Origin of the sequence: Janthinobacterium sp. SUN026 (assembly GCF_030397625.1) — a bacterium.
GTDB lineage: Bacteria > Pseudomonadota > Gammaproteobacteria > Burkholderiales > Burkholderiaceae_D > Janthinobacterium > Janthinobacterium kumbetense.
Genome location: NZ_JAPQNU010000003.1, coordinates 683463 through 739725 on the forward strand (window position 1 = coordinate 683463; position 56263 = coordinate 739725).

Consider the following 56263-nt stretch of genomic DNA (forward strand, 5'->3'; position numbering starts at 1 on the left):
CTGCCGCGCGCGTCACGTCCAGGCGCAGCCAGACGGCGTCCTGCGTGTAACCGGCGCTGACGGCGCCGGGCAAGGTGCGCCAGCCTGGCGCCGCCAATGCCGCATCGGGCCCCAGCCGGCCCGTGGCATCGCGCAGCATCTGCAGGTGGCCGCTGGCGGACACGGGCTGCCCGCTGGCCGGCAGCAGCAGCGGCGCAGGCAAGGGCGCGGCAGCTGCAGCGTGGGGGAACAGGGCGGTGAATAACAGGCAAAGGGCGAGCAGGATTTTCATGGCGAGGCAGCTTACCACGGCCAGCATGGGAGTCAGAAAGACAACTTCCCGGCCCCACGGCGATCGGTTATCCTTGCGCCATGTTGAACCTCATCCTGCTTGAAGACGAAGCCGTGCTGCGCCACGAGTTGACCGAATTTCTCGGCGATTGCGGCTACCGCGTCAGCGCCGTGGCCGACCTGGCCGCCTTCCACGCCTGCTACGCGCCGGCCGTGCACCGCATTGCCATCATCGACCTGGGCTTGCCCGATGGCGAAGGCATGGTGCTGGTGCGCGCCTTGCGCGCGCAGGGGCAGCCCATCGGCATCGTCGTGTTTACGGCGCGCGGGGCCACGCAGGACAAGGTCAACGGACTGGGCGGTGGTGCCGACTATTACCTGCCGAAGAGCGCCGACCTCGATGAGCTGGCCGCCACCCTGGGCGCGCTGGCCCGGCGTTTGGGCGCGCCGCCTGCCGACGCGCCGCCGCCCTCCACGGCCTGGGTGCTGGAACTGGGACCGCGCCGCCTCTTGCCGCCAGGCTGCGGTGCCATTGCGTTATCGCAACAGGACGTCACCGTGCTGCACGTGCTGATGGCCGAGCCGGAACGCATCGTCAGCCGCCAGCAGATCGTGCAATCGCTGGGCGAGGATTTTCTCACCTACGACCAGCGCCGCCTGGACACCCAGATCAGCCGCTTGCGCCGCAAGGCGGAACAGGCGGCGGGCCTGGCCTTGCCCATCAATACCGCCCGCAACGCCGGCTACCGCTTCTATGCCGAAGCGAAAGTGCGCCCCTGAGTTTACCCGTCTGCCGCCGTGGACAGGCTGTGGATAAGCCTGTCGATAACTGGACTCGTAACTTGTTGGCAAGCTGTGTGCAGCCGGTGCACAAGTCAAGCTGCGAGTACCTTGTCTACTCTTTGTATGCCGGTGCGGCGCCATCGTGGGCCGCCTGATGCTGCTTCCCCGCGCATCCCTTGCTCTGCTGCCATGGCTTGCCCGCGTCATGCTTGTGCATAAGCCTGTGGGCAAGTGCGGCATAAGCAGTGGAAAAGCACCGTATAAGTGTGTGGGCAAGCGGTGGGCAAGCAGTGGATAAATGAAAGTCAAAAATCACACGGCGATGCGCGTCTCGAATTTGCTGCGGAACGTGGAAAAATAGCTTTTCACGTTGCGCACATTCGCGTGCGCGGCAAACAGGCGGTGCGCCAGCGCGTGATACGCGGGCATGTCGGCCACCTGCACCATCAGCACGAAGTCGGGCCCGGGCGAGACGCGGTAGCATTGCAGCACGGCCGCTTCCTGCGCCACGAGCTGCTCGAATTCCGCCATGCGTTCCGCCGCCTGCACGTCGAGCGTGATTTCCACGATGGCCGTCAGGCGCGCGCCCACGAGTTGCGGCGCGACGATGGCCACTTGCCGTTCGATGACGCCGCTTTCCCGCAAATGCTTGACCCGCCGCAAACAGGTGGGCGCCGAAACGTGCACCGCTTGCGCCAGCTCACTGTTGGTTTGCGATGCATCAATTTGCAAGGCGTTCAGGATGCGACGATCGATCTCGTCGAGGGTAATGTTGCTATCGCTCATGGTTTTGATGAATTGGAAAATAAATCGATTTTAAATGAAATAATATTTCATCACAAAATGAGTGTGAAATATTCAGTCAAAAATGCACAGATTTAGAAAGCATATTTCATTCACTCTGCATTAGCATGCTTGCATTGATTAAATTTTAGACAGAGGTTTCCATGTGCGGCATCGTCGGCGCGGTAGCGCAACGTAATATCACTCCCATCCTGCTCGAAGGCTTGAAGCGCCTGGAATACCGCGGCTACGATTCCTGCGGCATCGCCCTGCATGCGGATGGCCGCTTGCAGCGTTCGCGCTCCACCTCGCGCGTGGCGGAATTGGAAAAGCAGATCGCGGAAGAAGGCTTGAGCGGTTTCACGGGCATCGCCCACACGCGCTGGGCCACGCATGGCGCCCCTGTCTCCTTCAATGCCCACCCGCACTTCTCCCCGACGGAAGAGAACGCCCGCGTGGCGCTGGTGCACAACGGCATCATCGAAAACCACGACGAACTGCGCGCCGAACTGACGGCCTTGGGTTACGTCTTCCAGAGCCAGACGGACACGGAAGTGATCGCCCACCTGGTCGAGCACATGTACAACGGCGATTTGTTTGAAACCGTGCAGCAGGCCGTGAAACGCCTGGACGGCGCGTATGCGATCGCCGTTTTTTGCCGCGACGAGCCGCACCGCGTGGTCGCCGCGCGCCAGGGCTCGCCCCTGATCGTCGGCCTGGGCAATGGTGAAAACTTTGTCGCGTCCGACGCCATGGCGCTGGCCGGCACGACGGACCAGATCATTTACCTGGAAGAAGGCGACGTGGTCGACCTGCAACTGTCGCGCTGCTGGATCGTCGACGTGGACGGCAAGCCCGTCGAGCGCGAAGTGAAGACCGTGCATGCCCACACGGGCGCGGCCGAGCTGGGCCCGTACCGCCACTACATGCAAAAGGAAATTTTTGAACAGCCGCGCGCCATCGGCGACACGCTCGAAGGCGTGACGGGCATCATGCCGGAATTGTTCGGCGACGACGCCTATAAAATCTTCAAGCAGATCGACCGCGTGCTGATCCTCGCCTGCGGCACCAGCTCGTATGCGGGCATGACGGCCAAGTACTGGATCGAAGCCATCGCCAAGGTGCCCGTCAGCGTGGAAGTGGCCAGCGAATACCGCTACCGCGACAGCGTGCCGCACCCGAACACGCTGGTCGTCACCATTTCGCAAAGCGGCGAAACGGCCGATACCCTGGCCGCCCTGAAACATGCGCGCAGCCTGGGCATGCAGCACACCTTGACCATCTGCAACGTGGCCACCAGCGCCATGGTGCGCGAATGCGCCTTGGCCTACATCACGCGCGCCGGCGTGGAAGTGGGCGTGGCCTCGACCAAGGCGTTTACGACGCAGCTGGCCGGCCTGTTCCTGCTGACCCTGTGCCTGGCGCAAGTCAATGGCCGCTTGAGTGAAGAACAGGAAGCGGCGCACCTGAAAGCCATGCGTCACTTGCCCGTCGCCATCGCGTCCGTGCTGGCGCTGGAGCCGCAAATCATCGCCTGGTCCGAAGAATTCGCGCGCAAGGAAAACGCCCTCTTCCTGGGCCGCGGCATGCACTACCCGATCGCCCTGGAAGGCGCCCTGAAGCTGAAGGAAATTTCGTATATCCACGCCGAAGCGTATCCGGCCGGCGAACTGAAGCACGGCCCGCTGGCCCTGGTGACGAATGAAATGCCGGTCGTCACCATCGCGCCGAACGACGCGCTGATCGAAAAGCTGAAATCGAACATGCAGGAAGTGCGCGCCCGCGGCGGCCAGCTGTACGTCTTTGCCGACGTCGATTCGCGCATCAGCTCCGGCGAAGGCTTGCACGTGATCCGCCTGCCCGAGCACTACGGCGATTTGTCGCCGATCCTGCACGTGGTCGCGCTGCAATTGCTGGCCTACCACACGGCGCTGGCGCGCGGCACGGATGTGGACAAGCCACGCAATCTGGCCAAATCGGTGACGGTGGAGTAAACCGGACGGATGGCGCCTGTCGCTGGCGGCGCGCTGCCGCCGGCGGGGCGCTCGTCAGCCAGGGGCCGGGTGGGCGCGGGAACGGTACTGCTCTATCCACTTCACGGACTGTGCGATGCCGCCGAAGGGAAAGAAATGCAGGCTGACCTCGCCGTGTGCCGCTGTCAGCCCGGCGGCCAGGCGCTCGACAAACAGATCCGGCCCTGCCGTGCCGAACAGCTTCCCGATTGAGACGCCGTACTTGGACCACATCGAGGCGCATGCACTGACGCCGCACAATGCGGCATAGCGGGCCAGCACCGCGATGCTGGCGGGGCCCGGCACGCCCACGCGCACGGGATGGTCAATGCCCCGTTCGCGCAGCGCTTTGAGCCACGTCAACACGATGTCGGCATCAAACGCAAACTGCGTGACGATCAAGGGCATCATGCCGCGCTGCGCGATGCTGCGGCACTTGCGTTCGAGCACATCCCACTGCTCGGCCTTGCTCATGACCGGATGGCCTTCCGGATGACCACCCACGCCGATCACCTTCATGCCCGCGCGCTCGAACACGCCTGTGTCGATCAGCGCGGCACTGTCGGAAAACGGCCCCATCGCGGTGGATGGATCGCCGGCGATCACGAAGCAGCGCTCGACGCCCGCTTCGGCGACGGCGCGCTGGATGAATGACTCAAACTCGGCGAACGAGGCAATGCGGCGGGCGGACAGGTGCGGCATGGGTTCGAAGCCGAGCGCGCGCACGGTGCGGGCCGCGGCCAGCCGCGCGGCGTTGTCCTCGCGCGGCAGGTAGGGAATGGCAATGGTGGACGCGGGCGCTATCCGCGGCGCCGCCGCGCTCAACGCCGGCATGTCCTTGGCACTGACTTCCAGGGAATAGGCGTGCGTGATGTGGCCGGCGGACCCGAGCTGAGCGGGATGCATCAAGAGATGACCCATGGCGTCGCTGCGGTCACTGCGCACTGGCGCTGGCAGGCTGGCGCGCCAGTGCGATGAAGGCGCGCACGTAGTCGATGGCGGTGTCCGTCTCGCGTGCCCCCAGGAAAATCTGCTTGGCGATGCCGCGCGCGCCCAGCCGCACAGGCACCACGTCCATCTTGGCTGCGTACTCCTCGACCAGCCAGCGCGGCAGGGCGGCCACGCCGCGGCCGCTGGCCACCATCTGCAGCATGATGTCGGTGGTTTCGATGGCTTTGTGGCGCTTGGGCGTGACACCAGCCGGCAAGAGGAACTGGTTATAGATATCCAGGCGTTCGATGTCCACGGGGTAGCTGATCAGCACTTCCTGCGTCAGTTGCTGAGGCTGCACATAGGCCGCCGCCGCCAGCGCATGGCCCTTGGCCACGACGAGCACCTGTTCGTAGTCGAACACGGGTTCGAACGTCAGTCCCGGCTTGTACAGCGGGTCGGGCGTGACGAGCAAGTCGATCTCGTAGCCGAAGAGCGCGCCGATTCCGCCGAACTGGAACTTCTGTTTGACGTCCACATCCACGTCGGGCCATGCGGCCAGATACGGCGACACCACCTTCAGCAGCCACTGATAGCAAGGGTGGCATTCCATGCCGATGCGCAACGCGCCGCGCTCGCCCTGCGCGAACTGGCCCAGGCGTTCTTCGGCCAGGTCCAGTTGCGGCAGCACCCGGTTCGCCACCGCCAGCAGATACTGGCCGGCCTGCGTCAGGCGCAGGTTGCGCCCTTCGCGCAGCCAGACGTCGGTGCCCAGTTGCTGCTCCAGCTTCTTCATGCTGTGGCTCAGGGCTGACTGGGTCAGGTGCAGCACGCCTGCGGCGGCCGTCAGCGACCCTTGTTTCTCGACCTGCTGGACGATGCTGAGGTGGATACGTTCAAGCATTGAGATGAGCCATGTTCATGGATGTATGAAATAAGACCATTATACTTCATCGATTCCCGCCGCTATCATCGATCCCCTTGTTGCCTGCACTTTTACGGCCCTGGCGCATCCATCCACATGAAAGCAAACATGACACGTCCACTTCGTTTAGTCGCGGTTTCCGGCGGGCTGCAACGCCCTTCCAAGGCGGCCGCCCTGGCAGAGCACCTGATGGACCTGATCGCCGAGGAAGTGCTGTGCGAACAACGCCTGGTCGAACTGGGCCAGCTCGCACCACAGCTGGCCGGCGCGGTCTGGCGCTCCCACCTGCCCGAGGCAGTGGAGCGGGACCTTGTTGCCGTCGAGCAAGCCGACATCCTGGTGGTGACAACGCCGGTCTACCGCGGCTCCTACACGGGACTGTTCAAGCATTTCTTCGACTTCATTCATCAGGATGCCCTGATCGACAAGCCCGTCCTGCTGGCGGCCACCGGCGGCAGCGAGCGCCATGCCCTGATGATCGACCACCAGTTGCGTCCGCTGTTCAGCTTTTTCCAGGCGCGCACATTGCCGCTGGGCGTGTATGCCACCGACAAGGATTTCGTCGACTACCGCGTGCAGGACGAAGCCCTGATCCAGCGGGCCGCGCTGGCCGTGCAACGGGCATTGCCATTGATCGCATTGACGCGCCATGCGAGCCCGGTCACCGCTGAAGAGGTGGTCGCAGCCTGATACGCATCGCCACGGTCACCAAGCAATTACCCCATTCATCCTTTCGCAGAATTCAGGACACCAGATCACCATGAGCAAAGATTTTGCATTCAGCATCAAAAGCATTATTTTCGATGAAAACTATCATCCATCGGACAATACCCGCCTGACGACCAACTTTGCCAATTTGGCCAGGGGAACGAGCCGCCAGGAGAACTTGCGCAACACCCTGAAAATGATCGACAGCCGTTTCAACAGCCTGGCGCATTGGGATAATCCGAAGGCGGACCGCTATTCTGTCGAGCTTGAAATCATTTCCGTCGAATTGAATATTGATGTCAAAGGCGGCAATATCCCCTTGATCGAGATATTAAAGCCGACCATCATCGACAAAAAAACCGGCGAACGCATCGCCGGCATTGCAGGAAATAACTTTTCCTCTTATGTCCGCGATTACGATTTCAGCGTGTTGCTGCCAGAGCACAACAACAATCAATCTGCATTCAGCGCACCGGAGGATTTCGGCGATTTTCATGGCAAGCTGTTCAAGCACTTTGTCAGGTCAAATACTTACAAGGAACACTTCAACAAGGCGCCCGTTATCTGCATCAGCGCCTCGAGCAGCAAGACCTACCAGCGCACTGAAAATCAGCACCCCATCCTGGGCGTCGAGTATCAACAAAATGAATTTTCCTCGACGGATGAATATTTCGAAAAAATGGGGATGCAAGTTCGCTATTTCATGCCGCCAAACAGTGCCGCACCCCTGGCTTTCTATTTTATCGGCGACCTGCTGGGCGACTACAGCAATCTTGAGCTGATCGGCACCATCAGCACGATGGAAACGTTTCAAAAGATTTATCGGCCAGAAATCTACAATGCCAATTCAGCGGCGGGAAAAGTTTATCAGCCTAGCCTGAAGAATCAGGATTATTCGCTCACGCAAATTGTCTATGACCGCGAAGAGCGCAGCCAGCTGGCCGTCAAGCAGGGCAAATATACGGAAGAGCATTTCATCAAGCCGTACAAGCATATTCTGGAACAATGGGCTGCTAATTACGCTCTCTGATTAATCAAATACACGACATCAATCATCATGAAAAAATTATTGCCTACTTCAACAGCCGGCAGCTTGCCCAAACCTTCCTGGCTGGCGCAGCCTGAAAAGCTGTGGTCGCCCTGGAAATTACAGGACGAGGAATTAATCGAAGGCAAACAGGATGCTTTGCGTTTGTCGCTGCAGGAACAACAGCATGCCGGCATCGATATCGTCAGTGATGGCGAGCAGACGCGTCAGCATTTCGTCACCACGTTTATCGAGCATCTGAGCGGCGTCGATTTTGACAAACGCGAGACCGTCAGAATCCGCGACCGCTACGATGCGAGCGTGCCGACCGTCGTTGGCGCCGTGAGCCGCCCGAAACCGGTGTTTGTCGACGACGCCAGGTTTTTACGCCAGCAAACCACGCAGCCCATCAAATGGGCGCTGCCAGGCCCGATGACGATGATCGATACGCTGTATGACAGCCACTACAAGAGCCGCGAAAAACTGGCCTGGGAATTCGCCAAGATCCTCAATCAGGAAGCCAGGGAACTGGAGGCGGCCGGCGTCGACATCATCCAGTTTGACGAACCGGCATTCAATGTTTTCTTTGATGAAGTCAATGACTGGGGGATTGCCACCCTGGAGCGGGCGATCGAAGGGCTCAAATGCGAAACGGCTGTGCATATTTGCTATGGTTACGGCATCAAGGCCAATACGGACTGGAAAAATACGCTGGGCTCCGAATGGCGTCAATATGAGGAATCGTTCCCCAAGCTGCAGCAATCGAATATCGACATCATCTCGCTGGAATGCCACAACTCGCGTGTGCCCATCGATCTGATTGAACTCATACGCGGTAAAAAAGTGATGGTCGGCGCCATCGACGTGGCAAACAATGCCATTGAAACGCCGGAGGAAGTGGCCGACACCCTGCGCAAGGCGCTGCGGTTTGTCGATGCCGACAAACTCTATCCAAGCACCAACTGCGGCATGGCGCCCTTGTCGCGTCACGTAGCCAGAGGCAAACTCAATGCGCTCAGTGCCGGCGCGGAGATCATCCGCAGAGAACTCTCGGCCTAGCCGCGCCGTGTCAAACTGGATTGTTGATTGACATGGATCAGGTCACGTAACAGGAAGCAGCCCATGCTGCATGACGCCACAGGCGCCGAGAGGCACCTGTGGCGTTGCTGTCTTAGAACTCTTCCCAGTCGGATGACGCCGTTGCTGCCGGTGCAGCTTTGCTGGCGGCCGGTACGCGCAGGGCGACGGCTTGCTGGCGCGGTACGGTTGTCGCGGCGATTGCCGGCTTGCTTGCCGGTGCGTCGGCATCGAGCTTGAAGGCGCTCACCACCTGCGCCAGGGTGGCTGCCTGCTCCTGCATGGCGGCGGCCGCGGCCGCCGATTCTTCCACCAGGGCTGCGTTTTGCTGGGTGACGTTGTCCATTTCGCTGATGGCCTGGTTGATTTGCTCGATGCCGGCCGTCTGTTCCGCGCTGGCCGAGGTGATTTCTTCCATGATGTCGGTGACGCGGCGCACGCTGTCGACCAGGTCGCTCATGGTGTCGCCCGCTTGGTGCACGAGCTCGCTGCCGGTCGCCACGGTTTGGGTCGAGTCGTCGATCAGGGTCTTGATTTCCTTGGCCGCCGCAGCCGAACGGTGCGCCAGGCTGCGCACTTCCGTGGCCACGACGGCAAAGCCGCGGCCCTGTTCGCCCGCGCGCGCCGCTTCCACGGCCGCGTTCAAGGCCAGGATGTTGGTCTGGAAGGCGATGCCGTCGATGACGCCGATGATGTCGGCGATCTTGTTCGACGAGGCGTCGATTTGCCGCATGGTCGCCACCACTTGCGCGATGACGGCGCCGCCGCGCTGCGCCACGCCGGAAGCCGTGTCGGCCAGCACGTGCGCCTGGCGCGCATTGTCGGCATTTTGCTTGACGGTCGACGTCAGCTCTTCCATCGACGACGCTGTCTCTTCCAGCGAGCTGGCTTGCTGCTCCGTGCGCGCCGACAGGTCCAGGCTGCCCGCCGCCACCTCGGACGAGGCCGAGGCGATCGTTTCCGTGCCGGCGCGCACCGTGCCCACCGTTTGCGCCAGGTTGTCGTTCATGCGCTTGAGCGCCTGCAACAGTTGCCCCATTTCATCGCTCGATTGCACGGTGATCTGGCTGCGCAAATCGCCTGCGGCCACCGTGTTGGCCACCTGCAGCGCCGTGGTGACGGGGCCGGTGATCGAGCGCGTGATGCCATATGCCAACGCCGCCGCGATGGCCAGCGCCGCCAGCGACATGCCGATCAGCAAGGTACGCGTGTTGGCATAGGTGGCATTGGCGTTGTCGCCCGCCGTGTTGGCCAGGGTATTTTGCAAGCTGATCTGTTCAGCAATCAATTGTTTATAGACGAGCAATACGGGGCGCAGCTGGCCGTACAGGTAGGCGCTGCTGTCGTCCGGCGTGCCGCTCCTGATCAGTTCAAGCAAGGCTTCCTGCCCCTGCGCATAGCGCGTGTTGGCGTCGTTCATCTTGGCCAGCAAGGCGCGTTCGCGGTCGGAATCGAGCATGCGGGCGAGCTTGCCGAGATTGCCGGCCGCCGCCTGGCGCGCGGCCAGGATGGCGTCCGTTTGCTTGCGCTGGTCGGCCGGATCGGCGCTGAGCATCATGTTGCGCAGCGCGATGGCGATGTCGTTGATGTTGGCCGACACGCTGTTGGCGAGCTCGATCTTCGGCATGCTGTCATGCACGATATGGCCGGTGCCCTGGTTGATCTTGCCCAGCATGGCGATGCCCAGGCAAGCGATGATGATCAGCATGGCGCCGATGGCGCCAAAGCCTGTGGCGAGGCGTGTGCCGATGGTCAGGTTGGATAAAAACTTCATGGCTGTCTCAATACGGAGGGAATGGTGAAAAGGTCGGCGGCGTGCAGATGGGTGCCGCGCCGCCAAGCGGACGACGATCCTAGACCTTTTTGAATGATATTTCCATAGGGCAATATGCCTAGTCGCGCCTGGAGGCACACGCCAGTTCCGCTGATCCTGCGGCTTGCCGGTGTTTTCAGCTATATTGGCAGGCACCCGCCGGGCGGCACGCCATGACCGGCGCCGCCGCCAGTCCGGCAGTTTTTCTCATTTTCAGGCATAGGTCCGCATGACTTCTTTCCGTCTCCGTTTCTTCCCTTTCCTGCTGGCATTGTTGCTGGCGTGCTCGCTATCCGCGCCGCCCGCCTGGTCGCAGCCCGTCGACGATGCCGCCACGGCCGACCAGCGCCTCGACGGCTTGCGCAAGCAAATTACCGGCATCCAGAAGGCGCTCGATGGCGAGGCCGATCTGGATGACGCGACCCTGTCGCAGATGCGCGCCGATGCGCTGGCGGCCAGCACCGAAGCGGACAAGGTGGCCGATGCGCTCGCGCCGACATTGTCGAGCGTGCAGGCGCGGCTGGCCGAGCTGGGCAAGCCGGCGGCGGGGGTAAAAGATGCGCCCGACGTGGCGGCGCAGCGCAGCCAGCTGGACCGCACCAGCAGCGCGCTCGATGCGCAGGTGAAACTGGCGCGCTTGCTGGCCGTGGAAGCGACGCAGGCGTCGGAGCAAGTGTCGACGGTGCGCCGCGCGCAGTTGCAGGCGCGCCTGGGCGAACGCACGGCCTCGATTTTGGCCGGTTCTTTCTGGAAACAGCTGCATGCGGAATTGCCGCAGAACTTGCAGCGCCTGCGGGCGCTGGAGCTGGAGTTGGCGAACGCGGCCAGCGCCACGCCGTGGTCGGCCTGGGGCGGCTTGCTGGCCGCCATCGTGGCCGTGATCGGCGCCAGCGTCTGGGCTTCGCGCTACTTGCTGGTGGTGACGGCCACGCGCGTGCCGCATGGCCGCTTGCGCCGTTCCTTGCATGCGCTGGCCGTGCTGGTGCTGGCGCTGGCCACGCCGGGACTGGTGGCGGAATTGCTGGCCATGGGCTTGCGCTGGGAGGGCGGCCTGTCGGACAAAACCTCGACTTTTCTCAGCAGCTTGATCGGCATCATCTGTTTTGCCGGTTTTACGGCGGGACTGGGCCACGCGCTGCTGTCGCCACGGCGCGTGTCGTGGCGTTTGCTGCCCCTGCCCGACGCGCTGGCGCACCGCATGCGCAACTTCCCATCGATGTTTTCCTTCATCGTCGTGCTCGTGTGGGCGACGGAACGGGTCACCATCGTCATCAATGCGGGCCTGTCGACGGCCGTGGCCGTCAACTGCATCGTCGCCCTGGTGATGAGCACGACCATCGCCTACGGCTTGATGCGCGCCGAGCGCTGCTGGCGCCAGTTGCGCGAGGCCGATCCCGCCACCCTGGTCACGCCGCTGTGGCTGCGCTGCGTCACGGTGCTGCTGTGGCTGGCGCTGGCGTCCAGCGTCATCAGCTTGCTGGTCGGCTATGTGGCGTTCGGCAGCTTTGTCGCCAAGCAAATCGCCTGGGTCATCGTGGTGCTGTGCAGCACCTATCTGCTGACGGTGCTGGTCGACGATATCTGCATGCTGCTGGCTTCCACCCCGCCGCCGCCGGATGTGGCCAACCCCGTGCTGGCCACGCCCAAGGCGCGCGACCAGGCGGCCGTGCTGCTGTCGGGCATAGGCCGCGCCATCGTCGTGCTGCTGGCCCTGATGCTGCTGCTGGCGCCGTTCGGCGAAGGGCCAGGCGAGCTGTTCCAGCGGGTCGGCAAGCTGCAGGATGGCCTGGCCATCGGCGAGGTGGCGATCCGCCCTGCCGCGCTGATCCAGGCCCTGCTGGTGCTGCTCGCCGGTTTTGTTGCGCTGGGCCTGTTCAAGCGCTGGCTGCAAAACAGTTATTTGCCGACCACCAACCTTGATTCCGGCATGCAAGTGTCGTTCATCACGCTGTTTGGCTACATCGGCGGCGTGCTGGCCGTGGCGCTGGCCCTGTCGGCCGCTGGCATCGGCCTGGAACGCATCGCGTGGGTGGCGTCGGCCTTGTCGGTGGGTATCGGCTTCGGCTTGCAGGCGGTGGTGCAGAACTTCGTCTCCGGCCTGATTTTATTGGCCGAACGTCCGGTGAAAGTGGGCGACTGGGTGTCACTCGGCGGTGTGGAGGGCGACATTCGCCGCATCAACGTGCGCGCCACGGAAATTCAACTGAGCGACCGCTCGACGGTGATCGTGCCGAACTCGGAATTCATCACCAAGACGGTGCGCAACGTCACCCTGGCCAATCCGCTGGGCCTGGTGCAAGTCAAGCTGCCGTTGCCGCTGGGTACGGATGCGCAAGCGGCGCGCGCGCTGATCCTGTCCACCTTTGTCGACAATCCCGACGTGCTCGACACGCCGGCGCCCAGCGTACAGCTCGACGGCATCGACAATGGCTTGTTGCTGTTCAACGCCACCGGCTATGCTTCGTCGCCGCGTTTGACCTCGGGCATCCGCAGCGCGCTGCTGTTCGAACTGCTCAAGCGCCTGGACGCGGCGCATATCGCGATCGCCAAGCCCAACACGATGGTGCTGAGCACGGTGCCGGCCCAGCCCGAGGCACCGGCCATGTCGGCGGTGGCAGCCGCGCCGGCGCCCGCGCCCGTGCCGCCGCTGACGTCCTAGCGGACCGTCGACCACAGCAGCGCCGCCAGGTACAGGCCGATGCCGAACGCCGTGTGCGCCATCAGGCTGCGCAGGCGGGCGGCCGTCGGATGCGGCGTCTTGCTGGCGGCCAGGCCGGCGCCCATGCCCGGCTGCAAGATGCAAAACGGCGCGGCCACGCTGACGAGGCCCGCCAGCAGGGCTGGCGCGAAGGTCGGCGCTTGCACCCACCTCTCACCCACCAGCGCCAGCAGCACGGCTGCAAACAGCACGCCGATCGCATAGTGAGCCGTCCAGCCCAGGATGGCTTCATCGCGCACGGGCGCCGCCTGGGCGATGTTGGCGTGGGTGAAGGTGCCGCGCGGCAGATGGCCCAGCCAGCGTCCCACCATGGCAAAGTTCAGCGAGGGAATGCACCAGAAGCGCTTTAACGCCACTGCCCACACATCCATGACCGCCGTTGCGCCCACGCCGATCGCCAGCGCATCGAGCCAGAGTATTTGCATTGCTGCTCCTAACATTCAATTGATTGCTTGAATGTTATAAGGGTGCTAGCATCGTGTCAATGAAAAATGCCGATATCGAACTTCTCACCGGTTCCGCCGGGTTTGCCCATATTTTAGGCAGCGCGCCGCGCCTGCGCCTGCTCGAGCAGATCGTGCATGGCGAGTATGCGGTGGAGCAATTGGTGGAGTTGACGGGCCTGTCCGTGGCGAATACCTCCCAGCATTTGCAGCAGTTGCGGCGCGCCGGTTTCGTGCTGGCGCGGCGCGACGGCAAGCGCGTGCTGTACCGGCTAGGCAGCGGCCCCATCGTGCAACTGCTGGCCGCGCTGGACGTGTATGCGCAGCACCAGCGCAGCGAATTGCAGGCGCTGGGCCGGGGCGACCACGTGGAAGCGATCACGGGCGACGAGTTGCTGGAACGCATGCGCGAAGCCAGCATCACCGTGCTCGATGTGCGGCCGGCGCAGGAATTTGCGGCCGGCCACTTGCCCGGTGCGGTCAATATTCCCTTTGATGACTTGCAGCGCCGCCTGGGCGAATTGCCGGAGAATGCAGAAATCGCCGCGTATTGCCGCGGCCCGTATTGCGTGCTGTCCGTGCAGGCCGTGGCGGCCCTGCGCCAGCACGGCTTGCACGCGCGCCGTCTCGGCAGCGGCTACGACGATTGGCAGGCGGCCGGCTTGCCGGTCGTGAAGGCGGCCTGATGGCGATCCCCGACAGCAAGCAGGCACTGATAGCCGCCATCGACAGCACGTATGCGAAGTTGATGCAGGAACTGGCGCGCGTGCCGCCCACGCTGGCGCGGGAACCCGTGCTGGAAGGGCAAGTGGCGGGCACGCGCATGAGCGTGTGCGACCTGCTCGCCTACCTGGTCGGCTGGAACGAGCTGGTCTTGCACTGGCACGCGCAGCTGCGCGACGGCAAACGCATCGAGGACATCGCCTTTCCCGCCGAAGGTTTCACGTGGAACGCTCTGGGAAAACTGGCGCAGCGCTTCTATGCCGACTATGCTGACTTGAATATGGACGACTTGCTGCAGCGCCTGGCACAGGCGAAAGACCAGCTGCTGGCGCTGATTGAAAGCCATGACGACGCGCAATTGTATGGCCAGCCCTGGTACACGCATTACACGATGGGACGCATGATCCAGTTCAATACGGCATCGCCCTATACGAATGCGCGCACGCGCTTGCGGGCCTGGCTCAAGACCTTGTAGCCCCCTGATCGGCAGGCTTGCACGATTGCATCAGTACGCTCAGAAAATTTTTCAGGCAGGATAGTGGTTTCAAGCGTAACCAATGAAGGATCGCCATGCTGACCATCGCCCTCGCCCAGATGAATCCCACCGTGGGCGACTTCGACGCCAATTGTGCCGCCATCATCGCGCGCATGGACCGCGCCAGCAGCGATGGCGCCGACCTGCTCGTGTGCCCCGAGTTGTCGCTGTGCGCGTATTACCCGGGCGACCTGTTCGAGGACGCCGCCTTCCTGCGCGACATGCAGCAGGCGCTGGATCAGCTGCTGGAAGCGTCCACGCGCTGGCCTGCACTCGTCACCGTCATCGGCACGGCGCGGCCCAATCCCGGCGTCGGCAAGCCCCTGTACAACGCCCTGCTGGCGATCCGCGACGGGCGCATCGTGGCCGAATACTACAAGCAGCTGTTGCCGACGTATGGCATCTTCGACGAGGGGCGCCATTTCGAGCCGGGTCCGCCCGGCGCCTGCACCCTCGATATCGCCGGCTGCAAGGTCGGTTTCATGATTTGCGAGGATGGCTGGAACGACGATGGCCGCGCCTACGCCGTCAACCCGTTCGACGCCCTGCACGCGGCGCGGCCCGACCTGGTCGTCAGCATCAACGCCAGCCCGTCCGACATCGGCAAGCGCGCGCAGCGCCATGCCGTGTTCGGCGCCGCCTGCGCGCGCGTGAACTTGCCTTTGCTCTTCGTCAACCAGGTGGGTGGCCAGGATCAACTCGTGTTCGACGGCGCCTCGTTCGCCATGTCCCCCACCCTCGGCGTGCAATTCGAGGCGGCCCGCTTCGTCGAGGATTTTCAATTGCTGCGCTTTGCCGACGGCGGTTTTACGCGCACGGACGGCGCGGCGTTTCCCGTGCCCGACCCGGACGGCATCCCCGCCGTGGAATTTGCGCGCCGTCAAATCGTGCTCGGTTTGCGCGACTATGCGCGCCGCTGCCGCTTTACGAAAGTCGTCGTCGGCTGCTCGGGCGGCATCGATTCGGCGCTGACCCTGGCCCTGGCCGTCGAAGCCCTGGGCGCGGACAACGTGGTGGGCATCACGATGCCGTCCGTGTTTTCCAGCGCCGGCTCCGTCACCGATTCCGTCGCCCTGTGCGCCAACCTGGGCATCGTCCTGCACACGCATGCCATCCGCGACATCGTGGCGCAATACGAAGCGGGCTATGCGCAAGCCTTCGACGGCAAGCTGCAGGGACTGCCGCTGGAAAACCTGCAGGCGCGGGTGCGCGGCACCATCCTGATGGAATACTCGAACGCCTTCGGCGCCCTGCTGCTCACCACCGGCAACAAGAGCGAAATCTCGGTGGGCTACTGCACCCTGTATGGCGACACGAATGGGGGACTGGGATTGATCGGCGACCTGTATAAAACGGAGGTGTTCGCCCTGTCGCGCCACCTCAACGCCAGTGCCGGGCGCGAACTGATCCCCGTCGCCGTGCTCGACAAACCCCCGTCGGCGGAACTGGCGCCGGGCCAGCGCGACACCGACAGTTTGCCGCCCTATCCTGTGCTCGATGAAATCTTGAAATGGCATATCGAGGGACGCCGCCTGCCGGCGCAAGAAAGCGCGCAAGCCTTGACCCTGGTCAACCAGCTGCGCGAGACGGACGAGGGGCGCGCACTGGTGACGCGCATCCTCGGCATGGTCGCCCGCAATGAATACAAACGGCGCCAGGCGGCGCCCATCATCCGCGTGCGTTCGCGCGCCTTTGGCAGCGGGCGTCAATTGCCGATCGCCGCCCACTACCCCACCGGAGACGACGCATGAGCTCATCCTATCCTGCTGACGCGGCCATCCTGATCGGCCGCTTCCAGCCTTTTCACAATGGCCATGCGGGCTTGCTGCAAAAGGCGCTGGCCACCGCCGCCAGCGTCGTGGTGGTGCTCGGTTCCGCCTTCCATGCGCGCAGCCCGAAGAACCCGTTTACGTGGCAGGAGCGGGCCGCCATGATCGCCGCCACCCTGCCCGAGGCGCAGCGCGCGCGCGTGCATTACGTGGCCGTGCGCGATTACTACGACGATGGCCTGTGGGCCGATGCCGTGCGGCGCGCCGTGGCGGGCGCCGTGCCCGCGGTGCAGCGCGTCACCCTGGTGGCTTGTTTCAAGGATGCCACCAGTTATTACCTGCACCACTTCCCGCACTGGCAGCTGCTCAACCTGGAGATCGATCCCGGTGCGCCCATCGGCGCGACGGCGATCCGCAACGTGCTGTTCGAGGCAGAAGACGTGGACGTGTCGCTGAGCGCCGTGGCGCAGCTGCTGCCGGCGGCCATCGGCCAGTATCTGAAGGCGTGGACCTTGTTGCCGTGGTACGCGCCGCTGGTGCAGGAATACCGCGCCATCGAAGCGTACAAGGCGCGCTGGCGCACGGCGCCGTATGCGCCCATCTTTTGCACCGTGGATGCGCTGGTGCAGACGGGCGGCCACGTCTTGCTGGTGCGCCGCGGCGGCTATCCGGGCAAGGGCTTGTGGGCGCTGCCTGGCGGCTTCCTGGAGCCGCGCGAACGCCTGCTGCAGGGCGCCCTGCGCGAACTGGCGGAAGAAACCCAGCTGGGCGTGCTGGCGCCCACCTTGGTCGAGGCGCTGGTCGGCGTGGCCGTGTTCGACCATCCGGACCGCAGCCAGCGGGGGCGCACCATCACGCATGCGCATTACTTCGACTTGAAGACGCGCCAGCTGCCGGCCGTGACGGCGGCCGACGATGCGGCGCTGGCGCAGTGGGTGCCGGTGAGCGCCCTGCCGGCCATGGAAGAGCAGTTCTTCGAAGACCACTTCCACATCCTGAACCACTTCCTCAAGCTCACGCACGAGGGGCGCTGACAGAGCCATCCCCTCGCCGCGCGTCAGGACGTGATGCGCTCCCAGCCATGTTTGATGGCCGCCTTGAAGTTGTCCCACGCCGATTGCGGATACGTGTGCTCCCACGTGGAACGCAGCTCCGCTTCCACCTCATCCCACGGGCGGCCCCGGTAGCTGTCGCTGTTCGCCATCGAATGGCCATAGCGGTAGGCGGGATCGTAGTCCTCGAAGCGCGCGCCGGTGGCGACATAGGTGGCGCTCCAGTGGTTGCGGTAGTACTGTTCGTCGTCGTAGCTGGTGCCCGGCAGGTTGTCGGCGCTGGGGTAGCGGCGCGCGTTGGCGCCCGCGCCGGATGACGGCGGCGCCATGCCGCCCGCAAATTGCTGCGATGTTGCCGTTTCGTTCAGGTTGCCGGCCGACGCGCCCTGCTGCATGCTGGCGCCCTGGCGCCGCGCGCCGTCGTCTTGCGGCGCGCCCTGCCAGCCGCCGGTGCGCCAGTGCTCGGCGTGCGCATCGATGTCGAGCGGCGCGTAGCGCTCGACGAGGTCGGTGGCGCGCTGGATATCGGCGTCGCTTGCCCCTTCCAGTGTCAGCACGACATGCCCGCGCCGCACGGCTTCCGCATAGATGTGGCGGTCGGCGTGGCTGCCGAACAGGTCCGTGAAGAAATGTTTGACGCTGTCGAGCAGGCTGTCGCTGTCGTCGCGGCGGATGTTTTCCGTGGCGGAAAAGTCGTCACTGCCCGCATCGTGCAGGCGGATGTTGGCGCCGGGAAAGCCCGCCGTGATCAGGTCGTGCCGGGCGCGCTCGGCCATGTCGCGCACGGCGAAAACTGCTGCCAATGTATGTGCCATGATGGTCTCCAATCGGTGAACAACGTCCTTCCAGTGTAGGCCGTGAAAAGCGAAATGGGCGCTCGTTTGCCCTTTGGAAATCGTTGTATTCAACAAGTATTGACGACGTGACATGGGCGCCGTGGCGCCGCGTGAAACCTCAGGCGGGCGTGCCCACGAAGGCGCGCAAGAAGTCGATAAACGCGCGCACTTTTTCCGCAATATGCTGGGTGTTCGGATACACGGCATACACGCCCTGTTCCGGGAAGACGACGTCGGGCAGCAGGCGGCGCAGACGTCCCGCGCGCACGTCCCCTTCCACCTGCCATTGCGGCAGCAGGGCCACGCCGCAGCCGCCCAGGGCAAAGCCCAGCAGGGCCGAGGCGGAGTCGGAATGGATGGCGGCGTCGTCCTGCGCGACGAAGACGGCGGCACCGTCGGGCGTGTGCACGTCCCAGCGCAGGGGCGTAGCGAGCCGGCTGTGCGCCAGCCAGCGCGCGCGCTGCAAGTCGGGCAAGGTGGCGATGTCCCGGCCGGGCAGGCTGGCCAGGTAGGCGGGCGAGGCGACGGGCCAGATCGCATACGGTTCGATCAGCGCGGCGCGGTAGCTCGAATCGTTGAGTGAACCCATGCGGATGGCCAGGTCGTAGCCGCCCGAGATCAGGTCTTCATGCGAGGACGACGAGGAATGCTGGATCTGCAGCTGCGGATGGGCGGCGGCAAAGGCGATCAGCGCGGGGATCACCGTGCGGCTGCCGTACTCGACGGTGGTGGTCAGGCGCAGGGTGCCGCGCAAGCCCTGGTGCCCCTGGCGCGCCGTCTCGATGGCGCCCTGGGCTTCGCTGAGCACGCGCTGGCAATCCTCGTAAAAGCGCCGTCCCACGTCGGTCAGCGCCAGGCTGCGCGTGCTGCGCGTGAGCAGCGACACGCCCAGCTCCGCTTCCAGCTGTTTCAAATTGAAACTGACGACGGCCTTGCTCTGGCCCAGCACGGCGGCGGCCGCCGTGAGCGAGCCGGCGTCGACGATGGCGATGAAAATACCCAAACGGTCAAGACTGATCATAAATAACTATGAGGATACATGCGGGTTGCGGGAGTTTGTCAAAATTTCTTTGACAGTGTAATCGGGGCTGGCCCGTTACGCAAATGGCGATGAAAGCTTAAGCTGGCCGTTTGCCATTCGGAGCACCATGGACTATCGCAAAAAGGTCGCGGCCATCTATCTGCTGGGGTTTTTCGTCGACCTGATCAACATGTTCATCACCAGCGTCGCCTATCCCGACATCGGCCATGCGTTTGGCGCCTCGGTGGCGCAGCTGGCCTGGATCAGCACGGCCTACATCCTTGGCCTGACCATCGTCATCCCCGCCAGCGCCTGGCTGGCTGCCTATTATGGCAGCAAAACCGTGTTCATGGCATCGTTGCTAACTTTTTTATGCGCCAGCATCGGCGCCGGCCTGGCGCCTTCGATCGAGGCGCTGATCGCCTGGCGCTGCGTGCAGGGCCTGGGCGGCGGCTTGCTGATCCCGCTGGGGCAAAGCATGACTTACCAGCTGTATCAGCCTGCCGAGCGTCCCGGCCTGTCGTCCGTCATCATGCTGGTGGGCTTGCTGGCGCCCGCCCTGTCGCCCGCCTTGGGCGGCGTGATCGTCGACAGCCTGTCGTGGCGGGCGATTTTTTATCTGAACGTGCCGTTTGCCGCGCTGGCGCTGCTGCTGGCCGCCTGCTGGTTGCGTCCGGACCCGCCGCGCGCGCAAGTGCCCCGCCTCGACACGGGCGGCCTGCTGGCGGGCAGCACGGCCATCCTTTTGCTGTTGCTGGGCTTGACGATGCTCGGTACGCCGGGCGAGCTGCTTGCCGGCGCCGGCGTGCTGGCGCTGGGCACCGCGTGCGCCTGGATCTACGTGCGCGGCGCGCTGCGCAAATCCACGCCGCTGCTCAACCTGCGCCTGGCCGCCGAACCGCTGCTGCGCATTGCCATGCTGATGTACCTGCTGGTGCCGGGCGTGTTCATGGGCGTGAGCCTGCTGGCCATGCTGTATTTGCAGGGCGTGCTGGGCATGTCGGCATCGACGGCGGGCGCGCTGATGCTGCCGTGGGCGCTGGCCTCGTTTGCGGCCATCTCGCTCACGGGAAAAAGCTATCGCCGCGTGGGGCCGCAACCCTTGTTCCTCGCTGGTGCGTTGCTGCAGGCGGCGGGCATGCTGATGCTGCTGCGCGTGGATGCGGCGGGCCAGTTGTTCTGGCTGGCCGGCGCGTATGCCGTGATGGGCTTTGGCGGCGGCTTGTGCAGCAGCACGGCGCAAAGCACGGCCTTCCTGCGCACGCCGGATGGGCAGCTGAGCCAGGCCAGCGCCGTGTGGAATATCAACCGTCAGCTGGGCTTTTGCCTGGGCGTGGCGCTGCTCAGCGTACTGCTGAACGGCTTGCTGGCGGCGCAGGGAATTACGTCGCTGGACGACCCCGCCCAGCACCTGCGCGCGGCGCAGGTTTTTCACTGGTGTTTTGCGCTGGCCGCCAGCGCGTGCGTGCTGCCTTTGGCGCTGTGCGTGCGCATCGATAACCGCGCCGTTCTCGACCTTTTACATCACCATGGAGCAGCAAAAAAATGAAGACAACGAACCCCTGTTTTGACGATGTGTTATCCACGCATGTGCTGATCCGCGAGTGGCTCTCCGGCGAATCCACGGCGCCCGAACATTGCGCCGATTTGCTCGCGCGTTTTTCGCCCGGTTTCACGATGGTGTCACCGGGCGGCAAGCAGCTCGATCATGCCGGCTTGACGGCATTTTTCCAGGGCGCCGGCGGCAGCCGTCCGGGCCTCATCATGCGTATTTCCGACCTGGCATTGATCCAGGACAACGCGGCCGGCGCCAGCGTGTCCTACCGTGAGTTCCAGTCGCTGCCGGGGGGAGAAAATACGGAGCGGCTGTCGACCGTCGTGTATGAGAAGACACCGGCTGGAACGTTGCTGTGGCGCCATTTGCACGAGACGTGGAGCGCTTGATCTAACTCAAATCGTGCAAGTCTTTTTGCTGCGCCGGGCCGATGGAAAACCGGGAAAACACCACCTCCAGGCCACCCCGTTCCGGCGTGCAGCACATGGGGCCGACGCGGTAGCTGCCGGCCTCGGGAAATGGCGCCAGGCGCAGCAGCGGCCAGCGCTGGCCATCGGTCGAATATTGCACGCGGATCGCGCCTTGCGCCACCGTCACGCGCAGCCAGAAACCGTCCGGCATGGCGGGAGCGCTGCTGACGGCCCAGTCGGATTTGTCCTGCGTCAATACCGTGCTCAATAAGAGCTGGCCGTCGGAAAATTCGACGCCGCACTTGATCCAGTTTTGCTCGTCGATGCGCACCATCATGCCGGCCTGGTCGTACAGCGCCGCGTACTGCGCCGCCACGTGCAGCTGCGCCGTGAAATCGCCGTCGATTTGCGTGCCGAAAAAATGGCCGCTGTCGCGGATAAAACCATAGTGAGTCTTGCGCCAGAAATCCGTATTTGTGTCCGTCGTCACGCGCAATTGCGCGCCGTCGGCGGACCAGTTTTCCGGTGGATTGAGCCAGCTGCCTTGCGTGAACATCGCGTGCCTTTCCGAGCTAAAAAGATCACATAGTGTGCCCCCATCCCAGCGCCTTGTACAGGGCAATCGCATCGATGTAGGACGCCGTTTCCGCCAGCAGCGCTTCGCGCCGGATATCGAACAAGGCGCGCTGGTTTTCCAGCACGGCCTGGTAGCTGCCGGCACCGCCTGCATAGCGCGTGCTGGCAATGCCGAGGGCCGCATCGCCGTGGCGCGCCGATTCCAGCAGCGAGGCCAATCGCGTCTGGTTTTCCGCCAGCTGCGTAACGGCGTTTTCCACCTCTTCCTGCGCCAACAGCATCGTTTGCGCATAGCGCGCCAGCGCGCCCTGCGCTTCGGCCTGCGTGCCGCGCAAGCGCGCCTTGACGCTGCCCAGGCGGAAGGCCGGATGGCTGACGGAAGGCGCCACGTCGAAGGCGCGCGCGCCGCCGTCGAATACGCCGCTGCCGCGCAGGGCAAAGAAGCCCAAAAAGCCGCCCAGGCTGAGGCGCGGATACAGGTCCGCCGTTGCCGCCCCCACGTCTTCGCTGGAAGCGGCCAGCAGGCGCTCGGCGCGCACCACGTCGGGACGCTGCTTGATCAGGCGGTTCACGTCGCCCAGCGGCAGCTGGCCGGCCAGCGGCGCCTGCTGCCGCGGTGCTGTCGCCAGCGCGATGGCGCCCGGCGCTTGGCCGCTCAGCACATCGAGCCGGTACTGCGCCTGGCGCAAGCCGGCCTGCAACGGCGGCAATGCCGCCTCGCTGCGCGCCAGGTTGGCCAGCGCGTTGTGGCGCTCTTCCGGCAAGCCGCTGCCGGCGCGGATGCGCGCGTCGATCAGGGCGATGGTGTCGCGCCAGCTTTGCACTTGCGCCTGCGTCAGCGCCAGGTTTTGCTGGTAGCCCAGCGCCTCGTAGTAATTGCGCGCCACCTCGGCGGCGATCGTCAGCTGCACTTGCCGCAAATCGGCCTGCGCCGCGTCGGCGCGCGCCTGCGCCGAGCGGCTGATATGCGCGAGGCGGCCGAACAGGTCGATCTCCCACTGCGCATCGAAACCCACGCGCGTGCTCGTGCCGGCGGCGCGACTATCGGGGGTGTCTTGCTGCACGCTGCGCTGCCACCCCGCCTGGCCCGTGACGGCGGGCAGTTCGTCGAGGCGGCGCTCGTCGAAGGTGGCGCGCGCGGCCAGCAGATTGGCTTGCGCTTGCGCGATATCGAGGTTGTGCGTCAACGCGCTGGCGATCAGCCGCGACAGGCGCGCATCGTCGAAAAACGTCCACCAGGCGGCTTCGCTGGCAGCCGTTTGACCTGGCGCAAACTGCGCCTGCTGCGGACTGGCCAGGGCGATGGCGGGCGTGGCCGGCGTGACGTAGGCGGGGCTGACGGCGCAGCCGGCCAGCAGGGGGAAAAGGGAGACGAGATAGCGGTAATTTTTCATGGGGCTTCCTTCAGCGCGTGCGACAAATCGCGCGCGCGCGGCGTGGCATGGTCGGCCGTGTGGCGGCGGGCCAGAAAGGTGTACACGGTGGGCAGCACGAACAGGGTAAAGAAGGTGCCGATCAACATGCCCGAAACGATCACCACGCCCAGGCCGAAACGGCTGTTGGCGCCGGCGCCCGAGGCGAACAGCAGCGGCACCAGGCCCACCACCATGGCCGCCGTCGTCATCAGAATCGGGCGCAAGCGGATTTGCGCCGCCTTGCGGATGGCGCTGAGGCGGTCCAGCCGTTCATGCACCTGCAATTCGTTGGCAAATTCCACCATCAAAATCCCGTGCTTGCTGATCAAGCCGATCAGGGTCACGAGGCCGATCTGCGTGTAGATGTTGACGGTGGCGTAGCCCAGCGCCAGCGGGATCAGCGCGCCGCAAATCGACAGCGGCACCGTGATCAGGATGATCAAAGGGTCCGTCAGGCTTTCATACTGCGCCGCCAGCACCAGGTAAATCACGACGACGGCCGCCAGGAAGGCCAGCAGCAGCGCATTGCCTTCCGTGGCGAATTGGCGCGCGTCCGATTGCCAGTCGTAGCTGAAGCCGGGCGGCAGGGTTTTCGCCACGCCGTCGAGGAAGGCGACGGCGTCGCCCAGGGTCACGCCCGGCGCCGGCACGCCCTGGAAGGTGGCCGCATTTTGCTGGTTGAACTGGGTCAGCATGTTCGGCTCGATCTGTTCCGTCACCGAGACGACGGCGGACAGGGGCAGCAGGCTGCCATCGTCGGCGCGCACGTACTGCTGCGTCAGGGCTTGCGCCGTCAATCGCTGCTCGCGCGGGCTTTGCGCGATGACGTCGTAGGCGCGGCCATCCATGCCGAAGCGGTTCAGGTAATTTTCGCCCACCAGCACGGCCAGCGATTCGCCGATGTCCTGCATGCGGATGCCCAGGCTGTTCGCCTTGGAGCGGTCCACGCGCACCTTGACGACGGGGTTGTTGTAATCGAGGTCGCTGTCGACGACGGCAAACAGGCCGCTGTCGCGCGCGCGCTGCTTGACGTCTTCCATCGTGCGGAACAGGGTGGCGTAATCCTGCGCGCTGCGCAGCACCATTTGCACGGGCAAGCCGCCGCTCGATCCGGGCAAGGGCGCCAGTTGGAAGGCGAAGATGCTGGTGCCTTCCACGTCGCCCACGGCGTGCTGCAATTCGGCCTGGATGACGGCCGCATTGCGCGAGCGTTCGGCCCACGGCGTCAGGTTGATGCCGCCGATGCTCGATGCCGGGCCTTCGCCGCCATTGATGATCCAGCGCGAGTCCGTTTCGGGGATATTTTTGTAGATCTCATCGAGCTTGTACGAAAAGCGTTCCACGTAATCGAGGTTGGCGTGCTGCGGCGCCTTGATCGCCGTCAAGACGCTGGCCTGGTCTTCCGCCGGCGCCAGTTCGCGCTGCGGCAGCAGGTACAAAAACGGCAGACTGACCATCACCAGCGCGGCGAAACCGGCACTCCACCAGCGGTGGTGCAGCGAGCGGTCCAGCAGGCGCGCGTAGCGGCTGGTGAGGCCTTCGAAGAAATGCTCGGCGGCGCGCGCCATGCGCCCTTCCGCTTGTTTCGGCTGCAGCAGCAGGGAGCTCATCACGGGCGACAAGGTCAGCGCCACCACGCCCGACACCACCACGGCGCCGGCCAAAGTCAGCGCGAATTCCTTGAACAGCGCGCCCGTCAATCCCCCCATCATGCCGATCGGTGCATACACGGCCGCCAGGGTGATGGTCATGGCGATGACGGGGCCGGCCACTTCGCGCGCGCCCACCAGGGCGGCCGCCACGGGCGTCTTGCCTTCCTCGATATGCCGGTGCACGTTTTCCACCACCACGATGGCGTCGTCGACCACCAGGCCCACGGCCAGCACCATCGCCAGCAGGGTCAGTAAATTGATGCTGAAGCCGAAGGCCAGCATCAGCGCCGCCGCGCCCAGCATCGACAGCGGGATCGTCACGACGGGAATCAGCACGGAGCGCAGGGAACCCATGCACAGGTAGATGACGATGACGACGATGAGCAGCGCTTCGAGCAGGGTGTGCGCCACTTCGTCGATGGACGACTGGATGAAGCGCGCCGTCTCGAACGCCAGCTCGACTTTTACGCCCGGCGGCAGGGTTTTCTGGATTTCCGGCAGCAGCTTCTTGATGCCGTCGACGATCACCAGCGGGTTGCCGCCGGGCGTGGGCGACAGGCCCAGATACACGGCCGGCACGCCGTCCATGATGCCGCTCGTCTCCGTGGCGGCCGCGCCCAGTTCCACCGTGCCCACGTCCTTCAGGCGCACCAGGGCGGCGCTGTCCTTTTCGTCGCCGCCCTTGCGAATGACCATGTCGCGGAACTGCGCCACGCTGGTCAGGTCCGTGTTGACGCTGATGTTCGCGACGACGAATTGTCCCTTCACCTTGCCGGGCGCCGCCTGGTAGTTATTGCGCCGCACGGCGTCGGCCACGTCGGCCGCCGTCAGCCCGCGCGCGGCCAGTTTCGCCGGGTCGATCCACAGGCGCATGGCCAGCTGCTGGCCGCCATACACGTCGACCTTCGCCACGCCGTCGATGGTGGCGAACATCGGCTGCACCACGCGCGCCAGGTAATCCGTCAGCGCGGGCGCGGACACGCTCTCGCTGGCAAAGCCGACATACGCGACGGCCGAGGAATCGCCGGCCGCGCGCTCGATGACGGGGTCGAAAGCGCCCTCCGGCAATTTATAGCGCACCTGGTTGACCTTGGCCATGACTTCCGTCAAGGCCTGTGTGGAATCGCGGTTCAATTCCATGCGCACGGTGACGGTGCTGCTGCCCTGCACCGACGACGACGTCAGGTAATCGATGCCTTCCACCGACGATACGGCTTGCGCGATGGGTTGCGTCACGAAACCCTGCATCAGTTCCGCCGAGGCGCCCGGATAGTTGGTCGTGACGGTGATGGTGGACGATTCGAGCATCGGGTATTGGCGGATCGGCAGCTGCAGGGTGGCGATCACGCCCAGCATCAGAATCAAGGTGCTGATCACCAGCGCCAGCACGGGGCGGCGCACGAATAAATCGGTAAATTTCATGGTGCTGGCCTTTCCTCAAGAACCGGCCTTGGGCGCGGCGCGTTTCGCCTCGTCCAGGGTATTGGCCACGGCCTGCACGGCCATGCCGTCGGCCAGTTTCAGCTGGCCCGAGGCGACAACGCGCTGCCCTTCGCGCAAGCCGTCGATGATGGCCACGCGGCCCCCGGCCCGCTCGCCCAGTTTGACGCCCACGCGCTTGACGGTGAGCGGCTGTTTTCCTTCCTGCTGCGCCACAAACACCGTATCGCCATACGCGCTGTAGGTCACGGCCGTTTCCGGCACCGTCAGCTGCCGGCCAGCCTCGCGGGCCACGCGCACGTTCGCATACATGCCCGCTTTCAGCGCACCGCGGGGATTGCTCAATGCCGCCTGCACCTGCACCATGCGCGAGCGGGCGACCAGCGGGTCGATGGCGTTGATCTTCGCCGTGAAGATTTCATTCGGATAGGCGTCCACCAGCACTTGCACGGCCTGTCCCGGCGCCAGTGTCGCGCTGCTCTGTTCATCGAGGGCGAAATTCACCAGCAAGGCCTTCGTGTCGATCAGGCTGGCCACCGTGTCGGCCGCGTTCAGGTACTGGCCCGCGTGCACCTTGCGGATGCCCAGCTGCCCGGCGAATGGCGCGCGGATGGTCTTTTGCGCGATCAGCGCTTCCGTCTGGCGCACGTCGCCCAGGGCCGCGTCGCGCGCGGCCAGCGCCGCATCGAGCTGCTCCTGCGTGGCGGCCTTTTCCCTGACCATCTGCACGGTGCGGGCATGGCTGCTTTCCGCGTTTTTCAGCTGTGCGCGCTGGCGCAGCAGCATTGCCTGTTCCTGGGCGTCATTGAGCTGTACCAGCACGGCGCCGGCCGCCACGCTCTGGCCAGATTCGAAGTGGATCTGCGTGACGCGCCCGCCCGTTTCGGCCGCCACCTGCACCTGGCGCGCCGCTTCCAGTTCGCCCACACCCGCAAAAAAGCGTTCCTGCGTGCCCAGCACGACGGGGACCAGCGCCACCTTGGTGGCGGGGTAGGCGGCGGCATCGGCCGCATGCGAGTTGGCGCGCGGGTACAGCGCGGCGCCCGCGACGGCCAGGGCGATGGCCAGCGCGGAAACGCCTACGAGTTTCGTATTCATGATGAAGTCCTTTACTGCATTGAAAGGGAGAAAGAAGAAGAGGCGCAGCGGAGGCTGGTCAGGTCCGCTGCGCGTTGAAGAGGAAGAACAAACCCAGGGTCCACAGCAGCAGCACCAGGTGCGTCGTCTGCAAGCTTTCCTGGGCGATCCAGTAGCCGAACCACAGGCCGCCCAGGTGCATCAGCAGCAGGAAGGCGGCCATGGCGCACAGGGCCAGGTTCAGCCAGGGCAACGCTTGCGTCAGGGAAGCGCCGAGCAATAGCGCCACGCCCGTCCAGGCGGCGATGGCGGCCAGCAGTTGCAACGCCAGCACCGTCACCAGGCTCAGGCGGTGCAGGGTCAGCGAGGTGAGCGCGCGGCGCAGCAGCGGCGTCTGGATGGTCGGGTCCTGGCGCAGCGGGTCCATGCGCATGGTGTTGCCGATGGCCCAGACGGCGCCGTGGAAGGCGTGCAGGTTGTTGAGGGTGGCCAGGGTGAGCCAGAGGGCCAGGCCGGTGGCGAGGATGGCGTGAAACAGCCAGATCGAGTGAGACAGTTGCATGGGAAAATCCTGTCAAAAGAGTACCTTGCCGGCATGCGGACGTGGAAACTCCTCGACAGCGGGGAGCTACCGGCCTATTATGCAAGCAATTAGTTGGTTAACTGGCCCCATGATAGTTGAGTGAAATGAATTACACAAGTAAACGTTTGGATAATCAAGAGGCGCCGCAAACGACGGAGCGCATCCTGTATTTCATCAAGACCAAGGGACCCGTCTCCACGGCGACCCTGGCCAAGACCCTGGACATGACGGGCGAGGCGGCGCGTCAGCAAGTGCAAAAGCTGGTAGCGGCGGGCCTCATCGAGGGGCGCCAGGAAGCGCAGGCGGGCGCCGGGCGGCCGCGCCAGAACTGGGTCTTGACGGAGGCGGGCAATGCGCGCTTTCCCGACACGCATGCGCAGCTGACGATCAAGCTGATCGGTTCCGTGCGCCAGCTGTTCGGCGAAGCGGGGCTGGATAAACTGATCACGCAGCGCGAAGAGGAAAGCCGCAGCGCGTATGCGCTGGCGTGCTCGGCGCCGGACTTGCCCACGCGGCTGCAGCAACTGGCGGCCGTGCGCGATGAAGAGGGTTATATGGCGCGCGTGGAAGCGGATGGCAAGGACTGGCTGCTGATCGAAGACCACTGCCCCATCTGCGCCGCCGCGCGCACTTGCCAGGGTTTTTGCCGCTCCGAATTGCAGCTGTTCCAGGAAGTGGTGGGACCGGACGCGAGCATCGTGCGCGAGCAGCATGTGCTGGCGAACGCCATGCGCTGCGTTTATCGGATCAGGACGTTGCCCTAGTCTTTCGGAAACAGCGGCCAGGTCATCAGCGCGACCAACCCCGCCGCCCACCACACGACGGGCCAGTTGCTGGCCGCCAGCAAGTGCGGGATGGCGATCGGCGTGAGGAACAGGCCCGCGTAGACGGCCGTGTTCGCCATGCCCAGGGCCGTGCCCGCGTTGGCGCCGCCTGCTTCCGTCGCCAGCTCCGTGTAGGCCACGCCATGCCAGGCGGACACGGCAATGCCGGCGGCCACCACGGCGGCCATCAGCAGCCAGCCCGGCGCCTGCAGCCAGGCGATGCATCCCAGCACAATGAACGACGCCAGCGCCACCAGGGCCGAGCCGCGCAGATAGGCGGGCCGGTTCGCGTGGCGGTCCGTGTGGCGTCCGCTCCAGATGCGCATCACCATGGCGCCCGCCTGCAGGGCCACCATCACGGCCGTGATGGCGGCCAGTCCCAGGCGGCCATGGTCGTGCAGAAACACGGTGGCATAGCTGAGCACGGCAAACTGGGGTACGCACAGCAAGCCGATGGCGGCCACCATGCGCCAGACTTTGCGGTTTTTGAGTGGACCTTGCAGCGGCGGAGGCGGCTTGATCCTAAACAGGCCCGTGGACGCGTTTTGCGGGCCCGTGGCGGCCTCGGCAGAGAAATCGGGCTCATGCATCCATCGCCACGTAAAAAACGCCGACAGGCCGCATACGAGGGCCAGGGCGCCAAACACGGGCATGAAGCCGTAACGTGACGCCAGGCTGGGCAGGACGAGGGCGCCCAGGCCGCCGCCGAGCGGCACGGCCGTCTGGCGGATGCTCATCGCGAAACCCCGTTCGCCCGCGCCGAACCAGCGCATCACGGCGCGCCCGCTGGCGCCATTCACGCTGCCGCCCAGCACGCCGACCAGCGCCAGCCCGGCCGCCAGCGCCCATAACGGCGGCACGGCGCCGTCAGCGGGTGTGATCCACAGCAGTAAGGTCAATAGGGCCAGCATGGTGCCCAGCAAGCCCGTCAGCAGCACGGGGCGGTCGCCCCAGCGGTCGGTGGCCATGCCCCATGGCAATTCTGTCAGGGCCACGCCCAGGCCCATGGCGCCCAGCGCCACCCCCAGTTGCGTATTGCTCAGGTGATAGCCGCTGCGCAGCCAGATGGCCGTCGTGGGCATGCCGTTGGCGGCGGCGGAAAAGCTGGCATTGGCCGCCACGCCGACGGCCAGCACCTTCCAGCGGTGGGCATCGCCCAGCGCGGGCGCGGTGGCGGGGACAGGAACAGGAACGGCTGGGCAGCTGGTGGTCATGGCAGGGAGGGGAAAGTGGTTGACCCTGACAGTGTTGCGCAGTACGATCGTTCTGAATATCAGATAATTTACTGGTCACCATCCCACAAAACAGGACGATTGCATTTGCGCCATGAGCTTGCTGAATTTTGACATCGCCTTCTTGCGCAGCTATGTGGCTGGCATCGAGCTGGGCAGCTTTGCCCGCGCGGCCGACAAGGTGGGCCGCTCCACCTCGGCCGTCAGCGCGCAGCTGAAAAAACTCGAGGAGCAGGCAGGCATGCCCCTGTTCCGCAAGGATGGCCGGGGACTGGCGCTGACGCCGGCCGGCGAAGTGCTGCTCGGCTATGCACGCCGCTTGCTGGAACTCAACGACGAGGCGGCCGTCGCCTTGCGCGGCGCGGAACTGGAAGGCTGGATCAGGCTCGGATTGCAGGAGGATTTCGGTGAAGCCTTGCTGCCCGACGTGCTGGGACGATTTGCCCGCGCGCATCCGAAAGTGCGCATCGAGGCGCACGTGGCGCGCAACACGGCCCTGATGCAAGGGCTGGCCATGGGCCAGCTGGACCTGGCTCTGCTGTGGGGCGGCGCCTGCATCGCCGACGTGGCCGAGTATCCGCTGCCGCAGCGCCAGCATATTGCCGAGCCGGCCATGCGCTGGATCGCCTCGTCCAGCCTGGCCTGGCAGCCCGAATCGGGCGAGCCTTTGCCGCTCATTACCTTCGACCGCGACTGCCTGTTCCAGCGCTGCGCCACGCAGGCGCTGGACCATGCGGGCATCGCCTGGCGCACGGCGTTTACCAGTCCCAGTCTGGCGGGATTGTGGGCGGCGGCCGCAGCCGGGCTGGGCGTGACGGTGCGCACCAGCCTGGGCTTGCCCTCTTCCGTCTGCGCGCTCGATCACGTGGCGGCGGGCTTGCCCGCCCTGCCCCCGCTGTCGCTGGAATTGCTGCGCGCCTCCAGCGTGCCCAGGCCGCCCGTTGAGCGGCTGGCTGGCCTGATCATCGACGCGTTGCGGGACAGCCCCGCTTGATACTGGCGAGCGGAAACGGGCGCCGTGGGACATCGGCATGCATCGGTCCCGGCGCGGGCCGCCGGCGCAGGCTTACCGTGGCTGTTCTCAGTTTGCTCGCCAATGGAAACAGATTCCATCTTGCATGATCTGCAAATCAGCTATGTTCCGCTGCATGCCGCTGTGCGTGTCGAGTACGCAAAAATCGCATGACTGAATTTCCTGTTCCAATCGGTCTGCCTCGACGAAAAGCTGATCGTTGGCGGCTTGTTCCAGATTTTTGAATAAGGTCGCGTATGCGGCAAAGGCTGCCGTGGGAAGAAAAGTCCCGAGAACAAGCGCATTCTCGGACAGGACGACAATTTCTCCGAGGATCGTTCCAGAACGATCAGATAGTGTCAGGCTCATAGGGCGATGGACATTTTGGTGCTATCTCAGATGCGTGATGCGGGGTTTGTCATGGTTCAGCGTTCAGCGCTATCGCTGCGCAGCCAGTATTCAACCACATGGGCGCAGCGCTTGCCATGCGATGCATCAAATGGCGCTTGCGGCAGCGCGCTGCGCGCGGGCGGATTCACGCTCCATCCTTGCGCGCAATCAACACCTGCACGGGCGCCATGGGGAAATCGCTGGCGCTGTATTGCTCCACTTGCCGCCAGCCCGTGTCGCGCAGCAGCTGCGCCAATTCTCCCTGCTGGGTTACCGTGCGGCCCAGCATGCGCATCGGCAAGTAATACGGCAGCACGCGCGCCGCGTCGCCGGCTGCCGGGGCGATTTCCGCCTGCACGCAAACGAAGACGCCACCGGGTGTCAATGCCGCATGGATCTTGCGCAAGGCCGCCGCCATGTCGGGGACGAAATGCAGCACGGACGAGCACCAGATGAGGTCGTAGCCGCTGCCGATATCGTCGCTGGCCAGGTCGCCGCCCACAGTCTCCAGGCGGTCAGACAGTTGCGCATGGGCGATGTTCGCGGCTGCCACGGCCACCGTTTCCGGCCAGTCGAAAACGCCGCCGTGCAAGCCCGCATGGGCTTGCGCCAGCGCAATGGCAACCCAGCCCGGTCCGCCGCCCAGGTCGAGCAGGCGCAGCGGCGTGTGGCCGTCTGCAAACGGGGCGATGCGCTGCATCACGGACAGGGCTGCGCGCATGGTGACGGCGCGTTGTTCCTGGCCAATCTGCTGTTGCGCGGCAATGGCCCAGTTGATGCCACTTGCCGTGCTGTAGGGCGCGGCCTTGCCGCCCTCGCGCACCAGCGTACTCAGCTGGGTGGCGAAATGGCGCAGCGCATGCAGCCGGTACAGCCAGGCGTCGCCGCAAAAGGCCACGGAGTCGCGGCAGAAATACTGCAAGGTGGCGGCCGTGCAGCGGTAGCGCTGCGCATCAGCATCGGCCGCATCGCGTTCCAGCACTTGCATGCTCCAAAGTAATTCCAGCAGCAGCGCCGTGTGCGGCGCGTGCAGCGACAGGGCGTCGGCCAATTGCGCCGGCGTGTGCGGCGTGGCCAGCAGTTCGAAAATGCCCAGTTCCAGGGCGGCGGCCAGTCCATCGGCCTGGACGGGCGCGACGGCCAGGTCCCAATACGGTTGCAAGGCGTGTTGTGTGGTGAATGGCATGGTGCTTCCTTTCGGTGAGGTGGGCAAGAGCACCTATTTTATGCAACAATGAGAATAATTATCATTTGCATTTGTATGCGACACGGCGCATTTCGTATGCGCGACGGCGCGCGGGAAAACAGGGGGAGCGATGAGGGAACAGGACAGGGAAGCGGCAGGCTGGACGCGGCGCCAGCTGGACCCCGGGATGGGCGAGTGCTGCGCTGACCAGCGCCAGGTCGACCAGGGCTTGCTGCTCGTGCATTCCGATTACCGTCCGCGCCTTGCGCTCGTCGAGCAATCGAAGCATGACGATGCGGGCGGCATGGTGATCACCATCGGCCTGGAAGGCGTGTCCGGCTACACCACGCGCGATGGCGAACAATTGCGTTTTCGGGCCGGCCATACGACGGTGACGGCGTTTCAGCACGTCAGCGGCGAGCGCCGTTTCGAGGCGAATCAGCGGGCGGCGCAATTGCGCGTGCTGGTCGATGAAGACGCGCTGGCGCGCTACTGGCCGCAAGGCCTGGCGTCACTGCTGCCCCACGGTGGCGCGCGCCAGCTGGCGCATGCGGCTACCACGGCGGCGTCCGCTTTGCAGGCGCGGGCGCTGCTGCGCGCGACGGACCCGCTGGCCGTGCATATCGGCGTGCTCAGTGTCCTGGCGGAACAGTTGCGGGCGCTGCGGCCGGCGCCCGTGCCCGCTTCCATCCCGCGCTGGTCCGAGGCCGAGATGATCAAGCTGGAGCGCGTCCATGCGCTGATGCAGGAGCAGATGGCGCAAGACCTGACGCTCGATTACCTGTGCGCGCAGACGGGCCTGAGTTTGTTCAAGCTCAAGCAGGGATGGCGCTACCGCTACAACGACAGTCCGCAGCGCACCCTGCTGGCGATGCGCATGCAGCGGGCAAAGTTACTGCTGGAAAATGGTTGCCAGGTGGCGCAGGCGGGCTGGCAAACCGGTTATCGCCATCCGTCCAATTTCAGCGCTGCGTTCAGCCGCTATTTCGGCTACGTGCCGAAGACCGTGGGACGCGCTGGCACATAAAAAGCCGGTGTAGAATCGGCGGGCAGCATTTTTCATCTCACTTGAAGGAGACATGATGGCCCGCAAAATATTTGTCAATCTGCCCGTCCAGTCGCTGGAACGCTCCGTGGCGTTTTTCACGGCGCTGGGTTTCAGTTTCAATGCCCATTTCACCGATGAAACGGCAACGTGCATGATCGTCGCCGACGATATCTTCGTGATGCTGTTGACGCACGACAAATTCAAGCAATTCACGCCCAAGCAATTGTGCGATACCAAGGTGGCGACGGAAGTGCTCGTGTGCCTGTCGGCAGAGAGCCGCGGCGAAGTCGATGAGCTGGTGGCGAAGGCCGTCCAGGCGGGCGGCAGCATCTACAAGGAGCCGATGGATTTCGGCTTCATGTATGGCCACAGTTTCCAGGACCTGGATGGACATCAATGGGAGTTGATGTTCATGGAGCCGAACGCCGTACCTGGAAACGCCTGACCAAACCTACTGCGCGTCGCGCTTTGCGGCCGGCGATGCTCACCGTACTAGAGTACGGTTGCGCTTCTCGGCCACAAATCACTGCCGCTCGCTACGGTTTTGTCAGGCGTTGCAACAGCCAAGTCAAAACACTTGTTAAGCCCACGCCTTAGCTGGCCAGCGCCAATAAATCGACCACGTCCAGCCCGGCCAGGTCTTGCGTCGTGTTGCCCGCAAACGCGGCGCGGCTCTGCTGGCCGTTTTTCAGCCAGGTGCGCGTGACTTCCTTGATCTGGCTCAGGGTGCAGGTCAATACGCCCGTGCGGAATTGCTGGCGCACGGCTTCCGTTGTGCCGCGCTGCTGCATGTTCCACGCCGTCAGCGCTTCCGCGTACGGCGAATGGGGCTTGTCGAGGCCCTTGATGACGCAGATGATGGCCTCTTCCACTTGTTCCTGCGAGAAATCGCCGTCGAGGATTTGATCCAGGGTCGTGCCGAAGTCGGCGTACGTGCCGGCCAGGCGCGGATCGCGGTAGGAACTGAGGGTAAACGTGCCGGCGCCGGCCGCATAGCTGGCGCTGCCGCCATACGCGCCGCCTTTTTCGCGCAGGGCCGTATGCAGCACCTGGTTGGTCATCAGTTCGGCGGCCACGGCCAGGGCGGACGCGTCCGGATTGTGCACGCCAGGCACGGCCCAGGAAACGAAGCAATGGTTGATCTGGCTCGTTGCATGCAGGGCCGTGTTGGCCAGCGGCAAGGCTGCCGGCGCTGGCGTTTCCGTTGCTGCGGCCGCGTCCGTGTTGGCTGCCGGCAATTCCAGCAAGCGGGCCAGGGTGATGCCATCTTGCTCCAGGCCGGCGCACAGCACGGTCGGCTGCTGGGCGATGATGTGCGCGTGCAGGGTGTCGAGCTCGCGCGCGATTTCCTGCAAGCCCTCGGAAGTCTTGCTCAGCTGCTGCAGACGGCGGTAGAACGGCAAGGCCGCCGGGCCGCCGACGATGTCGTCGAAGCGGCGCGTGGGCGACAGCGGTGCCGCCGCGGCCAGCATGGCGTAGCGGTTGCCCGATTCGGACAGGCTGCTCAATTTGTCTTGCACCAGGCTTTCGATCAGGAAAGCCAGGCGCTCTTCTTCATCGAAGCGGGGCTTGGCGATCCAGGCCGACAGCACGGCGGCGATCGCCGCGTGTTCTTCGCGCAAGCCGCTGGCCGAGAACGACAATTCCACGCGCATCGCCTGTTGCGGGCGGGGAATGGCTTCCAGGCCGATGTGGAACGATGGCACCATGCTCTGGCGCCAGGCGCTGGCGTCGTCGAACGACATGTCGCCCACGCCCAGTTCCGGCGCCAGGTCCGTGTACAGGCGCAGCCAGGGCCACGACGCTTCCGGCAAGCCCGACACGTCGTACAGCACGTTGGCATAGCTGATGCCATTCGAGGCAATGCTGAACGCCACGGCGCCGTCGACGGCGGCAGGAATCGGCAGTGCCGGACGCGGCAGCGCGCTGACGTCGCCGGGGCGGATGCGCGGCAAGACTTCCGAATTCGACGGCAGTTGCTGATGCGCTTCCAGCGCGGCGGACTCGGCGATGATGTGTTCGCGCTCGGCGTCCGTCAGGTTGGCCTGCAGGGCCGCCAGCTTGGCGTCTTCCTGCGCGGCGCGGTCCGTGAAGTAGGCGCTGTCGGGCACCACGTGGGTGGTCAGACGGGTTGGATTGGCGATCAGCTCGCGCACCAGCTGCTTGAAGAATTCCGGGTCTTCGATCTGCTGTTCCAGGGTTTCCAGGATGTCCGCATTGTCGAAGGCATCCATGACGTTGCCGTCGTACATGGCCAGCGGCAAGGCGTGCAGCAGGCGGCCCAGGCCGTAAGGCATGCGGCCGCTGCTGATTTCGCGCTGGCTGTATTTGATATCGCGCAAGGCCGCGTGCAGCACGGCGGCGGGAATGCCCTCTTGCGCCGTCTCTTCCAGGGCCGTCCAGATGCGCTGGTGCGCATCGGCGATCTGTTCCTGCGTCAAGCCTTCCATGCCGATGTGGAACACCATCTGGCGGATGCCCGCGTCGCGGCCGTTCATGTCCGACGGGCGGCCATAGCCGGCCGATTCCATGGCGCGCATGACGGGCGCCGACGATTCGCCCAGCAAGCCGTGCGACAGCAAATGCGCGTGGTAGTAGGCGATGGGATCGCTCGACTCGCCCATCAGCCAGGCGAATTGCAGGCCGAATTCATCGTCGCGCGCTTCCTGCGATGGAATTTTCACCACGTTTTCCTGCGGCGCCGTCCACGCGGGCGCCAGTTGTGGCAGGCGGCGCGGGCTGAAGCCGCTGAGCTTGGACAGCACGCGTTCGGCCACCTGCTCCTGCACGGCCGACGCTTCGATATTGCCGGCGGTCATGATCACGGCTTGCGAAGGGTGATAGTGGCTGGCGTGGAATTCCTTCAGCATGGCATGCGTCAGTTCCGGGATCACCAGCGGATCGCCGCCCGACTCCACTTCATACGTCGTGCCCTTGAGCAAGGTGCTGGCGATGCCGCTGTCGAGCGCGCGCATGGGGCTGTTGAAAGCGCCCTTCATTTCATTGAAGACGATGCCCTGGTACACCAGCTTGTCGCCTTCGAACGCATGGCGCCAGCCTTCCTGGCGGAAATTCAGGTAATCGAGATTCGGGAAGAAGGCCGCGTCCAGGTAGACGTCGAGCAGGTTGAAGAAATCCTTGCGGTCGGTGCTGGCGAACGGATACACGGTGCGGTCCGGGTAGGTCATCGCATTCATGAAGGTGGCCGTCGAGCGGCGCAGCATCGAAAAGAAGGGGTCGCGCACGGGGTAGCGGGCCGAGCCGCACAAGGCCAGGTGCTCGAGGATGTGGGCGCGCCCGTCGCTTACTTCCGGCACAGTGGGAAAGGCCACCAGGAACACCATCTCAGCCTGCTCGGTATGCATGTGGATATGGCGCATGCCCGTTGCTGGCTCGACATATTGCTCGATGGTTGCCTGCAAGACTGGAATGAAGTTGCTGCTGACTTTTTCAAATGTGCTCATGCGGTATGGGATCTCTGCGGTAGGTGATTCGGAGTGTCGGTGGGGCTGCATCACATGTGGGGGCAAAGTGGCGTAATGCCAGGGCCGGGGCCACTTTGATGCCTGTATGAAGCTTTTCCCTATTGTACTAGGAGTATCTGCGCGCCGCCGCCGTGGCTTGCTTGCCGATCGCAAAAGCAACAACATTGTCAGATAGGCTATTTTTTGACAGGTGGCGCCCCGCGATGAACGCTTAGCGTACCATGCGCCTTTTGCACTCCAGACTGAACCGAAGGCGCCCACCTTGTCCCGACTTTCCTTTCGCCAACTGCTATTTGCCGCCTTCATTTTGACGACGGGCATTTTGACGGCCACCTCCGTGCAAGCCCTGCTGACCCTGGAACACCTGGCGCGGCTGGGGCGCGAGACGGCGGCGCAGGCGATTGCCCTGACGGAACAGTCGCAGCGCCTGTCCGAGCGCACGCTGGCCATGGAGCGCAGCGCACGGCAATTCCTCGTGCTCGACGATCCCGTCTTCCGCGAGCGCTACGCGGCGGCCCGCGACGAAGCGACGGCGGCGCTGCAAGTGCTGAACCGGGCCACGCCCGAGTTCGCCCCGCAACTGGCCGACGAATGGACGGTGCAGGCGCAAGCGGCGTGGGAAGTCTTGCAAGCGGGTAAGCGCCGCAAGCGCGATGGTCACGCCGTCGTGTACCGCGCGTTTGCCCGCATGACGCAGATCAATGACAGCCTGGCGCGCGAAAGCAAGACGGAAATCGGCAGCCGCAACGACGCCCTGCTGGCCGAGCTGGAACGCCAGCGCCGTTTGCTGGGCGTGCTGGTGGGCGGCGCCGTGCTGCTGGCGGCCGTGCTGGCCACCTGCTTCGGCTTTTTGTTGTCGCGCCCGTTGCGCCGCATCGAGACGGCCATCGAGCGCCTGGGCGACAAGCGCTACGACCAGCCCATCGTCGTCGGCGGCCCGGCCGACACGCGCCGCCTGGGCCAGCAGCTCGACTGGCTGCGCCAGCGCCTGGCCGATCTCGATGCCGACAAGGAACGTTTTCTGCGCCACATCTCGCATGAGCTGAAAACCCCGCTGGCGGCCCTGCGCGAAGGCGTGGCCTTGCTGGAAGACGAGGTGGCGGGCAAGCTCAGCGACGGCCAGCGCGAAATCGCCGGCATCCTGCAGCAAAACACGGCGTCCCTGCAAACCCAGATCGAAGACTTGCTGCGCTACAATACCGCCGCTTTTGACGCCCAGCATTTGGCGCGCAGCAAGGTGGACTTGCTGGTCTTGCTGCAAGATGTGGTGGCCGGGCAGCGCCTGCAATGGCTGGCGCGCCGCTTGACGGTCGAGGTGGAGGGCGCGTCGCTGATCGTGCAGGCCGATCGCGACAAGCTGGCCACGGCCCTGGCGAACCTGCTGTCGAATGCCGTGCGCTTCAGCCCGGAAGGCGGCACCGTGCGTTTCACCCTGTCTGGCGAAGGTGGCCGCGTGCGCATCGATTGCACCGATGAGGGCGCCGGCGTGGCGCCCGAGGATGCCGCGCGCATCTTCGAGCCGTTTTACCAGGGCGTGCGCCAGGCGGCCGGCGCGCGCAACGGCAATGGTATCGGCCTGTCCATCGTACGCGAATATATCGCCGCCCACGATGGCAGCGTCACTCTTTTACCGCGCCCCGCCGGCGCGCATTTTCGGATAGAACTGCCCTTATGATGACGAGAATTCCCCTGGCCGGCATGGCCGCCTGCGCGCTGCTATTGGGCGCTTGCGCCGCCAAGCCCCCCACCCAGACGCCCGTGCTGGTGCAGACGCCGCCGCGCGTGGTCGTGGTAGCCGATCCCCAGCTGACGGAATTGCTGGCGTATCAAAGCGCCTTGCGCCTGATGACGCCGTCGGAACTGGTGAAGGCGCAGCTGGACCTGGCGAAGGCCGATCACGCGCCGCACAACACGCTGCGCCGCGCCATGCTGCAGGCCGCCTTGCGCGGCCCCGGCGACCTGGCCCGCGCGCAAGCCTTGCTGGAACCGCTGGCCACGGCCACGGGCAAGGACGCGCAACTGCTGGCGCCGCTGGCGCAACTGCTGGGCAGCCAGTATGCGGAACTGCGCCGCCAGGACGAGGGCATCGACAAGCTCAACACGCAGCTGCGCGACGCCCAGCGCCGCATCGACCAGCTCAATGAAAAGCTCGAAGCGCTGAAAAACATCGAGCGCAGCCTGTCCGTGCGCCCCGCCGCGGGAGCGCCGAAATGAGCGAGCACGCCCACATCTTGCTGGTCGACGACGATCCCGACCTGCTGCGCCTGCTGACCATCCGCTTGAAGGCGGGCAACTATCGCGTGACGGCCGTGGGCAGTGCGGAAGCGGCGCTGGCGCGCCTGGCCGTGGAATTGCCCGCCCTGGTTATTACCGACGTGCAATTGCCGGGCCGCGACGGCCTGGCCCTGTTCGATGAAATCCGCCGCCAGCATGCGGCCCTGCCCGTCATTTTGCTCACAGCCCACGGCACCATTCCCGACGCCGTCGACGCGACGGCGCGCGGCGCGTTTGCCTACCTGACGAAACCGTTCGATGGCAAGCTGCTGATGGAAAAAGTGGCGTATGCCATCAACTTGTCCACTGTCATGCCGACGCCCGCGTCCGGCGACGAGAGCTGGCGTGCCGAGCTGATCAGCCGCAGCGCGCAGATGGCCGAGCTGCTGGCCGAAGCCAAGCTGGTGGCCGGGTCCGACGCCAGCATCCTGATCCGCGGCCCCAGCGGCACGGGCAAGGAATTGCTGGCGCGCGCGCTGCACAACGCCAGCCGCCGCGCCAAGGCGCCGTTCATCGCCGTCAACTGCGGCGCCATTCCCGAGCAGCTGCTGGAATCGGAACTGTTCGGCCACGTCAAAGGCTCGTTTACGGGCGCCGTCGGCAACCGCGAAGGCTTGTTCCAGGCTGCCGATGGCGGCACCCTGTTCTTGGATGAGATCGGCGACATGCCGCTGCCGCTGCAGGTGAAATTGCTGCGCGTGCTGCAGGAGCGGGCCGTGCGCCCCGTGGGCGCAGACCAGACGCGTCCGGTGGACGTGCGGCTCCTGTCCGCCACGCACCGCGACCTGGACGTGGCGATGACCGAGGGGCAATTCCGCGAAGACCTGTATTACCGCCTCAACGTCGTGACCTTGACCCTGCCGCCGCTGGCCGAGCGCCGCGAAGACATCGCCTTGCTGGCGAACCATTTCCTGCAGAAGCTGGCGGCCAAGTATGAGAAACCCCTGAACGGCTTCGCGCCCGACGCCTTGACGGCCCTGGTGGCGGCGCCATGGCCCGGCAATGTGCGCCAGCTGGTCAATGTCGTCGAGCAAGTGTGCGCGCTGGCTACGGCGCCGCTGGTGCCCTTGAGCCTGGTGCAGCGGGCCTTGCGCGTGCCGTCGCTGGAAGCGCTCAGCTACAACGAAGCGAAGCAGCGCTTCGAGCGCGATTACCTGATTCAGCTGCTGCGCCTGACGGACGGCAACGTGGCCGATGCGGCCCGCCTGGCCGACCGTAACCGCACGGAGTTCTACCGTTTATTGCAGAAATACGAGCTGACGCCGGCCCTGTTCCGGGCCGACGGCGACCCTGTCGCTGAATAGCGACAAAAAAAAAGCGTAGAAAATCAGCGGCTTAGCGTAAAACATTGATGGTCTTGCCACAAGTTGTCGCTGTCAGGCGACAAAAAGCGCGGTTTTTCGGGGCAGATAGCCGGAAAACGCGCCGAAAAAATCAGGTTTGAATATAAGTCGTTGATTTCAATGGAAATTTAAAAGCTGGCACGGCGCTTGCTGTATGGGTAGATGTGACGCTTCAAAGTGTTGCTTTATCCAAGTAAGAAGCTTTTAACTTCATTGAGAGGAACTACCATGCAAACATCGAAACTGTTCAATACCCTGGTTGCCGCTATCGTACTGTCGGGCGCCTCGATCACCGCTTCGCATGCCGCTGACTCCGCACCAAAAGCACAAGCTCCTGCTGACACCGTCGTGGCCGCCAACGCTGCCGCAGCCGTCCCTGATGAAACCATCACTTCCTCGGCCAAGGCCGCCCTGAGCGCCGATGCGCAAGCCGCTGCCCTGCCCGTCAAGGTAGCAACCCAGCAAGGTGTGGTCGTCCTGTCGGGCGACGTGCCGAGCGCCGAAGCGGGTGACCGCGTCGTGCAGATCGTCGCTTCCGTGAGCGGCGTGAAAGAAATCAAGAACGAGCTGAAAGTCAAAGCCGCCGGCTAAGCCCTCGCGCTGTACTTTACTCCGGGTTGCCCTGTCTGCGGACAGGGCATTTTTTTGTCTATTTCAGTTGGTCTTGACGGTTTCAACAGCTGCTTGCGGGGGCGGTACTGCCACTGGGGCTGTGGCGATGTCCCGCATCTGGATTGTTGTCGTATTGGGATAATCAAATCCCGCCCCTGTGTTCCGGTCGACAATGTAGCCGATGCCTCCGCCCAGTAGAATATTGCCCCATACGGCACCATTCGACTTTGACACCAGAGTCGAACTTCCAGACAGATTGCCCTTCTTGCAGTCGACGATCATGTCGCCAGTGCTCTTATGCACCATAACGCTGCCAGGGCTGACAACGAACCAGTTTCCTGCATCGTTGCTGAGATTGCAGCCAATACCTGACACTTCCTTGCTTTCATGAATGGTCTGGATAGATACCGGCTGAAATTTTTCCCCCGCGACGGATGCGCAGCCAGTCAACACCAGTGATGCTAAAACAACAGATAACTTATACATATTGACCCTAGATGTAGTTGTAATTTTTGGAACAAATAAGTGTAAATTGACATTGTTTATTTATCTATGAAAATATTTTAATTATGGAAATTTTGTTTCTTTTTAGATGAATCACTGGATGCGCGAATAATGTGGATAGCAAATCCTCTGTCATTCTCGCCGTATGAGTTTTAGCGATGAGGAAACGAATTCACCGGTAGAATAGCCAGCACTGGCGCCGCTCCCGGCGCTGTTTGTCATCCCCGGCACAGCATTCTGTTGCAAGGCTGCGCCGTTACCAGGCTACCGCATGTCTTCTTTTTCTCCCGCTGCCCTGTTGCGCAATCTGAAACCCGATAACTTCACCATCGCCCTGCTCGTCACCGTGGCGCTGGCCACTTTCCTGCCCTGCACGGGCCAGACGGCCGTGGTCTTCGGCAATATCACCACCGTCGCCATCGGCGCCCTGTTCTTCCTGCACGGCGCCAAGCTGTCGCGCGAAGCCGTGGTGGCAGGCGCCATGCACTGGCGCCTGCACTTGCTGGTGCTGGCCAGCACCTTTGTCCTGTTTCCTCTGCTGGGCCTGGCATTGCGCCCGCTGGCGCTGACCTTCCTCACACCTGACCTGTACATGGGTATCTTGTTCCTGTGCGCCTTGCCGTCCACCGTGCAGTCCTCCATTGCCATGACCGCCATGGCGCGCGGCAACGTGCCGGCCGCCATCTGCAGCGCTTCGGCCTCGAACTTCATCGGCATTTTCCTCGCCCCCATCCTGGTGGGCTTGCTGGTGGCCAAGGGCGCGGAAAGCAAGTCCTCGGTGGACGCCGTGCTGTCCATCGTCCTGCAGTTGCTGCTGCCCTTCCTGGCCGGCCAGTTCCTGCGCCGCTGGATCGGCCGCTGGGTCGACCGCCACAAGGCCACCCTGAAGTACGTCGACCAGGGTTCGATCTTGCTGGTGGTCTATACGGCCTTCAGCGAAGCCGTCAGCGAAGGCCTGTGGCATACGATTTCGGTGGAAACGCTGGTGGCCCTGGGCCTGATCAGCCTGCTGCTGCTGGCACTGGTGCTGGGTATTTCGACCTTTGTCAGCCGCCGCCTGGGTTTCAACAAGGAAGATGAAATCGCCATCGTCTTTTGCGCCTCGAAGAAAAGCCTGGCCAGTGGCGTGCCCATGGCCAAGGTGCTGTTTTCCACGCGTTCGCTGGGCATGGTGATCTTGCCGCTGATGCTGTTCCATCAGATTCAGCTGATGATTTGCGCCGTGATCGCGCAAAAGTATGCGCGGCGCGACGAGGCGGCGGCGGTGCGCGTCTAGGGGATGGACGGGGTCTTGCTGCGCACTGGCCACGTCAGCGCGTCAAGCAAGGTGCCCGGCGCCTTGCCCGTGTCCAGCCCCGTCGGGGGATATTCTCCCGCGCGGGGAATATGGTGGGTGCCGAACAGCCAGTCGAAGACGGGGAACAGCCCCGCGAAATTGCAGTTGAAATGCTCGGCTTGCACCGAGTGATGAACGCGATGGTACTGCGGAGAATTGCACAACATCCAGTAACGGCCAAAGCCGACCCGGACATTCATGTGCGGGAAAACATGATACAAGCTCAGTATTCCGTACATTCCCAGAATCACTATATTGGTCTTGAATAAGATCCCCGCCAGCAGATAGATACTGAGTGCCTTGATGCCCGCTTCGGCCCAATAGTGCCGCGTCGTTGTGCTGGCATTCATGGCCGTATCGCTGTGATGGAAGGAATGCATGGCCCACATGGCGGGTACGCGGTGTTGCACGCGATGAAAGACGTATTCCAGAAAATCCATGGTCAGGGCATACGCGAGGAAGGCCGGCGCCAGCATCCAGCCTGAAGAGGCTAGATTGATGAGCCCGCCGCCGGCCGCATTGACAAGCTGTACCGTGACGATGGCCGTGAGCGGGGCCAGCATGGCGCCGCTGGCGGCATAGATGAGCATATACGCAAGATTGAAGCGCGACGCCCCCGAAGGCTGTTGCTGCAGGGGATGCCGCCTCTCGATGAGCAATGCCAGAAGGATGACCGCCAGGAGCATCAGGGGGCCAAGCAGTAGCGCTGCGTATCCCATCGTTTAACCCTGGAAAGTAGTGGATAGTTGTCTCTTGTTAAAAATAGTCCGCCCATTCCTGTCTGTCAATGTCATTGGCGTTGCCTTGACCCATGCAATGGCAGAACGCTATATATAAGTGTATATTACGCTCCTTGTTCACCGTTCACTTTACAAGGATACGATCATGCGCCTCACCTCCCTCGCCCGCCTGCTTGGCACCGCCCTGCTGGCCACCGCCGCCACCTCCGCCCTTGCCGGCGAAGTGGTGGTGTCGGCCGCGGCCAGCCTGACGAACGCGTTCAAGGATGCGGCGCAGGGCTACGAGGCGCAGTATCCGGGCAGCAAGGTGTCCCTGAACTTCGCCGCCTCGGGCGTGCTGCTGCAACAGATCGTCAAGGGCGCGCCCGTGGACGTGTTTGCCTCGGCCGACCAGGAAACCATGGATGCGGCGCAAAAGCAGGGCCTGGTATTGCCGGCCGACCGCATGGATTTCGTCGGCAACAGCCTGGTGCTGATCGTGCCGCATGACAGCAAGCTGGGTATCAAGAACTTGAGCGACCTGACGCACAAGAGCGTGACCCGCGTGGCCATCGCCAATCCGGCCAGCGTGCCCGTCGGCCGTTACTCCGAAGGCGCGCTGAAGAAGGCGAAGCTGTGGGATGCCGTGCAGCCCAAGGCCATCGGCACGCAGAACGTGCGCCAGTCGCTCGACTACGTGGCGCGCGGCGAAGTCGATGCGGGCTTTGTCTACGCCACCGACGCGGCCATCATGAAAGACAAGGTGAACGTGGTGCTGGACGTGCCACTGGACGCGCCCGTGCTGTACCCGATCGCCACCATCAAGGACAGCGCCAACCAGGCTGAAGCGAAGCGCTTCGTCAGCTACCTGCAGACGGCGCCGGCGCAAGCCATCCTCGCCAAGTACGGTTTCAAGAAGCCATAAGGTAAACGGACGCGCATGGATATCGCCTGGACCGCGCTGGCCCTGTCGCTCAAGGTGGCGGCGTGGGCCACGGCGCTCAATTTGCTGCTCGGCATCGGTACGGGCTATGTGCTGGCGCGCACGCGTTTTCCCGGGCGCGAGCTGCTCGACGCCCTCATGACCCTGCCGATGGTGATGCCGCCCACCGTGCTCGGCTATTACCTGCTGGTGCTGCTGGGCCGGCGCGGCACGATGGGCATCTGGCTGCAGGATAACTTCGGCATCAACCTCATCTTTACGTGGCAGGGCGCCGTGATCGCCTCCACGGTGGTCGCCTTTCCCCTCGTCTTCAAGCCCGCGCGCGCCGCCTTCGAAGCGGTCGACGGCCAGCTGGAGCAGGCGGCCCGCGTGCTGGGCATCTCGGAAATGGCGATCTTTTTCCGCGTGACCTTGCCGCTGGCCTGGCGCGGCATCCTCGCCGGCGTGCTGCTGGGCTTCGTGCGCGCGCTGGGCGAGTTCGGTGCCACCCTGATGGTGGCCGGCAGCATCCCCGGCAAGACGCAGACCCTGTCGGTGGCCGTGTTTGAAGCCGTGCAGGCGGGCCAGGATGAGGTGGCCAATACGCTGGTGCTGATTATCTCCCTGGTCTGCATCGTGGTGCTGCTGTCGGCGGGCCGCCTGGCGCCCGGACGCATCGCGCACAAATGACGCAGATGATGACGCCTATGCAACTCGACCTCGACCTCCGCGCCACCTTGCGCTCCGGCAAACGCCGCTTCGACCTGCAGGTGCAATGCACCTCCAGCAGCCAGCGCATCGCCATGTATGGCCCGTCCGGCGCCGGCAAGAGCATGACCCTGAAAGCCATTGCCGGCCTCTTCACGCCTGAGGCGGGCCATATCCGCCTGAACGGGCGCACCCTGTTCGATTCCGCCGCCGGCATCAATTTGCCGCCGCAGCAGCGCAATGTCGCCTATCTGTTCCAGGATTACGCGCTGTTCCCGCACCTGACGGTGCGCCAGAACGTGGGCTTTGGCCTGCGCCGCGGCTGGTTCAATCCGCGCGCGCGCGAAAAATTGCAGAAGGTCGAGCATTGGCTCGACGCCTTCCACCTGCAGGAACTGGCGCACCAGTTTCCCGACGAGTTGTCCGGTGGCCAGCGCCAAAGGGTGGCGCTGGCGAGGGCACTCGTGGCCGAACCGGCCGCGCTGCTGCTCGACGAGCCGTTTGCCGCCCTCGATCCGGCCCTGCGTGTCAAAATGCGCCTGGAGTTGAGCCAGTGGCAGCAGCGCCTGGACGTGCCCATGATCCTGATCACACATGATCCGGAAGATGCGCGCATTCTGGGTGAACATGTGCTTTACTTGCGTGACGGACAAATTGACAGCATGGAAGAAAATAAGGCATTGGGTGAACGCATTGGATAAATCAGCGGCAGCGGAAATCGGCCTGCAAGGCTCGGTATGGATGACGGTGGGCGGAGAAAACCTGGGCGGCGCCGGCCGGGTGGAATTGCTGGGCGCCATCGCCGAATGCGGCTCCATCACGCAGGCGGCCAAGCTTGTGAAGATGAGCTACAAGGCGGCCTGGGACGCCATCGACGCGATGAACAACCTGGCTGGCGAACCGCTGGTCGAGCGCCTGACGGGCGGCAAGGGCGGCGGCGGCACGCGGCTGACGCCACGGGGACGCCAGCTGGTCGACAATTTCCGTATCATCGAGCGCGAGCATGCCCGCTATCTGCGCCAGCTGGGCAGCCAGGCGGAAGGCATCGCCGACGATCTTTTACTCATACGGAGAATGGCCATGAAAACCACGGCACGCAATCAATTCCTGGGCAAGGTGACCGAACTGAAACAGGGTGCCGTCAACGATGAAGTCACCCTGGAATTGCCCGGTGGCCAGCACATCGTGGCCATCGTCACGCAGGGCAGCAGCGCCAGCCTGGGCCTAGTGCCGGGCGCGGAAGCGTTCGCGCTGATCAAGGCGTCGTCCATCATCCTCGTGACGGACAGTCAGGGCGCGCGTTTTTCCGCGCGTAACCAGCTGGCCGGGGTCGTGACGCGCGTGCAGACGGGCGCCGTCAACACGGAAGTGGTGCTGGACTTGCCGCGCGGCGGCACGATTGCCGCCATCATCACCAACCAGAGCAGCACCGACCTGGGCATCGAGCTTGGCAGCAACGTGACGGCCATCTTCAAGGCGTCCAGCGTGATTCTGGGCGTGCCCGCCTGATTTAATCCTGCAGGCGCGACAACCAATCCGCCGCCGCCGCCAGCGCCTGTTCCAGTTCCTGCGCCGTGTGCGCCAGCAGCGCCGGCACCTCGTCCAGGCGGCCCGCATCGATGGCTTCCTCGGTGGCGAACGCGGCGCGGATCAGGCGTTTCGTGCCTAGGGTGCCGACGGAGCCGCGCACGCTGTGCAGGATGCGCGCCACGTCGCTGTGGCGGCCCGCCTGCAACGCCGTTTCGGCCTCGCGCACGGGCGTCATGCCCTTGTTCAGCGCGTCTTCCACCATGCGCCGCAGCACGCCGCGCCCCTTCGCATCGCGTCCCATCACGCGCATCAGCGGCGCCATGGAAAACACTTCCTCATCGGCGACGCGTGCCGGCTCGGCCGTCTGCACTTGCGGGCGCTTGGGCAGGTGGCGCAGGATGACTTCCATCATTTCTTCCACCACCACGGGCTTGGCGATGAAATCGCTGATGCCGGCCGTCATGCAGCGCTCGCGCTCGGACGCCAGCACGCCGGCCGTCATGGCGATAACGGGCAGGTGCAAGCGCAGTTCCGTGCGGATGATGTGGGTGGCGCTGAAGCCGTCCATGATGGGCATCTGCATGTCCATCAGCACGATGTCGTAGCGCAGCGCTTCCGTGCGCAGCCGTTCCACGGCTTGCAAGCCGTCGCCCACCACGTCCAGGGTGGCGCCCATGTGTTCAAGGATGCCGCGCGCCACGGCCTGGTTCAGGTGGTTGTCTTCCACCAGCAGGAAATGCACGCCGGCCAGTTCCGTGCCCAGCGGCTGGTGCAGCATGCGCTGCTCGCCGCCGTCGTCCTTGGCGATCAGCGCCTGGTGCAGGGCGTCGAACAGGCTCGAGCCCGTGATTGGCTTCATCAGCACGACGTCGGCCTCGGCCGCGCTGGAGATTTCTTCCAGGTGGTTGCGGGCAAACGCGTTGACCATCACGACGATGGGCTGGCGCTGGCCGCTGGCCGCCTGGCGGATGGCCTTGGCCGTGGCCAGGCCATCCATGACGGGCATGTGCCAGTCGGCCAGCACCACGTCGTACGGTTGCTGCTGCGCCAGGCGTTCGCGGTACAGTTCGATGGCGGCAAAACCGGAGTCCACTTCGTCGGCCAGCCAGCCCCACGCCTCGATCAGCTTGACGATCAGTTCGCGCGTGGTGCGGTTGTCGTCGGCCACCAGCAGGCGCAGCTGGCCCAGCGCTGGCGTGCGCCGCGTTTCGGCCGGCTGCGCCAGCATCTCGAAGGGCACGCTGAACCAGAAGCGGCTGCCCTTGCCTTCGCTGCTGGCGACGGCGATGTCGCCGCCCATCATGTGGATCAGCTGCTTGCTGATGGCCAGGCCCAGGCCCGTGCCGCCGAAGCGCCGCGTGATGCTCTGGTCGCCCTGGGAAAACGCGGCAAACAGCTGCTGTTGCTGCAGTTCCGTCATGCCGATGCCCGTGTCGCGCACTTCGAAGCGCAGCCAGGCGCGGCCGTTTTCGTTCTCGGCCAGGCTGACGGCCACCACCACTTCGCCGCTCTCCGTGAACTTGATGGCGTTGCCGGCCAGGTTGACGAGGATTTGCTGCAGGCGCTGGGCGTCGCCCACGAGGCGCCGCGGCACGTCGGGCTCGACGGCGATGGCCAGTTCCAGCTCCTTTTCGCCCGCATTCATCGTCATCGTCGTGGCCAGGGTATTCATGACTTCGTCGAGGTCGAATTCGACGGGTGACAATTCCATGCGCCGCGCCTCGATCTTCGAATAGTCGAGCACGTCGTTGAGGATGCCCAGCAGCGACTGGCCCGCCACTCTGACCATGGTCAGATACTTGCGTTGTTCTGTGTCGAGCCTGGTATTGCCCAGCAAATACACCATGCCCAGCACGGCATTGAGGGGCGTGCGGATTTCATGGCTCATGTTGGCCACGAAATCGCTCTTCGCGCGGTTGGCCGCCTCGGCCCGGTCGCGTTCCTGTTCCAGCTCCGCCGCGCGCGATTCGAGTTCCTGCTGCAGGCGGTCGCGTTCGCTCATCAGGCCGTTGAACGCTTCTGTCAGTTCGCCGATTTCGTCGCGCTGCTGCACCGGCACGGGCGTGAAGCGGCTGCCGCTGGTGCGCAGGGCTTGCAGGGTGTCGCGCAGGCGCACCAGCGGCGACAGCAGGCGCACGGTGACCCAGCCCAGCACAAAGGCGGCCAGCAGCGAGGCGAGGATGCTCCACAGCACCAATCGGTACAGCACGCCATCGAACGGTTCGAAGGCATCTTCGACGGGGAGCGAGGCGGCCAGCAGCCAGTTCACGGATTTCAGGCGCTTGAAGCTGTTGACGGCCGTGATGCCGCGGCTGTTGGTGCTGACCATGCTGCCTTCGCCATCTTCCTTCAGCAGCTGGGTCGTCGTCAGGTTGGCGTTCGGCTTGCGCGGTTGCAGCAAGCGGCTGGTATCGGGGTGCAGCACGTAGCGCGGCACGGCGCCGCGCGTGAGGATGAAGTAATAGCCGTTCTTGCCGATCTTTTCCGAGCGCAGGCGGCCCAGCAGGTTGTCCTTGTACAGGCGCAGCACGCCGATCACCACGCCGGCCACCTGGCCATCGGCGGCCAGCACGGGCGCCACCATCTGCACGATGGGCATGCCGCTCGACTTGCCCAGCATCGGTTCGGTGATCATGGGCTGGCGCGTGCGCAGGACGGTCTGGAAATACTCGCGCTCGGCGACGTTGATGCCGGCGCGCCCCGCTACTTCCGGCATGTCGGCCACGACGGCGCCATGCGCGTCGAGCACCAGCACGTCATCGAACAGCACCAGCATCGAGCGGCGCGAATAGTATTCGCGCAATTGGGCGGGCCGGGCGATCAATTCCGGCGGTTGCTGCCTGGCCGTCAGGGTGACGATCTGCAGCAGCATGCCCAGCTTGTCGTCGAGCTCGGCGGCGGTGCGGGTGATCAGGGACGATTGCTGGCTCAGCAGGACTCGGGTGAAGTCGTCGCGCATGTGCTGCACCTGGATCATGGTGACCAGCGCGATCATGGCGATCGAGGTCAGGCTGGTGGCCAGCGCGACTTTTGCTTTAATGCCGAGAGGCTTCATGATTTCCTTTTCAGTACCGGGCGGCACAGGCGGCAGATAATGCTGTCAGGAATTTTCCTATCAATACCCCAGCTTGGCAAGCGCCACCGCGCAAATTGCCCGCCCCATACGGGCTTTTGACGATGTTGCCATATAATTAAAGGCTGGACGTCGTTTATTCGCCGAATTTACGGTGAAATTGGCATACGGCAACCCTGTATGCGGCTGTATGCAGTAAACTTGTTGTTGCATTTTCTAAAAGGTACCGACATGACTGAAGCGCTACTCACTCCAACCTTGCCCACCGTGAACGTGGAGGCGTTGCGTGCGCGATGCTCGACCTGCAGCATGCATCAATTGTGCCTGCCGATGGGCCTCGATGTGGGCGACATGGACAGGCTGGATCAGATCATCGGCCGCCGCCGCAAGATTGTGCGCGGCGCCTCGCTGTTCCGCATCGGCGACTCGTTCCAGAACCTGTATGCGATCCGCCTGGGGCATTTCAAGACGTACCAGATCAATCCGGGCGGCGAAGAGCAGGTGACGGGCTTCCAGATGGCGGGCGAACTGCTGGGCATGGACGCCATCAGCGCCGACCGCCACCACTGTAATGCGGTGGCGCTGGAAGACAGCGAAGTGTGTGAAATCCCGTTTTCCAGCCTGGAACAATTGCTGGGCAATATGCCGACCCTGCTGCGCCATTTCCACCGCATGATGAGCCAGGAAATCACGCGCGAGCAAAGCGTCATGCTGTTGCTGGGCAATATGCAGGCGACGCAGCGCTTTGCCGCCTTCATCGTCAACCTGGCGTCGCGCTATGAAGCGCGCGGCTATTCGGGCAGCAATTTCCAGCTGCGCATGTCGCGCGAGGAAATCGGCAACTACCTGGGCCTGACCATCGAGAGCGTCAGCCGCCTGCTGTCGAAGTTCAAGAAGGAAGGCTGGCTGCGCGTCTCCAACCGGGAAATTGAAATCCTGCAGCCGGCGAAATTGAAGGCGATTACGGCCGGCACGGACACCTGCAAGTAACAGCACCGTCAAAACCTGCTGCACGTCGCGCTTTGCGGCCTGCGATGCTCGCTGTGCTATAGCACAGCTGCGCTTCTCAACCACAAATCACTGCCGCTCGCTACGGTTTTCCCGGCGCTGTACGTTATAGCTCTTCATCCGCATGCAGCGCGATGCTGCGCTGCAGGGGCCAGGTCCAGATGCCGGACAGGCGCCACTCGCGTTTGTCGTTTTCCACCAGCACTTGCCAGCGGCTGCGCTCGAGCATCGGCAGCGCCACGGAAAAATTGCCGGCCGCGTCGGGCTGCACCAGCACCTTGATATCCTTTTCCGGCAGGGTCGCATGCGCCAGGTGCAGCTGCAAAGGCGCCTGATAGGCCTTGCCGAAGCTGTGCACGGAACCGGTCAGGCGCGCTTGCGCCACGTCATACGACAGGCGCGTATCCATCGCCAGGTCGCTGGCGATCGTGTCGCGCTTCAAATCCTGGTTGATCGCCTTGCCCTGCTTGTAATAATCGCCCACCACCAGCGCATCGGGCTGCGTAAACGCGATATAGCCCATGAAGCTGCCGACGACCACGGACAGGCCGGGGCCGATCATCAGCAGCCATGGCCAGCGGTGCTTGTACCACGGTGCAACGGGTGCTTGCAGTTTCAGACTGTCGGACATGATATTTCTCCTGTTTAATCAGCCAGTCCCCGCATGGGGACCGGCCTTCCTGCAACTTCGTGGCGGCGGCGAGGGCACCCGGTCCCCGTCCGCCTTTCCTTGTTAACGTGGCACGATGAATACCGCGCTTTCACGCACATGCAGCGATGGGTCGTCCAGCGATTGCAATTCGATCGCAATCTTGTTCGAGCCCTTCTCTCCCACGCCGTGCGGCACGCGCAGGCGGATGGGCCAACCCAGCGTTTCCGTCGGCTGCAAGGTCACTTCTTCGCGCGTCAGCAAGGTCAGGCCCGGCAAGCCGGAAGCGCTGATTTTGAAATGCTGGCTTTGCTCCGATGTGTTCATGATCTGCAGGCGGTAGACGTTTTCGATCATGCCGTCTTCCACTTCGCGTCCCATCGAACCGCGGTCGCGGATCACGTCCATTTTCAGGGGCGTGCGCAGGGCCAGCGAAGTACACACGGCGATGATGATCAGGGCCAGGATGGAAGTGTAGATCAAGACGCGCGGGCGCATGGCGCGCTGGCGTATCTGCTTCGAATTGAAGTTGTTTTCCATCGCATGGTCGGTACTGTAGCGTACCAGTCCCCGTGGCCGGTCGACCTTGTCCATCACGCTGTTGCAGGCATCGACGCAAGCGGCGCAACCGATGCATTCATACTGCAGGCCGTTACGGATATCGATGCCGGTCGGACACACCTGCACGCACAGGGTACAGTCGATGCAATCGCCCAGCTTGTCGTTGTTGCCGGCCTTCTTGCTCATGGCGCCACGTGGTTCGCCGCGCTTGGCATCGTAGGTGATGATCAGGGTGTCCTGGTCGAACATGGCGCTCTGGAAGCGCGCGTAGGGGCACATGTATTTGCACACCTGCTCGCGCAGCCAGCCCGCGTTGCCGTAGGTTGCCAGGCTGTAGAACAAGACCCAGAACCATTCCCAGGGACCGAAATTGAGCGTGGTCACCGACTGTGCCAATTCCTTGATCGGCGTGAAGTAGCCGACAAAGGTAAAGCCCGTCCACAGGGCGATGGCGCCCCATACCAGGTGCTTGGCCGTCTTCTTGAACGCCTTGCGCACGGAGGGGCCCTGCTTGTCGAGGGCCATGCGCGCGCTGCGCGTGCCCTCGATGCGGCGTTCGACCCACAGGAAAATTTCCGTGTATACCGTTTGCGGGCAAGAGAACCCGCACCACACCCGCCCGGCAATGGCCGTGACGAGGAACAACAAATACGCACAGATGATCAGCAGGGCCGCCAGATAGATGAAATCCTGGGGCCACAGCACGACGCCGAAAATGTAGAACTTGCGCGTGGTCAAATCGAACAGCAGGGCTTGCCTGCCATTCCAGGTCAACCACGGCAAGCCGTAGAACGCGAGCTGGGTAAGCCATACGCATACCCATCGCCAGGTAGCGTAGCGTCCTTTGGCCTCGCGAGGGTAGATTTGCTCGCGGGCCGCATACATCTTGATGACTTGAGGTTCCATTTTTACTTTGCGGGTGCCTGCGGATTCGACAGGCTCCAGACATACGCCGACAGCACGTGTACCTTGGATTCGCCGAGGAAATCGCTGAAGGCCGGCATGGTGTTGCTGCGTCCCTTGCGTACGGTTTCCATGATGGTGTCGGCGCTGCCGCCGTACAGCCAGGTCTTGTCTGTCAGGTTTGGCGCGCCGAGCATCTGGTTACCCTTGGCATCGGCGCCATGACAGGCCATGCAGGCGCCGAACTTGGCCTTGCCCAGCACGGACTTGACGGGATCCGAGGTCGAGCCGGACAGGCTCAGCACATAATGGGCCACGTTCTCGACATCCTTTTCGGAGCCCAAGGCGGCGCCCATCGGTGGCATTTGCCCATTGCGGCCGTGCATGATGGTGGTCTTGATGATGTCGGGTTCGCCGCCATACAGCCAGTCCTTGTCCGTCAGGTTGGGGAAGCCCTTGTTGCCGCGTGCATCCGAACCGTGGCATTGCGCGCAGTAGGTCAGGAACAGGCGCTGGCCGATGGCTTGCGCCTGCGGATCGGCGGCCACCGTCTTCAAGTCCTGGCTCAGGTACTTGTTGAACAGGGGACCGTAGTCGGCTTCCGCCTTCTTCAGCTCTTCCTCGTACTGGCCCGTCGATTTCCAGCCCAGGCTGCCGGCATAGTTGCCCAGGCCTGGATACAGGAACAGGTACGCCAGCGAGAAGACGATGGTGATGTAGAACAACCACATCCACCAGCGCGGCATCGGCGTATTGAGTTCCTTCAAGTCCTCGTCCCAGACGTGGCCCGTGGTGCCGTCAGCAGGGGCGCCCTCGACCACTTTGATTTTCGACTGCGAGTACAGCAGCACGCCGCAGCCGATGATGCCCAGCAGGGACAGCACGATGATGTAGATATTCCAGAAGCCATTGGTAAAGTCAGCCATGGTTATGCTCCTTCGCCAGGGTCATCTCGGCCTCGGCCGGATAGTCGAGCGCGTCGTCGGCGAACGGCAGGCGTGCCGCCGCGTCGAAGTCGCTGTTGCTGCGGCTGAACGTCCACCACAGGATGCCCACGAACGTCGTAAAGGAAACCACCGTCATGACGCTGCTGGCGCTGTCAAACAGGTTTTCGATTGCCATGCTAATTCCTTGTTTTGATTAATGTACCGAGGCCTTGCAGATAGGCGACCAGGGCGTCTTCTTCCGTCTTGTCCTGCAGCTGCGCGGGGCCGGCGGCGATCTCTTCATCGCTGTACGGCTGGCCCAGGCGTTTCAGGGCGCGCATCTTCGGCATGATGTCGTCAGGCACCAGCTTGGTCTTCGCCAGCCAGGGGTAGGACGGCATGTTCGATTCGGGCACCACGTCGCGCGGGTTGTTCAAGTGCGTGCGGTGCCATTCGTCGCTGTAGCGCGCGCCCACGCGGGCCAGGTCGGGCCCCGTGCGCTTGGAACCCCACTGGAACGGACGGTCGTAGACGAATTCGCCGGCGACCGAATAGTGGCCATAGCGTTCCGTTTCCGCGCGCAGCGGACGCACCATCTGCGAGTGGCAGTTGTAGCAGCCTTCGCGCACGTAAATGTCGCGGCCTGCCAGGCGCAGCGGCGAGTACGGTTTCAGGCCGGCGACGGGTTCCGTCGTGCTCTTCTGGAAGAACAGGGGAACGATCTCGACGGCGCCGCCGATGCTGATCACCACCGTGACCAGGGCGATCAGCAGCCAGGGGTTTCTTTCAATCCATGCATGTGAAAATTTCATTTGCTTTCGCTCCTATCAGGCGTGCGCCGCGTTCAGTTCCGGAATGCGGGCGACGGGGAGTTTGCTGCCGCGCAGAGTCATCCAGGTGTTGTAGCCCATGATGCACATACCCGACAGGTACAGCAGGCCACCGGCCACGCGCACCACGTAGTACGGATACGTCGCTTTCACGCTCTCGACAAAGGTGTAGGTCAGGGTGCCGTCCGGATTGACCGCGCGCCACATCAGGCCCTGCATCACGCCGGCGATCCACATTGCGGCGATGTACAGCACGATGCCGATGGTGGCCACCCAGAAGTGCACGTCGACCAGGCGCGTGCTGTGCATCTGCGTGCGGCCCGCGAGGCGCGGCAGCAGGTAGTAGATCGAACCCATGGTGATGAAGCCCACCCAGCCCAGGGCGCCCGCATGCACGTGGGCAACGGTCCAGTCGGTGTAGTGCGACAGCGAGTTGATGGTCTTGATCGACATCATCGGACCTTCGAAGGTGGCGATGCCGTAGAACGACAGCGAGACGATCATGAATTTCAGGATCGGGTCGGTGCGCAGCTTGTGCCAGGCGCCCGACAGGGTCATGATGCCGTTGATCATGCCGCCCCAGCTTGGTGCCAGGAGGACCAGCGAGAAGACCATGCCGATCGATTGCGTCCAGTCAGGCAATGCCGTGTAGTGCAGGTGATGCGGGCCCGCCCACATGTAGGTGAAGATCAGCGCCCAGAAGTGGACGATCGACAAACGGTACGAGTACACGGGGCGCTCGGCCTGTTTCGGGATGAAGTAGTACACCATGCCCAGGTAGCCGGCGGTCAGGATGAAACCCACCGCGTTATGGCCATACCACCACTGGATCATGGCGTCCTGCACGCCCGCATACGCGGAATACGACTTGGTGAACGAGGCTGGCATGACGGCGCCATTGACCACGTGCAAGATCGTCACGGCCAGGATGTAGGCGCCGAAGAACCAGTTGGCCACGTAGATGTGCTTGACCTTGCGCTTGATCAAGGTGCCGAAGAAAACGATGGCGTAGGCGATCCAGACGACGGCGATGAGGATGGCGATAGGCCATTCC

General features: G+C 63.8%; 52 protein-coding genes (2 of these 52 only partly in view). 26 read left to right on the forward strand and 26 right to left on the reverse strand.

From position 1 onward, the window contains the following. Positions 1-271, reverse strand: the 5' end (the start) of a protein-coding gene (locus OX459_RS17820; RefSeq protein WP_289906011.1) for a sensor histidine kinase. Its footprint begins 1736 nt before the window's first position; 271 of the gene's 2007 nt are visible here — the first part of the coding sequence; it begins with the start codon at positions 269-271; its stop codon lies off the left edge, out of view. Between the two features lie 80 nt (positions 272-351). On the opposite strand from OX459_RS17820, the gene OX459_RS17825 reads away from it, so the two are divergent. Beyond that, on the forward strand, positions 352-1050 hold the full coding sequence (locus OX459_RS17825) for a response regulator transcription factor (RefSeq protein ID WP_289906013.1): 699 nt from the start codon (positions 352-354) through the stop codon (positions 1048-1050). A 315-nt stretch (positions 1051-1365) separates the two neighbouring features. Here the strand turns inward: OX459_RS17825 and OX459_RS17830 are convergent, their stop codons facing one another. Next, on the reverse strand, positions 1366-1839 hold the full coding sequence (locus OX459_RS17830) for an Lrp/AsnC family transcriptional regulator (protein WP_099665964.1): 474 nt from the start codon (positions 1837-1839) through the stop codon (positions 1366-1368). Positions 1840-2000: 161 nt separating this feature from the next. Between OX459_RS17830 and glmS the strand changes: the two genes are divergently transcribed. Further along, positions 2001-3830: a glutamine--fructose-6-phosphate transaminase (isomerizing) gene (gene glmS / locus OX459_RS17835; RefSeq protein ID WP_077398351.1), complete on the forward strand. Its 1830-nt coding sequence runs from the start codon at positions 2001-2003 to the stop codon at positions 3828-3830. 54 nt (positions 3831-3884) lie between these two features. Here glmS and OX459_RS17840 read toward each other — a convergent pair whose 3' ends face one another. Next, positions 3885-4769: a methylenetetrahydrofolate reductase gene (locus OX459_RS17840; protein ID WP_289906014.1), complete on the reverse strand. Its 885-nt coding sequence runs from the start codon at positions 4767-4769 to the stop codon at positions 3885-3887. 13 nt (positions 4770-4782) lie between these two features. After that, on the reverse strand, positions 4783-5682 hold the full coding sequence (locus tag OX459_RS17845; RefSeq protein WP_289906015.1) for a LysR family transcriptional regulator: 900 nt from the start codon (positions 5680-5682) through the stop codon (positions 4783-4785). Positions 5683-5811: 129 nt separating this feature from the next. Between OX459_RS17845 and msuE the strand changes: the two genes are divergently transcribed. The 3 genes from msuE (at position 5812) to OX459_RS17860 (ending at position 8497) form a co-directional block, all read left to right on the forward strand. Then, a complete protein-coding gene (gene msuE, locus OX459_RS17850) occupies positions 5812-6393 on the forward strand; it encodes an FMN reductase (RefSeq protein WP_289906016.1) in 582 nt (193 codons plus the stop codon). Between the two features lie 70 nt (positions 6394-6463). Next, the gene (locus tag OX459_RS17855) at positions 6464-7441 is read left to right on the forward strand and encodes a DUF1852 domain-containing protein (RefSeq protein WP_289906017.1); all 978 of its coding nucleotides are present in this window, start codon (positions 6464-6466) and stop codon (positions 7439-7441) included. 27 nt (positions 7442-7468) lie between these two features. Next, complete coding sequence (locus tag OX459_RS17860) at positions 7469-8497, forward strand: methionine synthase (RefSeq protein ID WP_289906018.1); 1029 nt, start codon at positions 7469-7471, stop codon at positions 8495-8497. A gap of 112 nt (positions 8498-8609) precedes the next feature. Here OX459_RS17860 and OX459_RS17865 read toward each other — a convergent pair whose 3' ends face one another. Beyond that, positions 8610-10289, reverse strand: a complete 1680-nt coding sequence (locus OX459_RS17865) for a methyl-accepting chemotaxis protein (RefSeq protein ID WP_289906019.1) — start codon at positions 10287-10289, stop codon at positions 8610-8612. Positions 10290-10557: 268 nt separating this feature from the next. On the opposite strand from OX459_RS17865, the gene OX459_RS17870 reads away from it, so the two are divergent. Further along, positions 10558-12987, forward strand: a complete 2430-nt coding sequence (locus OX459_RS17870) for a DUF3772 domain-containing protein (RefSeq protein WP_289906021.1) — start codon at positions 10558-10560, stop codon at positions 12985-12987. Here the strand turns inward: OX459_RS17870 and OX459_RS17875 are convergent. Beyond that, positions 12984-13472, reverse strand: coding sequence for a DUF2938 domain-containing protein (locus tag OX459_RS17875; RefSeq protein ID WP_289906022.1), 489 nt, complete (start codon positions 13470-13472; stop codon positions 12984-12986). The genes OX459_RS17870 and OX459_RS17875 overlap by 4 nt on opposite strands. A 59-nt stretch (positions 13473-13531) precedes the next feature. Between OX459_RS17875 and OX459_RS17880 the strand changes: the two genes are divergently transcribed. The 4 genes from OX459_RS17880 to OX459_RS17895 all read left to right on the forward strand — a co-directional run bounded on the left by OX459_RS17880 (position 13532) and on the right by OX459_RS17895 (position 17551). Then, complete coding sequence (locus OX459_RS17880; protein ID WP_099665973.1) at positions 13532-14176, forward strand: metalloregulator ArsR/SmtB family transcription factor; 645 nt, start codon at positions 13532-13534, stop codon at positions 14174-14176. Next, a complete protein-coding gene (locus OX459_RS17885; protein WP_289906023.1) occupies positions 14176-14688 on the forward strand; it encodes a ClbS/DfsB family four-helix bundle protein in 513 nt (170 codons plus the stop codon). Before OX459_RS17880 ends, OX459_RS17885 begins: the two co-directional genes overlap by 1 nt. 95 nt (positions 14689-14783) lie before the next feature. Then, positions 14784-16499 carry an NAD+ synthase gene (locus OX459_RS17890; RefSeq protein ID WP_289906025.1) on the forward strand — a complete coding sequence of 572 codons (1716 nt, stop codon included), beginning with the start codon at positions 14784-14786 and terminating at the stop codon, positions 16497-16499. Next, positions 16496-17551, forward strand: a complete 1056-nt coding sequence (locus tag OX459_RS17895) for a bifunctional nicotinamide-nucleotide adenylyltransferase/Nudix hydroxylase (protein ID WP_251349618.1) — start codon at positions 16496-16498, stop codon at positions 17549-17551. Before OX459_RS17890 ends, OX459_RS17895 begins: the two co-directional genes overlap by 4 nt. 23 nt (positions 17552-17574) lie before the next feature. Here the strand turns inward: OX459_RS17895 and OX459_RS17900 are convergent, their stop codons facing one another. Beyond that, complete coding sequence (locus OX459_RS17900; RefSeq protein WP_289906026.1) at positions 17575-18384, reverse strand: hypothetical protein; 810 nt, start codon at positions 18382-18384, stop codon at positions 17575-17577. 139 nt (positions 18385-18523) lie between these two features. Beyond that, on the reverse strand, positions 18524-19426 hold the full coding sequence (locus OX459_RS17905) for a LysR family transcriptional regulator (protein ID WP_289906027.1): 903 nt from the start codon (positions 19424-19426) through the stop codon (positions 18524-18526). A 127-nt stretch (positions 19427-19553) separates the two neighbouring features. On the opposite strand from OX459_RS17905, the gene OX459_RS17910 reads away from it, so the two are divergent. Continuing rightward, positions 19554-20975: an MFS transporter gene (locus tag OX459_RS17910; protein ID WP_289906028.1), complete on the forward strand. Its 1422-nt coding sequence runs from the start codon at positions 19554-19556 to the stop codon at positions 20973-20975. Next, complete coding sequence (locus OX459_RS17915) at positions 20972-21370, forward strand: DUF4440 domain-containing protein (protein ID WP_289906029.1); 399 nt, start codon at positions 20972-20974, stop codon at positions 21368-21370. Before OX459_RS17910 ends, OX459_RS17915 begins: the two co-directional genes overlap by 4 nt. 1 nt (position 21371) lies before the next feature. On the opposite strand, the gene OX459_RS17920 is transcribed toward OX459_RS17915, so the two are convergent. From OX459_RS17920 to OX459_RS17940, 5 genes are read right to left on the reverse strand one after another with little or no spacing between them, the layout of a single operon-like run. After that, on the reverse strand, positions 21372-21947 hold the full coding sequence (locus OX459_RS17920) for a DUF1349 domain-containing protein (protein WP_289906030.1): 576 nt from the start codon (positions 21945-21947) through the stop codon (positions 21372-21374). 25 nt (positions 21948-21972) lie between these two features. Beyond that, a complete protein-coding gene (locus tag OX459_RS17925; RefSeq protein ID WP_289906031.1) occupies positions 21973-23361 on the reverse strand; it encodes a TolC family protein in 1389 nt (462 codons plus the stop codon). After that, on the reverse strand, positions 23358-26456 hold the full coding sequence (locus tag OX459_RS17930; protein WP_289906032.1) for a MexW/MexI family multidrug efflux RND transporter permease subunit: 3099 nt from the start codon (positions 26454-26456) through the stop codon (positions 23358-23360). The genes OX459_RS17925 and OX459_RS17930 overlap by 4 nt, the downstream gene beginning before the upstream one ends. Before the next feature lie 15 nt (positions 26457-26471). Beyond that, a complete protein-coding gene (locus OX459_RS17935) occupies positions 26472-27572 on the reverse strand; it encodes an efflux RND transporter periplasmic adaptor subunit (protein ID WP_289906033.1) in 1101 nt (366 codons plus the stop codon). Between the two features lie 58 nt (positions 27573-27630). Next, complete coding sequence (locus OX459_RS17940) at positions 27631-28113, reverse strand: DUF2165 family protein (RefSeq protein ID WP_289906034.1); 483 nt, start codon at positions 28111-28113, stop codon at positions 27631-27633. Positions 28114-28238: 125 nt separating this feature from the next. Here OX459_RS17940 and OX459_RS17945 point away from each other — a divergent pair, with 125 nt between their 5' ends. Then, on the forward strand, positions 28239-28898 hold the full coding sequence (locus OX459_RS17945; protein ID WP_289906036.1) for a MarR family transcriptional regulator: 660 nt from the start codon (positions 28239-28241) through the stop codon (positions 28896-28898). Here the strand turns inward: OX459_RS17945 and OX459_RS17950 are convergent. After that, positions 28895-30172 carry an MFS transporter gene (locus OX459_RS17950; RefSeq protein WP_289906037.1) on the reverse strand — a complete coding sequence of 426 codons (1278 nt, stop codon included), beginning with the start codon at positions 30170-30172 and terminating at the stop codon, positions 28895-28897. The two genes, OX459_RS17945 and OX459_RS17950, sit on opposite strands and share 4 nt — an antisense overlap. 112 nt (positions 30173-30284) lie before the next feature. Between OX459_RS17950 and OX459_RS17955 the strand changes: the two genes are divergently transcribed. Beyond that, positions 30285-31184 (forward strand): LysR substrate-binding domain-containing protein, encoded by a 900-nt coding sequence (locus tag OX459_RS17955; protein ID WP_289906038.1) that lies wholly within the window; start codon positions 30285-30287, stop codon positions 31182-31184. Positions 31185-31271: 87 nt separating this feature from the next. Here OX459_RS17955 and OX459_RS17960 read toward each other — a convergent pair whose 3' ends face one another. Both OX459_RS17960 and OX459_RS17965 read right to left on the reverse strand, forming a co-directional pair. Beyond that, positions 31272-31571: a hypothetical protein gene (locus OX459_RS17960; protein ID WP_289906039.1), complete on the reverse strand. Its 300-nt coding sequence runs from the start codon at positions 31569-31571 to the stop codon at positions 31272-31274. 166 nt (positions 31572-31737) lie between these two features. Next, a complete protein-coding gene (locus tag OX459_RS17965; RefSeq protein WP_099665990.1) occupies positions 31738-32778 on the reverse strand; it encodes a class I SAM-dependent methyltransferase in 1041 nt (346 codons plus the stop codon). 130 nt (positions 32779-32908) lie between these two features. Here OX459_RS17965 and OX459_RS17970 point away from each other — a divergent pair, with 130 nt between their 5' ends. After that, positions 32909-33805, forward strand: a complete 897-nt coding sequence (locus tag OX459_RS17970; RefSeq protein ID WP_289906041.1) for an AraC family transcriptional regulator — start codon at positions 32909-32911, stop codon at positions 33803-33805. 55 nt (positions 33806-33860) lie between these two features. Then, the gene (locus tag OX459_RS17975) at positions 33861-34271 is read left to right on the forward strand and encodes a VOC family protein (protein ID WP_289906042.1); all 411 of its coding nucleotides are present in this window, start codon (positions 33861-33863) and stop codon (positions 34269-34271) included. Positions 34272-34419: 148 nt separating this feature from the next. Here OX459_RS17975 and OX459_RS17980 read toward each other — a convergent pair whose 3' ends face one another. Continuing rightward, entirely contained in the window at positions 34420-37290 is a 2871-nt protein-coding gene (locus OX459_RS17980; RefSeq protein WP_289906043.1) for an insulinase family protein, read from the reverse strand. 283 nt (positions 37291-37573) lie between these two features. Here OX459_RS17980 and OX459_RS17985 point away from each other — a divergent pair, with 283 nt between their 5' ends. From OX459_RS17985 to OX459_RS18000, 4 genes are all read left to right on the forward strand, one after another. Then, positions 37574-38986 (forward strand): ATP-binding protein, encoded by a 1413-nt coding sequence (locus tag OX459_RS17985; RefSeq protein ID WP_289906044.1) that lies wholly within the window; start codon positions 37574-37576, stop codon positions 38984-38986. Beyond that, positions 38983-39525, forward strand: a complete 543-nt coding sequence (locus OX459_RS17990; protein WP_289906045.1) for a hypothetical protein — start codon at positions 38983-38985, stop codon at positions 39523-39525. Before OX459_RS17985 ends, OX459_RS17990 begins: the two co-directional genes overlap by 4 nt. Next, positions 39522-40889, forward strand: a complete 1368-nt coding sequence (locus OX459_RS17995) for a sigma 54-interacting transcriptional regulator (protein WP_289906047.1) — start codon at positions 39522-39524, stop codon at positions 40887-40889. The genes OX459_RS17990 and OX459_RS17995 overlap by 4 nt, the downstream gene beginning before the upstream one ends. 267 nt (positions 40890-41156) lie before the next feature. Continuing rightward, positions 41157-41519, forward strand: a complete 363-nt coding sequence (locus OX459_RS18000) for a BON domain-containing protein (RefSeq protein ID WP_034752546.1) — start codon at positions 41157-41159, stop codon at positions 41517-41519. Between the two features lie 63 nt (positions 41520-41582). Here the strand turns inward: OX459_RS18000 and OX459_RS18005 are convergent, their stop codons facing one another. Then, positions 41583-42026 (reverse strand): hypothetical protein, encoded by a 444-nt coding sequence (locus tag OX459_RS18005; protein WP_289906048.1) that lies wholly within the window; start codon positions 42024-42026, stop codon positions 41583-41585. Positions 42027-42315: 289 nt separating this feature from the next. On the opposite strand from OX459_RS18005, the gene OX459_RS18010 reads away from it, so the two are divergent. Further along, complete coding sequence (locus OX459_RS18010) at positions 42316-43320, forward strand: bile acid:sodium symporter family protein (protein WP_077398321.1); 1005 nt, start codon at positions 42316-42318, stop codon at positions 43318-43320. On the opposite strand, the gene OX459_RS18015 is transcribed toward OX459_RS18010, so the two are convergent. Then, positions 43317-44066 carry a sterol desaturase family protein gene (locus OX459_RS18015; RefSeq protein ID WP_289906050.1) on the reverse strand — a complete coding sequence of 250 codons (750 nt, stop codon included), beginning with the start codon at positions 44064-44066 and terminating at the stop codon, positions 43317-43319. The genes OX459_RS18010 and OX459_RS18015 overlap by 4 nt on opposite strands. 199 nt (positions 44067-44265) lie before the next feature. On the opposite strand from OX459_RS18015, the gene modA reads away from it, so the two are divergent. From modA to OX459_RS18035, 4 genes are read left to right on the forward strand one after another with little or no spacing between them, the layout of a single operon-like run. Then, on the forward strand, positions 44266-45024 hold the full coding sequence (modA, locus tag OX459_RS18020; RefSeq protein ID WP_289906051.1) for a molybdate ABC transporter substrate-binding protein: 759 nt from the start codon (positions 44266-44268) through the stop codon (positions 45022-45024). Between the two features lie 15 nt (positions 45025-45039). Beyond that, positions 45040-45711, forward strand: a complete 672-nt coding sequence (gene modB, locus OX459_RS18025; protein ID WP_099665998.1) for a molybdate ABC transporter permease subunit — start codon at positions 45040-45042, stop codon at positions 45709-45711. Positions 45712-45728: 17 nt separating this feature from the next. Then, positions 45729-46430 carry an ATP-binding cassette domain-containing protein gene (locus tag OX459_RS18030; RefSeq protein ID WP_289906104.1) on the forward strand — a complete coding sequence of 234 codons (702 nt, stop codon included), beginning with the start codon at positions 45729-45731 and terminating at the stop codon, positions 46428-46430. A gap of 40 nt (positions 46431-46470) precedes the next feature. Further along, on the forward strand, positions 46471-47238 hold the full coding sequence (locus OX459_RS18035) for a TOBE domain-containing protein (RefSeq protein WP_099665999.1): 768 nt from the start codon (positions 46471-46473) through the stop codon (positions 47236-47238). Position 47239: 1 nt separating this feature from the next. Here the strand turns inward: OX459_RS18035 and OX459_RS18040 are convergent, their stop codons facing one another. Beyond that, positions 47240-50314: a response regulator gene (locus tag OX459_RS18040; protein ID WP_289906052.1), complete on the reverse strand. Its 3075-nt coding sequence runs from the start codon at positions 50312-50314 to the stop codon at positions 47240-47242. Between the two features lie 249 nt (positions 50315-50563). Between OX459_RS18040 and fnr the strand changes: the two genes are divergently transcribed. Continuing rightward, the gene (fnr, locus tag OX459_RS18045; protein WP_092609777.1) at positions 50564-51322 is read left to right on the forward strand and encodes a fumarate/nitrate reduction transcriptional regulator Fnr; all 759 of its coding nucleotides are present in this window, start codon (positions 50564-50566) and stop codon (positions 51320-51322) included. A 124-nt stretch (positions 51323-51446) separates the two neighbouring features. On the opposite strand, the gene OX459_RS18050 is transcribed toward fnr, so the two are convergent. From OX459_RS18050 to ccoN, 6 genes are all read right to left on the reverse strand, one after another. Further along, on the reverse strand, positions 51447-51971 hold the full coding sequence (locus OX459_RS18050) for a FixH family protein (protein WP_251349655.1): 525 nt from the start codon (positions 51969-51971) through the stop codon (positions 51447-51449). 102 nt (positions 51972-52073) lie between these two features. Continuing rightward, positions 52074-53456, reverse strand: coding sequence for a cytochrome c oxidase accessory protein CcoG (ccoG, locus tag OX459_RS18055; RefSeq protein WP_099666002.1), 1383 nt, complete (start codon positions 53454-53456; stop codon positions 52074-52076). 2 nt (positions 53457-53458) lie between these two features. Continuing rightward, positions 53459-54379, reverse strand: a complete 921-nt coding sequence (gene ccoP / locus OX459_RS18060) for a cytochrome-c oxidase, cbb3-type subunit III (protein ID WP_070278469.1) — start codon at positions 54377-54379, stop codon at positions 53459-53461. Beyond that, the gene (locus OX459_RS18065; RefSeq protein ID WP_034782719.1) at positions 54372-54575 is read right to left on the reverse strand and encodes a cbb3-type cytochrome c oxidase subunit 3; all 204 of its coding nucleotides are present in this window, start codon (positions 54573-54575) and stop codon (positions 54372-54374) included. The genes ccoP and OX459_RS18065 overlap by 8 nt, the downstream gene beginning before the upstream one ends. Position 54576: 1 nt before the next feature. Further along, positions 54577-55191, reverse strand: a complete 615-nt coding sequence (gene ccoO, locus OX459_RS18070) for a cytochrome-c oxidase, cbb3-type subunit II (protein WP_070278467.1) — start codon at positions 55189-55191, stop codon at positions 54577-54579. Positions 55192-55206: 15 nt separating this feature from the next. After that, positions 55207-56263, reverse strand: partial view of a cytochrome-c oxidase, cbb3-type subunit I gene (gene ccoN / locus OX459_RS18075; protein ID WP_034782722.1) — the 3' portion only. 371 nt of this gene lie beyond the right edge of the window; the window shows 1057 of its 1428 coding nt (coding positions 372-1428); the start codon falls outside the window, past its right edge; its stop codon occupies positions 55207-55209.

Coding starts and splice junctions, on each gene's coding strand:
- fnr (WP_092609777.1), top strand. CDS start 50,564: ATGACTGAAGCGCTACTCACTCCAACCTTGCCCACCGTGAACGTGGAG.
- OX459_RS17900 (WP_289906026.1), bottom strand. CDS start 18,384: ATGGCACATACATTGGCAGCAGTTTTCGCCGTGCGCGACATGGCCGAG.
- modA (WP_289906051.1), top strand. CDS start 44,266: ATGCGCCTCACCTCCCTCGCCCGCCTGCTTGGCACCGCCCTGCTGGCC.
- OX459_RS18065 (WP_034782719.1), bottom strand. CDS start 54,575: ATGGCAATCGAAAACCTGTTTGACAGCGCCAGCAGCGTCATGACGGTG.
- OX459_RS17920 (WP_289906030.1), bottom strand. CDS start 21,947: ATGTTCACGCAAGGCAGCTGGCTCAATCCACCGGAAAACTGGTCCGCC.
- OX459_RS18030 (WP_289906104.1), top strand. CDS start 45,729: ATGCAACTCGACCTCGACCTCCGCGCCACCTTGCGCTCCGGCAAACGC.
- msuE (WP_289906016.1), top strand. CDS start 5,812: ATGACACGTCCACTTCGTTTAGTCGCGGTTTCCGGCGGGCTGCAACGC.
- OX459_RS17840 (WP_289906014.1), bottom strand. CDS start 4,769: ATGGGTCATCTCTTGATGCATCCCGCTCAGCTCGGGTCCGCCGGCCAC.
- OX459_RS17895 (WP_251349618.1), top strand. CDS start 16,496: ATGAGCTCATCCTATCCTGCTGACGCGGCCATCCTGATCGGCCGCTTC.
- ccoO (WP_070278467.1), bottom strand. CDS start 55,191: ATGAAATTTTCACATGCATGGATTGAAAGAAACCCCTGGCTGCTGATC.
- OX459_RS17830 (WP_099665964.1), bottom strand. CDS start 1,839: ATGAGCGATAGCAACATTACCCTCGACGAGATCGATCGTCGCATCCTG.
- OX459_RS17855 (WP_289906017.1), top strand. CDS start 6,464: ATGAGCAAAGATTTTGCATTCAGCATCAAAAGCATTATTTTCGATGAA.
- OX459_RS18010 (WP_077398321.1), top strand. CDS start 42,316: ATGTCTTCTTTTTCTCCCGCTGCCCTGTTGCGCAATCTGAAACCCGAT.
- OX459_RS17945 (WP_289906036.1), top strand. CDS start 28,239: ATGAATTACACAAGTAAACGTTTGGATAATCAAGAGGCGCCGCAAACG.
- OX459_RS17875 (WP_289906022.1), bottom strand. CDS start 13,472: ATGCAAATACTCTGGCTCGATGCGCTGGCGATCGGCGTGGGCGCAACG.
- OX459_RS17975 (WP_289906042.1), top strand. CDS start 33,861: ATGGCCCGCAAAATATTTGTCAATCTGCCCGTCCAGTCGCTGGAACGC.
- OX459_RS17915 (WP_289906029.1), top strand. CDS start 20,972: ATGAAGACAACGAACCCCTGTTTTGACGATGTGTTATCCACGCATGTG.
- OX459_RS17935 (WP_289906033.1), bottom strand. CDS start 27,572: ATGAATACGAAACTCGTAGGCGTTTCCGCGCTGGCCATCGCCCTGGCC.
- OX459_RS18015 (WP_289906050.1), bottom strand. CDS start 44,066: ATGCTCCTGGCGGTCATCCTTCTGGCATTGCTCATCGAGAGGCGGCAT.
- OX459_RS17980 (WP_289906043.1), bottom strand. CDS start 37,290: ATGAGCACATTTGAAAAAGTCAGCAGCAACTTCATTCCAGTCTTGCAG.
- OX459_RS17930 (WP_289906032.1), bottom strand. CDS start 26,456: ATGAAATTTACCGATTTATTCGTGCGCCGCCCCGTGCTGGCGCTGGTG.
- OX459_RS17965 (WP_099665990.1), bottom strand. CDS start 32,778: ATGCCATTCACCACACAACACGCCTTGCAACCGTATTGGGACCTGGCC.
- OX459_RS17860 (WP_289906018.1), top strand. CDS start 7,469: ATGAAAAAATTATTGCCTACTTCAACAGCCGGCAGCTTGCCCAAACCT.
- OX459_RS17950 (WP_289906037.1), bottom strand. CDS start 30,172: ATGACCACCAGCTGCCCAGCCGTTCCTGTTCCTGTCCCCGCCACCGCG.
- ccoP (WP_070278469.1), bottom strand. CDS start 54,379: ATGGCTGACTTTACCAATGGCTTCTGGAATATCTACATCATCGTGCTG.
- OX459_RS17890 (WP_289906025.1), top strand. CDS start 14,784: ATGCTGACCATCGCCCTCGCCCAGATGAATCCCACCGTGGGCGACTTC.
- glmS (WP_077398351.1), top strand. CDS start 2,001: ATGTGCGGCATCGTCGGCGCGGTAGCGCAACGTAATATCACTCCCATC.
- OX459_RS17960 (WP_289906039.1), bottom strand. CDS start 31,571: ATGAGCCTGACACTATCTGATCGTTCTGGAACGATCCTCGGAGAAATT.
- OX459_RS17865 (WP_289906019.1), bottom strand. CDS start 10,289: ATGAAGTTTTTATCCAACCTGACCATCGGCACACGCCTCGCCACAGGC.
- OX459_RS18000 (WP_034752546.1), top strand. CDS start 41,157: ATGCAAACATCGAAACTGTTCAATACCCTGGTTGCCGCTATCGTACTG.
- OX459_RS17955 (WP_289906038.1), top strand. CDS start 30,285: ATGAGCTTGCTGAATTTTGACATCGCCTTCTTGCGCAGCTATGTGGCT.
- OX459_RS17910 (WP_289906028.1), top strand. CDS start 19,554: ATGGACTATCGCAAAAAGGTCGCGGCCATCTATCTGCTGGGGTTTTTC.
- OX459_RS17825 (WP_289906013.1), top strand. CDS start 352: ATGTTGAACCTCATCCTGCTTGAAGACGAAGCCGTGCTGCGCCACGAG.
- OX459_RS17905 (WP_289906027.1), bottom strand. CDS start 19,426: ATGATCAGTCTTGACCGTTTGGGTATTTTCATCGCCATCGTCGACGCC.
- OX459_RS18040 (WP_289906052.1), bottom strand. CDS start 50,314: ATGAAGCCTCTCGGCATTAAAGCAAAAGTCGCGCTGGCCACCAGCCTG.
- OX459_RS18050 (WP_251349655.1), bottom strand. CDS start 51,971: ATGTCCGACAGTCTGAAACTGCAAGCACCCGTTGCACCGTGGTACAAG.
- OX459_RS17880 (WP_099665973.1), top strand. CDS start 13,532: ATGAAAAATGCCGATATCGAACTTCTCACCGGTTCCGCCGGGTTTGCC.
- OX459_RS17870 (WP_289906021.1), top strand. CDS start 10,558: ATGACTTCTTTCCGTCTCCGTTTCTTCCCTTTCCTGCTGGCATTGTTG.
- OX459_RS17845 (WP_289906015.1), bottom strand. CDS start 5,682: ATGCTTGAACGTATCCACCTCAGCATCGTCCAGCAGGTCGAGAAACAA.
- OX459_RS17885 (WP_289906023.1), top strand. CDS start 14,176: ATGGCGATCCCCGACAGCAAGCAGGCACTGATAGCCGCCATCGACAGC.
- ccoG (WP_099666002.1), bottom strand. CDS start 53,456: ATGGAACCTCAAGTCATCAAGATGTATGCGGCCCGCGAGCAAATCTAC.
- modB (WP_099665998.1), top strand. CDS start 45,040: ATGGATATCGCCTGGACCGCGCTGGCCCTGTCGCTCAAGGTGGCGGCG.
- OX459_RS17990 (WP_289906045.1), top strand. CDS start 38,983: ATGATGACGAGAATTCCCCTGGCCGGCATGGCCGCCTGCGCGCTGCTA.
- OX459_RS17970 (WP_289906041.1), top strand. CDS start 32,909: ATGAGGGAACAGGACAGGGAAGCGGCAGGCTGGACGCGGCGCCAGCTG.
- OX459_RS17995 (WP_289906047.1), top strand. CDS start 39,522: ATGAGCGAGCACGCCCACATCTTGCTGGTCGACGACGATCCCGACCTG.
- OX459_RS17940 (WP_289906034.1), bottom strand. CDS start 28,113: ATGCAACTGTCTCACTCGATCTGGCTGTTTCACGCCATCCTCGCCACC.
- OX459_RS18035 (WP_099665999.1), top strand. CDS start 46,471: ATGACGGTGGGCGGAGAAAACCTGGGCGGCGCCGGCCGGGTGGAATTG.
- OX459_RS18005 (WP_289906048.1), bottom strand. CDS start 42,026: ATGTATAAGTTATCTGTTGTTTTAGCATCACTGGTGTTGACTGGCTGC.
- OX459_RS17925 (WP_289906031.1), bottom strand. CDS start 23,361: ATGAAAAATTACCGCTATCTCGTCTCCCTTTTCCCCCTGCTGGCCGGC.